This window comes from Clostridium sp. (assembly GCF_051278035.1).
In the GTDB taxonomy this organism is placed as follows: domain Bacteria; phylum Bacillota; class Clostridia; order Clostridiales; family Clostridiaceae; genus Clostridium_AD.
This window is the reverse complement of sequence record NZ_JBNMNU010000002.1, coordinates 1-57,671: the sequence shown is the minus strand read 5'-3', so window position 1 is coordinate 57,671 and position 57,671 is coordinate 1. Positions and strand designations below refer to the sequence as shown.

At 32.3% G+C, this 57,671-nt stretch carries 63 protein-coding genes and 2 riboswitches; of the genes, 6 read left to right on the top strand and 57 right to left on the bottom strand.

What is annotated here, in order from left to right:
• Positions 1-24: 24 nt before the first annotated feature.
• From pstA to ACJAX4_RS00835, 4 genes are all read right to left on the bottom strand, one after another.
• Positions 25-867: a phosphate ABC transporter permease PstA gene (gene pstA, locus ACJAX4_RS00850; protein WP_435787555.1), complete on the bottom strand. Its 843-nt coding sequence runs from the start codon at positions 865-867 to the stop codon at positions 25-27.
• A gap of 14 nt (positions 868-881) precedes the next feature.
• Positions 882-1,835, bottom strand: a complete 954-nt coding sequence (gene pstC, locus ACJAX4_RS00845; RefSeq protein WP_435787554.1) for a phosphate ABC transporter permease subunit PstC — start codon at positions 1,833-1,835, stop codon at positions 882-884.
• A 105-nt stretch (positions 1,836-1,940) separates the two neighbouring features.
• Positions 1,941-3,035 (bottom strand): phosphate ABC transporter substrate-binding protein PstS, encoded by a 1,095-nt coding sequence (pstS, locus tag ACJAX4_RS00840; protein WP_435787553.1) that lies wholly within the window; start codon positions 3,033-3,035, stop codon positions 1,941-1,943.
• Between the two features lie 341 nt (positions 3,036-3,376).
• A complete protein-coding gene (locus ACJAX4_RS00835) occupies positions 3,377-3,619 on the bottom strand; it encodes a hypothetical protein (RefSeq protein ID WP_435787552.1) in 243 nt (80 codons plus the stop codon).
• A 287-nt stretch (positions 3,620-3,906) separates the two neighbouring features.
• On the opposite strand from ACJAX4_RS00835, the gene ACJAX4_RS00830 reads away from it, so the two are divergent.
• The gene (locus tag ACJAX4_RS00830) at positions 3,907-4,527 is read left to right on the top strand and encodes a class I SAM-dependent methyltransferase (protein ID WP_435787551.1); all 621 of its coding nucleotides are present in this window, start codon (positions 3,907-3,909) and stop codon (positions 4,525-4,527) included.
• Positions 4,528-4,538: 11 nt separating this feature from the next.
• Here the strand turns inward: ACJAX4_RS00830 and ACJAX4_RS00825 are convergent, their stop codons facing one another.
• The 19 genes from ACJAX4_RS00825 to ACJAX4_RS00735 form a co-directional block, all read right to left on the bottom strand.
• Positions 4,539-4,871 carry a DUF190 domain-containing protein gene (locus ACJAX4_RS00825; RefSeq protein ID WP_435787550.1) on the bottom strand — a complete coding sequence of 111 codons (333 nt, stop codon included), beginning with the start codon at positions 4,869-4,871 and terminating at the stop codon, positions 4,539-4,541.
• Between the two features lie 15 nt (positions 4,872-4,886).
• Positions 4,887-5,240, bottom strand: a complete 354-nt coding sequence (gene crcB, locus ACJAX4_RS00820) for a fluoride efflux transporter CrcB (protein ID WP_435787549.1) — start codon at positions 5,238-5,240, stop codon at positions 4,887-4,889.
• Positions 5,241-5,684: a fluoride efflux transporter CrcB gene (gene crcB / locus ACJAX4_RS00815; RefSeq protein ID WP_435787548.1), complete on the bottom strand. Its 444-nt coding sequence runs from the start codon at positions 5,682-5,684 to the stop codon at positions 5,241-5,243.
• A gap of 124 nt (positions 5,685-5,808) precedes the next feature.
• Positions 5,809-7,089 (bottom strand): MFS transporter, encoded by a 1,281-nt coding sequence (locus ACJAX4_RS00810; RefSeq protein ID WP_435787547.1) that lies wholly within the window; start codon positions 7,087-7,089, stop codon positions 5,809-5,811.
• 120 nt (positions 7,090-7,209) lie between these two features.
• On the bottom strand, positions 7,210-8,619 hold the full coding sequence (locus ACJAX4_RS00805) for a SulP family inorganic anion transporter (protein WP_435787546.1): 1,410 nt from the start codon (positions 8,617-8,619) through the stop codon (positions 7,210-7,212).
• Positions 8,620-8,921: 302 nt separating this feature from the next.
• A complete protein-coding gene (gene arsA, locus ACJAX4_RS00800; RefSeq protein ID WP_435787545.1) occupies positions 8,922-10,664 on the bottom strand; it encodes an arsenical pump-driving ATPase in 1,743 nt (580 codons plus the stop codon).
• 23 nt (positions 10,665-10,687) lie between these two features.
• Entirely contained in the window at positions 10,688-11,041 is a 354-nt protein-coding gene (arsD, locus tag ACJAX4_RS00795) for an arsenite efflux transporter metallochaperone ArsD (protein WP_435787544.1), read from the bottom strand.
• Positions 11,042-11,068: 27 nt separating this feature from the next.
• Entirely contained in the window at positions 11,069-12,133 is a 1,065-nt protein-coding gene (gene arsB, locus ACJAX4_RS00790) for an ACR3 family arsenite efflux transporter (RefSeq protein WP_435787543.1), read from the bottom strand.
• A 58-nt stretch (positions 12,134-12,191) separates the two neighbouring features.
• Positions 12,192-12,527: an ArsR/SmtB family transcription factor gene (locus ACJAX4_RS00785; RefSeq protein WP_435787542.1), complete on the bottom strand. Its 336-nt coding sequence runs from the start codon at positions 12,525-12,527 to the stop codon at positions 12,192-12,194.
• Positions 12,527-12,949, bottom strand: coding sequence for an arsenate reductase ArsC (locus ACJAX4_RS00780; RefSeq protein WP_435787541.1), 423 nt, complete (start codon positions 12,947-12,949; stop codon positions 12,527-12,529). Before ACJAX4_RS00780 ends, ACJAX4_RS00785 begins: the two co-directional genes overlap by 1 nt.
• Before the next feature lie 229 nt (positions 12,950-13,178).
• Positions 13,179-13,385 (bottom strand): DUF4177 domain-containing protein, encoded by a 207-nt coding sequence (locus ACJAX4_RS00775; RefSeq protein ID WP_435787540.1) that lies wholly within the window; start codon positions 13,383-13,385, stop codon positions 13,179-13,181.
• A gap of 97 nt (positions 13,386-13,482) precedes the next feature.
• Entirely contained in the window at positions 13,483-15,129 is a 1,647-nt protein-coding gene (locus ACJAX4_RS00770; RefSeq protein WP_435787539.1) for an FAD-dependent oxidoreductase, read from the bottom strand.
• Between the two features lie 36 nt (positions 15,130-15,165).
• Entirely contained in the window at positions 15,166-15,858 is a 693-nt protein-coding gene (locus ACJAX4_RS00765) for a cytochrome c biogenesis CcdA family protein (protein WP_435787538.1), read from the bottom strand.
• Positions 15,855-16,391, bottom strand: coding sequence for a thioredoxin family protein (locus ACJAX4_RS00760; RefSeq protein WP_435787537.1), 537 nt, complete (start codon positions 16,389-16,391; stop codon positions 15,855-15,857). The genes ACJAX4_RS00765 and ACJAX4_RS00760 overlap by 4 nt, the downstream gene beginning before the upstream one ends.
• A 184-nt stretch (positions 16,392-16,575) precedes the next feature.
• Entirely contained in the window at positions 16,576-17,211 is a 636-nt protein-coding gene (locus ACJAX4_RS00755) for a hypothetical protein (protein ID WP_435787536.1), read from the bottom strand.
• Between the two features lie 21 nt (positions 17,212-17,232).
• Positions 17,233-18,411: an MFS transporter gene (locus ACJAX4_RS00750; protein WP_435787535.1), complete on the bottom strand. Its 1,179-nt coding sequence runs from the start codon at positions 18,409-18,411 to the stop codon at positions 17,233-17,235.
• Positions 18,412-18,574: 163 nt separating this feature from the next.
• Complete coding sequence (locus ACJAX4_RS00745) at positions 18,575-18,802, bottom strand: thioredoxin family protein (RefSeq protein WP_435787534.1); 228 nt, start codon at positions 18,800-18,802, stop codon at positions 18,575-18,577.
• A 26-nt stretch (positions 18,803-18,828) separates the two neighbouring features.
• Positions 18,829-19,794 (bottom strand): permease, encoded by a 966-nt coding sequence (locus tag ACJAX4_RS00740; protein ID WP_435787588.1) that lies wholly within the window; start codon positions 19,792-19,794, stop codon positions 18,829-18,831.
• 96 nt (positions 19,795-19,890) lie between these two features.
• Positions 19,891-20,250 (bottom strand): ArsR/SmtB family transcription factor, encoded by a 360-nt coding sequence (locus tag ACJAX4_RS00735; RefSeq protein WP_435787533.1) that lies wholly within the window; start codon positions 20,248-20,250, stop codon positions 19,891-19,893.
• Positions 20,251-20,587: 337 nt separating this feature from the next.
• Between ACJAX4_RS00735 and ACJAX4_RS00730 the strand changes: the two genes are divergently transcribed.
• Positions 20,588-21,304 carry an EcsC family protein gene (locus ACJAX4_RS00730; protein ID WP_435787532.1) on the top strand — a complete coding sequence of 239 codons (717 nt, stop codon included), beginning with the start codon at positions 20,588-20,590 and terminating at the stop codon, positions 21,302-21,304.
• A 62-nt stretch (positions 21,305-21,366) separates the two neighbouring features.
• On the opposite strand, the gene rbr is transcribed toward ACJAX4_RS00730, so the two are convergent.
• From rbr to ACJAX4_RS00710, 4 genes are all read right to left on the bottom strand, one after another.
• Positions 21,367-21,951 carry a rubrerythrin gene (gene rbr / locus ACJAX4_RS00725; RefSeq protein WP_435787531.1) on the bottom strand — a complete coding sequence of 195 codons (585 nt, stop codon included), beginning with the start codon at positions 21,949-21,951 and terminating at the stop codon, positions 21,367-21,369.
• Between the two features lie 174 nt (positions 21,952-22,125).
• Entirely contained in the window at positions 22,126-22,929 is an 804-nt protein-coding gene (locus ACJAX4_RS00720; protein WP_435787530.1) for a MetQ/NlpA family ABC transporter substrate-binding protein, read from the bottom strand.
• Positions 22,930-23,038: 109 nt separating this feature from the next.
• Positions 23,039-23,683: a methionine ABC transporter permease gene (locus ACJAX4_RS00715; protein ID WP_435787529.1), complete on the bottom strand. Its 645-nt coding sequence runs from the start codon at positions 23,681-23,683 to the stop codon at positions 23,039-23,041.
• Positions 23,684-24,640, bottom strand: coding sequence for a methionine ABC transporter ATP-binding protein (locus ACJAX4_RS00710; protein ID WP_435787528.1), 957 nt, complete (start codon positions 24,638-24,640; stop codon positions 23,684-23,686).
• 99 nt (positions 24,641-24,739) lie between these two features.
• Positions 24,740-24,844, bottom strand: a riboswitch (SAM riboswitch).
• Between the two features lie 82 nt (positions 24,845-24,926).
• Positions 24,927-25,046: riboswitch (SAM riboswitch) on the bottom strand.
• Positions 25,047-25,196: 150 nt separating this feature from the next.
• Between ACJAX4_RS00710 and ACJAX4_RS00705 the strand changes: the two genes are divergently transcribed.
• Positions 25,197-26,195: a D-cysteine desulfhydrase family protein gene (locus ACJAX4_RS00705; protein WP_435787527.1), complete on the top strand. Its 999-nt coding sequence runs from the start codon at positions 25,197-25,199 to the stop codon at positions 26,193-26,195.
• Positions 26,196-26,364: 169 nt separating this feature from the next.
• On the opposite strand, the gene rd is transcribed toward ACJAX4_RS00705, so the two are convergent.
• Both rd and ACJAX4_RS00695 read right to left on the bottom strand, forming a co-directional pair.
• Positions 26,365-26,526, bottom strand: a complete 162-nt coding sequence (rd, locus tag ACJAX4_RS00700; RefSeq protein ID WP_435787526.1) for a rubredoxin — start codon at positions 26,524-26,526, stop codon at positions 26,365-26,367.
• 77 nt (positions 26,527-26,603) lie between these two features.
• Positions 26,604-26,918, bottom strand: coding sequence for a hypothetical protein (locus tag ACJAX4_RS00695; RefSeq protein ID WP_435787525.1), 315 nt, complete (start codon positions 26,916-26,918; stop codon positions 26,604-26,606).
• 154 nt (positions 26,919-27,072) lie between these two features.
• On the opposite strand from ACJAX4_RS00695, the gene ACJAX4_RS00690 reads away from it, so the two are divergent.
• The gene (locus ACJAX4_RS00690) at positions 27,073-28,446 is read left to right on the top strand and encodes a Na+/H+ antiporter NhaC family protein (protein WP_435787524.1); all 1,374 of its coding nucleotides are present in this window, start codon (positions 27,073-27,075) and stop codon (positions 28,444-28,446) included.
• A gap of 37 nt (positions 28,447-28,483) precedes the next feature.
• Here ACJAX4_RS00690 and ACJAX4_RS00685 read toward each other — a convergent pair whose 3' ends face one another.
• From ACJAX4_RS00685 to ACJAX4_RS00615, 15 genes are all read right to left on the bottom strand, one after another.
• Positions 28,484-29,092 (bottom strand): sugar O-acetyltransferase, encoded by a 609-nt coding sequence (locus ACJAX4_RS00685; protein WP_435787523.1) that lies wholly within the window; start codon positions 29,090-29,092, stop codon positions 28,484-28,486.
• Positions 29,093-29,351: 259 nt separating this feature from the next.
• A complete protein-coding gene (locus ACJAX4_RS00680; RefSeq protein WP_435787522.1) occupies positions 29,352-31,346 on the bottom strand; it encodes a methyl-accepting chemotaxis protein in 1,995 nt (664 codons plus the stop codon).
• A gap of 212 nt (positions 31,347-31,558) precedes the next feature.
• A complete protein-coding gene (locus ACJAX4_RS00675) occupies positions 31,559-33,553 on the bottom strand; it encodes a methyl-accepting chemotaxis protein (protein ID WP_435787521.1) in 1,995 nt (664 codons plus the stop codon).
• A 595-nt stretch (positions 33,554-34,148) separates the two neighbouring features.
• A complete protein-coding gene (locus tag ACJAX4_RS00670) occupies positions 34,149-34,418 on the bottom strand; it encodes a hypothetical protein (RefSeq protein ID WP_435787520.1) in 270 nt (89 codons plus the stop codon).
• 34 nt (positions 34,419-34,452) lie between these two features.
• Positions 34,453-34,587: a hypothetical protein gene (locus ACJAX4_RS00665; RefSeq protein WP_435787519.1), complete on the bottom strand. Its 135-nt coding sequence runs from the start codon at positions 34,585-34,587 to the stop codon at positions 34,453-34,455.
• Between the two features lie 16 nt (positions 34,588-34,603).
• Positions 34,604-35,092, bottom strand: coding sequence for an NUDIX hydrolase (locus tag ACJAX4_RS00660; RefSeq protein WP_435787518.1), 489 nt, complete (start codon positions 35,090-35,092; stop codon positions 34,604-34,606).
• A 55-nt stretch (positions 35,093-35,147) separates the two neighbouring features.
• Positions 35,148-35,585: an N-acetyltransferase family protein gene (locus ACJAX4_RS00655; RefSeq protein WP_435787517.1), complete on the bottom strand. Its 438-nt coding sequence runs from the start codon at positions 35,583-35,585 to the stop codon at positions 35,148-35,150.
• A 146-nt stretch (positions 35,586-35,731) separates the two neighbouring features.
• Positions 35,732-36,169, bottom strand: a complete 438-nt coding sequence (locus ACJAX4_RS00650) for a hypothetical protein (protein ID WP_435787516.1) — start codon at positions 36,167-36,169, stop codon at positions 35,732-35,734.
• Position 36,170: 1 nt separating this feature from the next.
• A complete protein-coding gene (locus ACJAX4_RS00645; protein WP_435787515.1) occupies positions 36,171-36,368 on the bottom strand; it encodes a helix-turn-helix transcriptional regulator in 198 nt (65 codons plus the stop codon).
• Positions 36,369-36,558: 190 nt separating this feature from the next.
• Positions 36,559-37,059, bottom strand: coding sequence for a dihydrofolate reductase (locus ACJAX4_RS00640; protein ID WP_435787514.1), 501 nt, complete (start codon positions 37,057-37,059; stop codon positions 36,559-36,561).
• Complete coding sequence (locus tag ACJAX4_RS00635) at positions 37,059-37,856, bottom strand: thymidylate synthase (RefSeq protein WP_435787513.1); 798 nt, start codon at positions 37,854-37,856, stop codon at positions 37,059-37,061. Before ACJAX4_RS00635 ends, ACJAX4_RS00640 begins: the two co-directional genes overlap by 1 nt.
• A gap of 158 nt (positions 37,857-38,014) precedes the next feature.
• On the bottom strand, positions 38,015-38,218 hold the full coding sequence (locus tag ACJAX4_RS00630; protein ID WP_435787512.1) for a hypothetical protein: 204 nt from the start codon (positions 38,216-38,218) through the stop codon (positions 38,015-38,017).
• Between the two features lie 406 nt (positions 38,219-38,624).
• A complete protein-coding gene (locus ACJAX4_RS00625; protein ID WP_435787587.1) occupies positions 38,625-39,233 on the bottom strand; it encodes a cupin domain-containing protein in 609 nt (202 codons plus the stop codon).
• A gap of 128 nt (positions 39,234-39,361) precedes the next feature.
• The gene (gene ric / locus ACJAX4_RS00620) at positions 39,362-40,069 is read right to left on the bottom strand and encodes an iron-sulfur cluster repair di-iron protein (protein ID WP_435787511.1); all 708 of its coding nucleotides are present in this window, start codon (positions 40,067-40,069) and stop codon (positions 39,362-39,364) included.
• Positions 40,070-40,090: 21 nt separating this feature from the next.
• On the bottom strand, positions 40,091-41,323 hold the full coding sequence (locus ACJAX4_RS00615) for an FprA family A-type flavoprotein (RefSeq protein ID WP_435787510.1): 1,233 nt from the start codon (positions 41,321-41,323) through the stop codon (positions 40,091-40,093).
• A gap of 186 nt (positions 41,324-41,509) precedes the next feature.
• Between ACJAX4_RS00615 and ACJAX4_RS00610 the strand changes: the two genes are divergently transcribed.
• Together ACJAX4_RS00610 and hcp are read left to right on the top strand one after the other, a co-directional pair.
• Complete coding sequence (locus ACJAX4_RS00610) at positions 41,510-42,220, top strand: Crp/Fnr family transcriptional regulator (protein ID WP_435787509.1); 711 nt, start codon at positions 41,510-41,512, stop codon at positions 42,218-42,220.
• A gap of 136 nt (positions 42,221-42,356) precedes the next feature.
• Positions 42,357-44,075 carry a hydroxylamine reductase gene (hcp, locus tag ACJAX4_RS00605; protein WP_435787508.1) on the top strand — a complete coding sequence of 573 codons (1,719 nt, stop codon included), beginning with the start codon at positions 42,357-42,359 and terminating at the stop codon, positions 44,073-44,075.
• A gap of 76 nt (positions 44,076-44,151) precedes the next feature.
• Here hcp and ACJAX4_RS00600 read toward each other — a convergent pair whose 3' ends face one another.
• The 13 genes from ACJAX4_RS00600 to ACJAX4_RS00540 all read right to left on the bottom strand — a co-directional run bounded on the left by ACJAX4_RS00600 (position 44,152) and on the right by ACJAX4_RS00540 (position 57,607).
• Positions 44,152-45,357: an MFS transporter gene (locus ACJAX4_RS00600; protein WP_435787507.1), complete on the bottom strand. Its 1,206-nt coding sequence runs from the start codon at positions 45,355-45,357 to the stop codon at positions 44,152-44,154.
• A gap of 123 nt (positions 45,358-45,480) precedes the next feature.
• Entirely contained in the window at positions 45,481-45,720 is a 240-nt protein-coding gene (locus ACJAX4_RS00595) for a hypothetical protein (protein WP_435787506.1), read from the bottom strand.
• A gap of 39 nt (positions 45,721-45,759) precedes the next feature.
• On the bottom strand, positions 45,760-46,626 hold the full coding sequence (locus ACJAX4_RS00590) for an MBL fold metallo-hydrolase (RefSeq protein ID WP_435787505.1): 867 nt from the start codon (positions 46,624-46,626) through the stop codon (positions 45,760-45,762).
• A gap of 167 nt (positions 46,627-46,793) precedes the next feature.
• Positions 46,794-47,321 (bottom strand): hypothetical protein, encoded by a 528-nt coding sequence (locus tag ACJAX4_RS00585; protein ID WP_435787504.1) that lies wholly within the window; start codon positions 47,319-47,321, stop codon positions 46,794-46,796.
• Positions 47,322-47,455: 134 nt separating this feature from the next.
• On the bottom strand, positions 47,456-48,028 hold the full coding sequence (locus ACJAX4_RS00580; protein ID WP_435787503.1) for a hypothetical protein: 573 nt from the start codon (positions 48,026-48,028) through the stop codon (positions 47,456-47,458).
• A 376-nt stretch (positions 48,029-48,404) separates the two neighbouring features.
• A complete protein-coding gene (locus ACJAX4_RS00575; protein WP_435787502.1) occupies positions 48,405-48,791 on the bottom strand; it encodes a hypothetical protein in 387 nt (128 codons plus the stop codon).
• A 263-nt stretch (positions 48,792-49,054) separates the two neighbouring features.
• Positions 49,055-49,168: a GNAT family N-acetyltransferase gene (locus ACJAX4_RS00570; RefSeq protein WP_435787501.1), complete on the bottom strand. Its 114-nt coding sequence runs from the start codon at positions 49,166-49,168 to the stop codon at positions 49,055-49,057.
• A gap of 172 nt (positions 49,169-49,340) precedes the next feature.
• Positions 49,341-49,919, bottom strand: a complete 579-nt coding sequence (locus tag ACJAX4_RS00565; RefSeq protein WP_435787500.1) for a hypothetical protein — start codon at positions 49,917-49,919, stop codon at positions 49,341-49,343.
• 850 nt (positions 49,920-50,769) lie between these two features.
• On the bottom strand, positions 50,770-52,596 hold the full coding sequence (glmS, locus tag ACJAX4_RS00560) for a glutamine--fructose-6-phosphate transaminase (isomerizing) (RefSeq protein WP_435787499.1): 1,827 nt from the start codon (positions 52,594-52,596) through the stop codon (positions 50,770-50,772).
• Positions 52,597-53,194: 598 nt separating this feature from the next.
• Positions 53,195-53,455, bottom strand: coding sequence for an HPr family phosphocarrier protein (locus ACJAX4_RS00555; RefSeq protein ID WP_435787498.1), 261 nt, complete (start codon positions 53,453-53,455; stop codon positions 53,195-53,197).
• Between the two features lie 19 nt (positions 53,456-53,474).
• Complete coding sequence (locus tag ACJAX4_RS00550; protein ID WP_435787497.1) at positions 53,475-54,731, bottom strand: zinc-binding dehydrogenase; 1,257 nt, start codon at positions 54,729-54,731, stop codon at positions 53,475-53,477.
• A gap of 38 nt (positions 54,732-54,769) precedes the next feature.
• Positions 54,770-55,699, bottom strand: coding sequence for a 1-phosphofructokinase (pfkB, locus tag ACJAX4_RS00545; protein ID WP_435787496.1), 930 nt, complete (start codon positions 55,697-55,699; stop codon positions 54,770-54,772).
• A 15-nt stretch (positions 55,700-55,714) separates the two neighbouring features.
• A complete protein-coding gene (locus ACJAX4_RS00540) occupies positions 55,715-57,607 on the bottom strand; it encodes a PTS mannitol transporter subunit IICBA (protein WP_435787495.1) in 1,893 nt (630 codons plus the stop codon).
• Between the last annotated feature and the right edge of the window lie 64 nt (positions 57,608-57,671).

The following is a 57,671-nucleotide window of genomic DNA, read 5'->3' as shown; positions in this document are numbered from 1 at the left end:
AAAATATAATTTTTTATAATCATATTAATATTTCTTTCTAGTTAAAATCCTTGCGGAAATATTCAAAAATAATACCATTATTATTAAAACTAATGCAGCACCCCAAGCTTTCTCTATCCAGTCAGCATAAGGAGATTTAGCATACTCGAAAATCTGTGCTGGCAGTGATGCTATCGGCTCACCTAAGCTACTTGACCAATAAATATTTCCGAAAGCTGTTAAAAGAAGCGGTGCTGTTTCCCCTGCTGCTCTTGCAACAGCTAGCATTATACCTGTTACTATTCCTTTCATAGCTGTTGGGATAACTATTTTAATAATAGTTTGCCACTGGCTAACACCAAGTGCATAAGACCCTTCTCTATATTCATTTGGAACCAGTTTTAGTACACCCTCCGTAGACCTCGTAACTATTGGAATTAATATAATTGCGAGTGCTAAACCACCTGACATAGCTGAGAATCCACCAAAAGGCTTAACAAAAGCTATATACGCAAAAATACCTACAACTACGGATGGTATTCCGAGTAGTATATCAACTACAAATCTAACAAACTCCGCAAACATTCCTTTACGAGCATATTCATTTAAGTATATAGCAGACATAACTCCTATTGGTATTCCAACTATTGAAGCAACTCCTACTAAGATTAGAGTTCCAAGAATACCATTCCCTATTCCGCCCCCTATATCACCTGCTGGAGTAGGTAATGATGTTAAAAACCCAAAGTCTATAACTCTATATCCTTTATAAATTATATAACTAAGTATACTTACCAAAGGGATTAATGCTATTATGGTCAATAAAACAATTACAATATGCATAAAATCATTAAATATTTTTCTTGTTCTTATGTTTGAAGCTGGCATAATATCACTCCCTATTAAACTTTAGATATTTTACGAATATAGATTCTTGCTAATGCATTAAGAATAAATGTTACTAAGAAAAGGAGCAATCCTATTTCTATTAATGATGAATAATAAACTGCACCAGTGGCTTCATTAAATTCATTAGCAATAACTGCTGCCATTGAATGTCCAGGTGCAAATAGTGAAGCCTTAATTTCTGCTCTGTTACCTATAACCATAGTAACTGCCATGGTTTCTCCAAGTGCTCTGCCAAGACCCATTATTACTGCTCCAAGTATTCCCTGCCTAGCATAAGGAATCACAACATTCCATATCATTTCCCACTTAGTAGAACCAAGAGCAAGGGACCCGGCTTTTAAGTCATCCGGAACCGTTTCAATAATATCAACAACTAGTGCTGAAATTATTGGAATAATCATAATGGCTAAAATGATCCCAGCTGTTAGCATTCCAAGACCAATTGGCGCTCCTGAAAAAAGAGGGAACCATCCAAGCACACTGCTTACAGGTTTTTGAAAATAATCTCTGATAAAAGGTACAAAAATGAATAAGCCCCATAATCCATATAAAATACTTGGAATACTTGCCAAAATTTGAACCATGAAACCTATGATCGTTTGCATCCACTTATTTGACATTTGTGTTAAAAATAGACCTATACCAATACTTATTGGCGTCGCTATTAAAACCGCAATAATCGAAGACACGATAGTACCATATATAAAAGGTAATGCTCCAAATTGTTTATTTACTGGATCCCAATTAGTACTTGTGATGAAAGAGAATCCGAACTTTTCAATAGATAATTTAGACTGGATTATTAGTGCTATTACCATCCACACCATTAAAGCTACAATAACTACTGCGAAAAATGCAGTTACATTTTTAAAAAGTTTATCTAAAAAGTTTTGACTGAGTTTAGTGGGTTTTTTCTCATTTTTCTTTACAATTTTACTTTCTCCCATGGTATATTCTCCTTTACATGATTAAATAAACTACACAAACCCAAAGTGTAAAAACCTTTTTTAATTAGTTTTTAACCACTTCGGGTTTATGTTCATATTTAATTATTACTTAATGGTAGCTATATTTTCTTCATTAAGTTTAATGATAGACTCTGGTAATTCCCCATAGTATAAATCATTCGAGTATTTTTGTCCATCTGTATTTGCCCACTTAATTAAATCTACTATTACCTTTTTCTTATCTGCATCAGCATATGTTGTATTAGCAAGTATCCAACAAAATCCTACTATACCATATGAGTTATCTCCTGATTTTTCAACTAATGATACCTTAGTATCTTTTGGCATATCTACTGATGCGGCCTCCGCTGCAAGAGTAGCTGCTTCTAGTGACGGTGCAACAAATTTCCCATCTTTGTTTCTTAACTCTGCAAAAGATATTTTATTTACAGTAGCATATGCAAGCTCAGTATATCCTATTGATCCAGGTATTTGTTTAACTTGACCTGATACACCTTCATTTCCTTTAGCTCCTATTCCTGCTGGGAATTTAACAGCTTTTCCTTGCCCAACTTTTTCTTTCCACTCTGGTGACACTGTAGCTAAATAATCTGTAAAAATTGATGTTGTTCCACTTGAATCAGAACGATATACAGGTGTTATAGCTAAATCCGGAAGTTTAACATCTGCATTGTCAGCTTTTATTTTTGCATCATTCCAATTCTCTATGTTTCCAAGATAAATACCTGTTAATGTATCTTGAGTAAGTTTTAATCCCTTATCCACACCTTCAACATTATATACTACAGCTACTGCTCCCACAGTTATAGGTATATGAATAACACCATTTTTTACTGCGCTTTCATCTTCTGCTTTCATATATGCATCTGAAGCTGCAAAATCTATTGTTTCTGCTGTAAGCTGCTTAATACCAGCCCCTGATCCTATAGATTGATAGTTAACTTTTATTTCAGGATTGAGTTTATTATATTCAGAAAACATTTTTGAAAATAGAGGATTAACAAATGAAGAACCACCTGCATTAATCATATACTCTTTTGCTGGAGTAGAATCAGAAGTTGGTTCATCTTTAGCTTTTTCCGCTGTATTGTCTTTGCTAGCTCCGCAACCTGCTAAAGCCCCTGTCATAACTGTAAGAATTGTTGCTGTTGCAATGAATTTCCTCATATTTTTTATCATTATTATTCCTCCCCAAATTTATATTCGTTTTTAAATTTCTTAACTACTTTACAACCTAAGTATACCTCGGATATGTTTAGTACATGTTATCGCATTGTTAAGTGTATGTTAAGTATCACCTCCAACATTATTAATATAGTTTTTAACAATGTTAGGTTTTTTATCCTAAATATTTTTAATAATCATCAACAAAAAAAATAACAAAGATGACTACTAAAATTCATAGTCATCTTTGTTATGATTTACTGCTTTATGATAAAAAAATACAACTCAATGTTAAATGACTCCAACTGTTAATAGAGTTCATTTTCCCATACAAGCTGCATTTACACTATATTTAATTAACTTAAAATAATTCTCTTTTCAAATATACCACCTTGTTTAGTATAGCGCAAAACAAATTCTTTCTCAAAAACATTATGTATTTCTAAATGCATAATTCCTTTTGTTTTTAGAGTTAATTTGATTTTATTAAATTCCTCTAGTTCTGCTTTGGAAGTTATCATACTACTTATAAGTCTTTGTGAATACGCGGTCCAAGACTCTAAAAGTTCGTCTGTTGGAGTGTTTATATCTATGTTCATTTATGTGCCTCCTTGTATAATACGAATAATAATATTACGATATGAATTATATATTATTTCCTTATATACATCTATTATATATTTAATTTGCCTACATTACAATTAAAATTGATATATTGTGCCCACTTTGCTATAATACACTTGTATTATATGGCTATTTAATTGATTTAGTCATTTATAATTATCAATTGGCTCTCAAAATAAAAAGCTAATCATTACATATTCTTGTCTATTTTAACTGAAAATATACCCTATATATTAATTTCAACTAAAGAAAGGAAGAAAATATGAAGTATACCGGTGAAAGAATTGTTCCAAAGCTTATGAAACCACATAACGGATTGTTATTAGAACACCTAAACAGATATGAATTTGCCAAAGAATTCACAGGAGAAAGAGTACTTGATATCGCCTGCGGAAGTGGATACGGAAGTGAAGTTCTTCTAAAAGACAATAACCGCATAAAAGAGATAGTTGGTATAGATATTTCTAATGAGTCCATAGAATATGCCCGCTCAAATTATAATTTACCTGGTACCTCTTATCATGTAGATGATTGTCTTAACCCTAACCTTGCTAATATCTATGGTACTTTTGATACTATAATAAGCTTTGAGACCATCGAACATTTTGAAGGGGATGAACCTTTTGTAAAAAACTTATTTAATTTATTAAAACCTGATGGCACTCTAATAATTTCGACTCCCTTTGGCATAGGTAAATTTAAGCCTTGTTCTTGTCCTTTTCATGTTTACCAATATAAAGAAGAAGAATTTATTAATGTTTTATCCCCTTTTAAAAATATAATAATGTATCATCAAACATCTGGCGCTATCGAGATTCCAAAGCCTTATAAAAAATATTACCTTATGGTAGCTGTATGCAAGAAAATCATTGAAACAGCATAAAAATAATATTTTTATTCATTACCATATTTTAAGACTTCAATATCTGTAGCTATAATCAAACCTTCGTTTACCATTTCTTTTACTACGGGAATTGCTTTTTCAATCTTTTCAGCTTCATCAATCACCTCAATAATAATAGGAAGGCTTGAGCTTAAATCAAGAACTTTCATAGCATGGATTGCTTTAGATTTGCCATAACTCTCTAGACCTCTTGTAACTGTTACTCCAGCCATGCCAATCTCTCTTAGCTTTATAACTAATGCATGGTATAAGTTGTGCCCCTTATATTTGGAATCTTCACTAACATAAATTTTTAAAATTTTACATTTCCCACTTAGTGTCATTTTCATCCTCCTCTTTTAAATACTACCCGCTAGGGTTCCCAGTGCATATCCTAATACACCTAATATTAATGAACATAAAATATATATAAAAGCATTTAGTTTTTCTCTTTCTTGAAATAGATTAAATCCCTCATACATAAAGGTTGAGAACGTTGTGTATGCACCCAAAAATCCCTCCCCGAGTAGCAACATCATATCATTGGTTACTCCAATTGTGCTTACAACACCAAGCAGAGCTGCACCTGTAATGTTTATTATAAAAGTTCCTATTGGAAAATCAGATTTGGACCTTTCATTTATATATTTACCAAGGCTATACCTCACCAGACTTCCGGCTGCTCCCCCAACTGCAACTAATACATAGGTCATCTAATCATCCCCCTTCGCCTCTTCCATTTGCACATCATCAGCGTTATTATGATGATGTGTAAGCTTTAAAACTATTTTTCTTGCTAATGCCACGCCGAGGTAAGCAGATGCAAACCCGAAAATCGCTGAAAATCCTATATAAGATATAGAAGAGTAATAATACCCCTCATTCATAAGATTTACAGTTTGCTTGCATAAGGTGGAAAAAGTTGTGTATGCTCCCAAAAATCCAGTGGCTAAACCTAGTTTTAGGTCAGCATCAAATTCATAAATTTCAAAGGCAACGGTTAGTGTTAGTGCTAAGACAAAACTACCTGAAATATTAATAAACAAGGTATTTATTGGTATAAATTCTTTGTAAGGATAAATATGTATATTTTTTATAAAATATCTTAACATAGCCCCTAGCATACCACCCATGGCTATAAGTGCGTACTTTCTCATATATTCTATCTCTCCTTTTTCCAAGGCATATTGTTATATTATACCACAAGACTCAATAATTGTTTTATTGTATAATAAAAGACTCCCACTTAAAGTATTAGTTCATATAAATATTCTTATACCATTATGTTCCACTAGGATTTCCCGGTGGTGGAGATATAATTGAAGCAAAGCTGGCTATAACTGGAAATATCATCATAATAATTAATATTTCCTTGTATCCATTAAACATATCAAAAGCAATTCCGAAAGGTAGAGGACCTAAGGCTGAACCAATAACCATTGCGGTAGTTGCCGTACTCCTTATACTTCCAAGATGCTTTCTTCCATAATAAGCAGGCCATAGCGCCTCTGTTGTAACTGAGTTAAAGGCATTAAATACAGCACTTAGTATTGCATATAAAATAACAACTTTACTCGTGGTTGCTGTTGAAATAGCAACCAATGCCAGCACCATAATCCAATAATTTACGGCTCTTATGTAATGGACCTTTATTCTATCTACCATATGCCCTGCTAGAAAATTTAAAGGTAATTGAATTACAGCAGTTAGACCAAGTACCGATGCAGCAAAAGCTATTGATAGACCTTTTTCTTCAATAATAGATAACATATGAAAAGTTAAACCTGTGTTAACCATAGATGGAACCACCATGCAGAACATCATTAACCAAAAAGTCCTTGTCTTCATTGCAGCTTTTAAAGTCCAATCAATTTTTCCTTCTATTATATTGTTTTCATTTTCAGCTGTTTCTTTTCCACTCTTTTTAATGCTTTCTCCATCCGGTAAAAGCTTCATTTCTTCCGGATTATTTCGAACTAACATCCAGCCTAGTGGTGCCATTATACCCATTAGACAGACAGCCCATATTATCCAAGTGAATTTCATACCTACTGTGTTTAAAAGCCAGTTATTAATCACAGGCACTGCTCCCGCACTAATTACCCCACCTATTCTCATGAAACTTATAGCCCTACCCCGCTTTTTAACGAACCATTGACTAACTAGTGTAGACGGAATAAGAGTCATTGAACCTTGACCTAGTAATCTTAAAAATACAAATCCAATAAATAACATAATAGGATTAAAAACAAAACTCATCCACAAACATGTGATTCCGAGTAGAAAAGATATTATGGTAAGCATCTTTCTGTGTCCTGCTGAATCAATTTTCCTTCCAATAAAGGGAAGCATAAGCCCAGCACATAGCGATGCAGAAGAATAAATACTAGAAACTAAAGACCTACTCCATCCGAACTCTTTAATATATGCGTTTATGAATATAGAAATTGAATATGTTTGTCCAGGTCCCGCAAAAAAAAATGACATTGCTGAAATAATTATAATTACATAACCATAAAAAAATGAAATCTTTCGGGGCTTAATTTTACCTTTAATTCTCAAAAAAACACCTCCTTAGGCAAATTTATTATAACAATACATTCGTATAAAATAGAAAACTCCTATTTAGCCTAAACCACTAAATAAGAGTCTATAATTACGATGTTTTTAGTGTCCGCTTTATCAGTCTAATCCACCAGGTTTATTAAACATTGCAACCTGGTCTAAAATACTCATACTATCAGTATTTGCCCCTACTATATGAACTTTAATTCCCATTTTATGATACTTTAAAACCACTTTTTCTATAGCATTAACCGCTGAATGATCCCAAATATGAGAATTTGAAAAATCAATGTGAACAGTTTTTTTGTTTTTATCGTATCTAAAATCATCAACAAAATGTTTTGCTGAGGCAAAGAATAATTGCCCATGAACCTTGTATACAGCTTCGCCATTTTCTCTGTCTATTGTATATTCTATATTGATTTTGGCAACCTTTGATACAAAGAACATGCAACTTAAAACCACACCAACAAAAACTCCAATAGCAAGATTATGAGTAAATATAACTGTTACAACTGTAACTAGCATTACTACAGTATCTTGTGTAGGAACTTTATTCATAGTTTTTAATGAGTTCCAGTCAAATGTGCTTACTGAAACCATAATCATAACAGCTACTAATGCCGCCAGTGGAATTTGAACCACAAGGCTATTTAAAACAATTATTAGAAACATTAAAACTACTCCTGCTGTTAACGATGATAGCCTAGTTCTTCCACCAGATTTAACATTAATAACTGATTGTCCAATCATTGCACAAGCGGCCATTCCGCCAAATAAACCGACCACTATATTTCCTATACCTTGCGATATACATTCCCTGGTCTTATTACTTCTTGTATCTGTCATTCCATCAACAATTTCTGCTGTTAATAATGATTCGATAAGTCCCACAAATGCTAGTGATATAGCATAAGGAAATATAATCTTTAATGTATTAAGTGATAAAACCACATTAGGGATTAATAAACTTGGCAAGCTGTTTGTTATTGTTCCCATATCACCTACAGTTCTAACACCACTACCGGAAAATATAGCTATAGCACTTACCACTATAATAGCTACTAATGGAGATGGAACAGCCTTTGTTATATATGGAAATAAATATATTATTGCAAGTCCCACTACAACCATTGCATACATCGTCCAATTTTCTCCATTAAAGGATGGCAACTGAGCCATAAATATGAGTATTCCAAGTGCATTAACAAATCCGATCATTACAGGATGAGGGATGAATTTCATTAACCTATTTACGCGAATAATTCCGAGAAAGATTTGTATTATTCCGGCGAATATTGTTGCAACTAGCATATACTCTATTCCATGCGCTTTAAATAATCCTGCCAATATAAGAGCCATTGCTCCAGTAGCTGCTGAAATCATTCCCATTCTGCCACCTAATATTGCGGTAACAATCGCCATACATACAGCTCCATATATTCCCACCATCGGGTCTACTCCAGCTACTATGGAAAATCCTATTGCCTCTGGAATAAGTGCCAATGCCACAACTATTCCTGCCATAACATCTTTATTAATATTTGATAACCATTCATTTTTTAGTGTTTTCCTAATAATTAACGCCTCGCTTTTCTATATTTTATAGTTTGAACCTATTATAAATCTCACGAAAAGCAACTAGCTACTATGCTAGTGTGTTTTGGCATTAAAAGTTCTATTGTAGTATACCTTACCTATATGTTAAGTACAACATATTTGTGTAATGATATCACATCCAATTTATTACACAGAAAATTATTCCTATACACATATAAAATGAGGACCAATTATCATGGCTACTTATATTCTCTAAAATGGACACACAACTACAATAATAACTCTTTTAACTTATCTCCTTTAATTTCATCTGCGCTCCAAGGAATTATAGCAAATTTACCATTTGCGTGTTCATAAACCTTGTTAATCCACTCAATTTCATTACTTGCCTTTGCAGACAGCAATTTATTTGTAGTTCTCGTAGCATGTAGTGATGAATTAATGACCCACCATTTTGTAGCAATTTTAGCACGTTTCAAATCTTCTTCAAGACGTGTTGCTTCATATACAGGCGTAGCTTCAGCCAGAGTTACAATTATTACCTCAGTTTCATTTTCATTTTTAAGACGAGGTAATAGTTTCCTAACAGCTTTTGGAACATCTCCTTGTGAACGTTTGATTTCCTTATTATAGCTTTGAGTAGAATCGAGTAAAAGCAGCGTGTGTCCTGTTGGAGCAGTATCCACTACAACAATTTCATCTTCGGCCTTATCAATTATTTCCGCAAAAGCTCTAAACACCGCAATCTCCTGTGTGCATGGAGACCGCAAATCCTCCTCTACGTATGCTATATCATCATCAGCCATTGTTTCTCTTGCTTTTGAAAGTACTTCACTTTTATATTTTTCTAGTTCAGAATTTTCATCAATATGGCTCATAGTTATATTACTACTCTCATTAATGATATATTTAAGGTGAGCTGCAGGATCAGTTGTAGTAAGGTGTACCTTTTTTCCCTTTGCCGATAATCCCAGTGCAATAGCAGCTGCAATTGTAGTTTTGCCTACCCCGCCCTTACCCATGGTGAATATCACCTTTTTATTGCTTTTGTATAGGTCTTCAATGACGTCTTTAAGTCCCGGAATGGCTTCTGCATTTATCTTTTCACTGCGTGCATTATAACTATCTTTAGTAAGAAGTGCCCTTACATTTTCCATGCCTGTTATACTGTAGGCTCTAAGAGGCACCATATAAGTGCTAATTCCTTCTAATCCTTGTGGTATTTCCCTTAGTGATTTTTGTTGTTTCTTATACAGACTTTCGGATATGCTATCATCATAAGAACTCATTACACCATTAATTATCATCGTTTGATTGTTCACTCCGATATCTGAAAGTTCTTTTGATGCTCTTTCCGCTTCTTTTAGTGGGGTACTTTCTGGACGAGCAATGATAATTAGGGTTGTTAATACTGCATCACCTAATGTTTCTACTGCTTTTTTATATATTTCCCTTTGACTCTCTAAACCCGATAATTGACCGAGGCAAGATGCACCATGTGTGTTTTCACTAATGAAATTACTCCATGCTGCTGGTAACTGAAGCATTCTAAGTGTGTGCCCTGTTGGCGCAGTATCAAATATAATATGGTCATATTCTTCCTGAACTTTTTCATCTGTAATGAATTTTGAAAACTCATTAAAGGCTGCTATTTCAACAGTACAAGAACCAGAAAGCTGTTCTTCCATGTTATTAAGCACTGCATCAGGAAGTTTACCACGGTAAGGGGCAATAACACTCTCTCTATGTTCTGCCGCTGCCTTTATTGGGTCAAGGTTTACAACAACAAGATTCGGCACTTCTTTAATTTGGACACCCTTATTGTTAAGCTCAACATTAAAAACATCTTGCAGATTTGATGCAGGGTCGGTACTAATTAGGAGTACTTTTTTTCCTCTGTCAGCAAGATTTACTGCTGTAGCGCAAGCAGTTGAAGTTTTGCCTACGCCGCCCTTACCTGTATAAAATAGATATTTTGAAAGTTTTATATTTTGTGGATTAAAAATTTCCATGTGAGTTACCTCCTGTTTCATAATTAAGTCGATTTTATTTTAAAGCTCTTATGTTTTTCGCTTAAAAAGTTCATTTCTACATCTAAAAATTTCGCTAATTCTTCATTTGTTGGATACTTGCCCACTAGAACTATTTCACCATCTAGGACAGTAATCGGGAACTCATCGACACCCTTTTCCATAATAAACATGTTAACTACTTTATTATCTACAAACTCCTGCGGTGAGCCTGAGAGGTTAAATCTCTCGACCTCAACTCCTCTCTTTTTAAGTGAACTAAGAACAGTTGAAATCCTTAAAAGCTCAGGGTCAACGCCTACTCCACAAAGACCTGTGGAGCAACACATAGCAGCTTCAAATATTTGCATTTTTTTCATTTATAATCTCTCCAATCATATTTATTATTACTTGTTTTGAACTACAGGTTCTGGAAACCAATGGCTGGTTTTGTTTGCTATTCTTACAAGAATCAGCATTACTGGAACTTCAACTAATACTCCTACCACTGTAGCAAGTGCTGCTGGGGAGTCTATCCCGAACAGTGCAATGGCAACTGCAACTGCAAGTTCAAAAAAGTTAGACGCTCCAATCATTCCAGCTGGTGCTGCAATATCATGTGTTAGTCTTAGCTTTTTACTTGTTAAATAAGAAATAAAGAATATAAAAAATGTTTGTATAGTTAGAGGAACTGCTATTAGTAAAATATGCAATGGATTATTTAATATGGTTTCACCTTGAAATGAGAATAGCAATATAAGCATAAGTAGTAATCCAATAGTAGTTGCATTATCAAACTTATGCAAGAAGTCATTTTCAAAATATTCTAGGCCTTTTTTCTTTGTTACCATAATTCTAGTCAAAATTCCAAAAGCTAGAGGAATAACAACAAATAAAACCACTGATAAAATCAGTGTGTTCCAAGGAACAGTAATATTACTAACACCTAAAAGAAATTTAACGATAGGAATGAACGCGACCAATATAATCAAATCATTTGTTGCTACTTGCACAACGGTATAAGCCGGATTACCTTTTGTAAGATGACTCCATACAAATACCATGGCAGTACAGGGAGCAGCTCCTAGTAAGATTGTTCCTGCAAGATATTTCGTTGCTAGTTCTGGCGTTATAAATGCTTTGAATACTACAAAAAAGAAAAACGAAGCTATTCCATACATTGTAAATGGTTTTATAAGCCAATTTGTTATCCATGTTACATATAAACCTTTGGGGTTCTTGCCAACATCTTTAACGCTTTGAAAGTCTACCTTCATCATCATTGGATAAATCATTATCCAAATAAGTATAGCTGTAGGTATTGAAACTTTCGCATACTCAAACTTATTTAAAAATCCGGGAATTACTGGAATAAACTTTCCAATAAGAACACCAACTACCATACAAATAGCTACCCAAACTGTTAAATATTTTTGAAAAAATCCAATTCTAGGTTCTTTTACTTCTTCCATATTAATCACTCCTTAATTCACAATAATTATATTTATAATTTGGAATATATAATATCTCCTATTTGTCACCACATAAGTCCTGAAGTTTACATTTACCCAATCTTTCGCAATCACTACTATAAGAGTTTAATTTTCTAAGTTCTTTTGTTAAATAAGCAAATAGATCCGGTTTTTTTTCTATAAAGTTATTATCTATTTTGTAATATACCCACTGTGCTTTTTTATAGCCCTCAAGAATTCCAGATCTTTTAAGCGCCGTTAGATGCCTGGAAACATTTGATTGATTCATATTTAGACACTGTTCAATTTCACATACGCACATTTCACCGTCCATAAGCAATGATAATATTCGAAGTCTATTTTCTTCTGCTAATGCTTTAAATATATCTACCATTACATTTTTCCACTTAAATTAATTTCATCGTTTTCAATTCTTTTCTTTAAATCTTTTACCTTCTCTTCGATTATTTTTGCAGTCTTTATAAATTCTGCGTCAGATTTCCCAGTAGGGTCATCTAGTCCCCAATCTTCTTCATGTTTGTGGACCATTAGCGGGCAAACTACATTACATCCCATTTTTATAACAACATCCGCTTCTGGTATATCATCTATTAATTTGGATGTGTGAGTTTCATTCATGTCTAACTTATATAAATCCTTTATTATTCTCACCGCGTCTTGGTTAATTTGTGGCTTAGTTTCAGTACCTGCTGAATATGATTCAAACACCTGTGACGCAAATTGTTTTCCCAGTGCCTCTGCCATTTGTGATCTGCACGAATTGTGTACACATATAAATGCTACTTTTGGTTTCATATAATGATTCTCCTTTTTTATGTTAGATTCTAACCATAATTTGTATATTTTTATATTTGTCTATACTCATATACTAATATTAACTACCTATTTTGTCAACACTTTATCATTATATTATAAGCATCATTTATTGGTCGTCACCTGGAGTCACGAAGTGGTTTTTTGAGCTTAAATGAGAATGGCAACATCTACAAAGATGTTGCCATTCTTAAAAGGCTTAGCTTTTAACTTAATTAGATAGTTGCCTTTTAAATATAGCTGAATCTGAATCTGTATCTGATTTGGCCATCCAACCCTCTCCTACTTGAGGTGGAAAGGCAAAACCTACAAGTTCCCAACCCTGCTTGCCATAATCATTTAGCTGCTGTTGCAACTTTATTGGCTCCCTTAAATCCAAAACTTCTTCTGTTTTTATAACTTTATATTCCCATTCCATAAAGATCTCTCCTTTAGTTAATTTGTATAAAATTCGCTGTCATACCGAAATGTTTTGTTATAGTGTTAACTTCTCATTTATAAAATATTCAATTTGTTTATTTTTGCGAACTATAATTTTTATATCCACCAGATATATTATATACTTTTTTAAATCCCCTATTAATTAATATATTCTGAACTGCATTTCCAGTTATACCTTTATTACAGTAAGTTATAATAATTTTTTCACTATCTAGTTCATTACACTTTTCTCTAATTTCTGCATGAGGAATATTAATTGCAACTTCCATATGAGCATCGCAGTACTGCTTTTCTATTCTTGTATCTATTACAATAACATTTTTATCATCTTTAATAAGTGTATCAAGTTTCTCTGGTGTTATAAGTTTTCTACCTTTATTTATTGCATTGTCTAGAATCATTCCCGTATACATAACAGGGTCCTTAGCTATTGAGAATGGTGGTGCATAAGCTAAATCAAGATGGAATAAATCCGAAGCGCAAGCCCCAAAGGTTATTGCCGTTACAAACACATCAATTCTTTTATCAACACCATTTGTACCAACAATCTGAACTCCAAGCAGCTTGCCTGTATTTTTATCTGCAACTGCCTTAATTGTCATATCTTCACCACCATAATAAGTTGCCTTATCAGGCTTTGTATTATGACAAACAGCTACTTCATAACCTTCCTTTATTGCTTCTTTTTCACTTAACCCAGTGCTTGCAATAGCCATGTCAAAAACCCTGAAAATTCCAGTTCCAAGGATTCCTCTGAATTCAAGTTTTCCACCATTCAATGCTTCTCCTACTATTCTTCCTGTTTTATTTGCAGTAGAACCTAGTGGTCTATAAATACTTTTTCCTGTTACACATGAATAACTTTCTGCGCAATCTCCACATGCATATATATAATTAAAGTTAGTCTTCATTTTCTTATTTACTTTAATTGCTCCAGTTTCACCAATTTCTATTCCAGCATCCTTAGCAAGCTGAATATTAGGCTTAATTCCTACGGCCATAATGACAAAATCTGTTTCTACTTCTCTTCCACTACTTAATATTACTTTCGTGCTTGGGAATTCCCTTTCAATAGAAACTACACTGTCTCCTAAAACAATTTTAACATCTTTTTCTTTTAAATAATTTTCAATATATATTGACATATCTTTGTCCATAGCAGGCATAACTTGAGGAGCAAGTTCAACTACAGTAACCTCAATACCTAATTCCTTCAGGTTTTCAGTCATTTCAAGACCTATAAATCCTGACCCCACAATCACTACCTTTTTAGGACTGTTTTTATTTATAAATGCTTTAATTCTATCAGCACTCTGAACGTTTCTTAAATAAAATACATTCGCCTTATGAACACCAAAAATATTAGGTATAAATGCACTAGCTCCTGTAGCTATAACAAGTTTATCAAAATTTTCAATAAAAACCTCATCAGTCTTTAAATTTCTCACAGTTAATTTCTTTTCTGTAGCATCTAAGTTTAAAACTTCATGTCCCGTGAACACGTCTACATTATATTTTTTCTTAAAGTAATCAGAATCCCTTGGAACTATCTCAGCTCTGTTTTTTACTTTATTTCCAATGTAATATGGAAGCCCACACCCTGAGTAAGATATATCCGTATCTTTATCAAATATAATTATTTCTGCATCTTCATCGTTTCTTCTTGCCTTTGCAGCCGCCGAAGTTCCAGCTGCTACTGCACCTATAATTACTATTTTCATTGTTTTTGCCTCCTTAGTTTATAAAAAATTATATATCTAAAGTCCTAGATAAAACATATAAAAAGCAATAAGCAAAATAACTGTGCCCATAATATATTTTAACGCTTTACTAAATGTATTGTATTTATTACTTGAAGTAAGTTTTGTTACAAAACCAACTGATGTTCCTGCTAATATAACTAGGAAACTATGTCCTATTGAATATAATAGTAAAAGTAGTAATCCCCCTGCAATATTGCCTTCCTTTGCTACTATAGAAAGTAATACTATAAGTACTGGAGTTGAACATGGCGATGAAAATATACCTCCTAGTACTCCTGCTACAAAAGCGCCTATATAACCTCGTTTTGGTTTTTTGCTTGTTAAAGTAGCTGATGGTATAAAATTATATATCTCCCACACTTGAAGTGCCATAAGTACCATAAGAATACCTAGTGCAATATACCAAAGGGAACTTGATGTTCCCATAAGCTTTCCTAAAATAGACGCCATGGCGCCTAGAATTGTGAAAGTAACTGCCATCCCAGAAGCAAAAACTAGTGATAGCTTAAATGCTTTTTTTGTATCATTGTTCCCAGTTCCACCTACGTAGCCAATAACAAGGGGAACACTAGTAAGTGCACAGGGTGTAAATGAGGTTAATAAACCTGCAAAAAGTGCAATTAAAGGTGCAAGCCAAAAACTTTCAGAAATGAGCTTTGATAATATATCTAACCACTGCGTAATCATTCTACACCCATCTCCCTTAACACATTAATGAATTGATCCTTAGTAAGTCCACCCTCATGAGCAGTAATTAGATGTTCATCTGTTTTTTTAGAAGAATACATTTTCATTTGCAATTTATCTGGATCTTTTGGCTTAAAAGGTTTACCATCTTTGTCGAAGAAAACTTGTGTTGGAATTACGCTAATTGGATACCCATCTGCTAAACTTTTATACTTCCATACGTCAACGAACTTTATTATTACTTTCCCACGAAGCTCTTTATTAAGCTCCACTAGAGTAGGCGCCATTTCCTTACAAGGAACACAAGAATCCGCACCAAAATCGATCATAATTGGTAGTCCATAGGATTTAAGCTTTTCTATATCCAGACTATCCGTTACGTTTAGAGCGAACGATGTATTATCCTCTTCCACAATTTGAGTTTTATTAGAGTTTTTAAAATACCATATTGCTCCTATTAACGCAACTATAAGTATAGGTACAATTATTTTACCCATATTTTTAGAAGACTTTACATTCTTTTTTTCGTCCATCAAAAGCACTCTCCTATTATAATTTTGATTTCACATTTATATAAATTTATGAATTGTATTATATTTTTATACATAGATAATTTCAAAGTTCTGTATCAAAACAAATGAAAGCTATGAAATTCAGGTGTTAACCCTAAAATTCATAGCTTTTAAATCTAAACTAACAATAGTTTTATAAAAGTACTTACCACGTAAAATATACAAATCCCCCGCCCAGCGTTGTTGTATTGTACCATAATTTAAGATCTATTCTTTTAATCTGACCTTCATCCAAAATGTTTACAAACACACTTGTTCCATCATCTTCATACTCAAGAGAAATTATTGTTACCCAATGCCAAGGCGCAAAGTTTTTCACCTGACCATTACATAAATTCAAAAAGGCTATAGGCGCATTTTTTAATAAGGAACCATTTATGAATTTTATTATTTTATCTAATTCAGGCCGGTTAGCCTTATCTTCAGGTATATCACAATAATCATATTCAACATTCAGACCTTTTGCTAGTGTATAAGAAATTACAGCCTCATAAAACATTTTAGTTGTTGGTATCCCTTTTGTTGTAGGGGTAACATACTCCCAAATTTCTTCCATTGCTGGCAAACAGTTTTCTTTGTTACCAAAGCTATGTTCGAGTATCAAAGTGGTCCTTGTTTGAATTAAATAAGCAATAATATTTGTGGCTGCAGACGGTCCGCATCCCGATAGACGTTGCCACTCTGTAGCATAACATTCTTGGTGGTAACCATAACATGGTTTATGTGTATATCTATCTACTACCCTAAATAAATCTAGATTAGACAAAGACACTATATTCATAAACCCATCTCCTCTCTACTATTATAGTGTAATTCTAGTTTTACTATTACTAATTCTTTTTACTACTATTGCTCCTATAGTTCCTGCTAAAAGCATTGTCACTGCAGCAATTATAAATACTGTTCCAATACTCCCTACACTTATTACCTTGCCATTTATGATTGTTCCTATCGCTCCACCTACAAACATATTAAAGGAAGCAAGCGACATAGCTGTTCCTCTTAATTTCGGCATAGTTTCTTGAGCTGTCATTACTAGTGTAGATTGCATAGATATAAATGCTATTCCGAATCCGAAAAGTGCTACTCCGATAATAATTGGATTACTTGCAAAGGCTATCGTTAATAGTGAAGCGCCTCCTAATATTCCAGCAAACAGTAAAAAGTTATCTTTTAATTTTGCTCTTAATGCTGGCGCTTTTCTACCACCAATTACAGTAGCTATACCGAATAAAGTTAATATAAGTCCTACATAAAACACATTATAACCCGTTCTCAATTGTACTAGTTTTCCTGAAAAAGTAAAGCTTCCAAACACACTGAATCCGACCAGCATTATGGTAGATACAACTCTTACAAACTTTTTATTAGAAAGAGCTATTTTGTAAACACTTATAAATTCAAGCTTATCAATTACTCCACTGCTCTTTGGTAAGATCTTAAGCATTGCAACTGCCATTATAAGTTCCGCTACTCCATATATAAAGTATACGACGCGCCAAGATCCAAAGTATGCTAGGGCTCCACCAATTGCTGTAGCAGATGCTCCACCTAGAAACATAAGTCCCATAACCTTTCCTATGGATTTTTGCCTATTAGCATTATCATAACTTTCACCTACAAGTGCCATGGTTACAGGAAATATACCTGCAGCAAAGGCACCATTCATAGCTCTAAATAAAATTAGTGAAGGTAAGTTAAATGCAAATGCTCCTAGCATACTGAATATAGCAGTACCAAAGGCTGCAATATTAATTATTTTAGTTTTTCCATACCTATCTCCTAGTGGTCCAAATAAAATTGTGAAAATCCCAAAGGTAAGCATATAAGCCGTTACTGACAATGCAGCTGTGCTTATTGTTAGATTTAAATCCTTGGAGATATTAATTAGTAATGGTGCAACAGCATAATTATCACCATTGGCAAAGAATGACATTATTGCCAAGGTCATGAGCATAGTATTTTTACGTTTATTTTCCATTATAGTCTCCTTATTTATTGTTATTGTAAATTACAGGTTCAACTGTCTTGTATCGTTATATCTTAATAATATAATATGTAATACATGTATTAAGGGCCTAAGAATCAGACCCTTGTTAAAATTATCCAACTAATAAAGTAGTTTTATCTTCCAGAGAAGCCTATTATAAATATTTTTTAATTTCCTCAGATGATGGTACTCTACCCATAATTTTTACTTTTTCATCTACTACTAGAGCAGGCGTTTTCATAACTCCATAAGCCATGATTTTTTTAAAGTCTTCAACCTTTTCTATAGTTGCCTCAATACCTAACTCCTCTACTGCCTGTTTTGTGTTTGCCTCTAATTTTTTACAATTAGCACATCCTGAACCTAAAACTTTAATTATCATAATATTTCTCCTTTTAAATTTATTTTTTAAACGAGTAAGAATGAAAATGCATTAAATAGATATCCTATTATAATTATACCTGTTGCAACTATAGCAACAAATATAGCTAATAATTTAGGTTTAACAACTTTACTAAGCATAATTAATGATGGAAGTGAAAGAGCAGTTACAGCCATCATAAATGATAATACTGTACCAATACCTACACCTTTTCCAAACAATGCTTCTGCTATTGGGAGTGTTCCGAATATATCCGCATACATTGGTATGCCCACTGCTGTTGCCAGTAGTACTGCAAATGGATTATTATTTCCAACTACATTCTCTATTATTGACTGAGGTATCCAGTTATGAATTGCAGCGCCAATGCCTACGCCGATTATAACATATATCCAAACCTTGTGAAAAACATCTTTAACCTGCTGTTTCGAATAATATATTCTCTCATTTCTTGTAAGCTCAATTACTTCTGCATCCACATTTTCTATTTCTTTCACATAACCTTCTACATACTTTTCAAGCCCTAATTTATCTATAATAGTTCCACCAATAACTGCTAAAATTAATCCTACAACTACATATGCTATAGCGATTTTCGGACCAAAGAAAGACATTAAAATTAATAGTGATGCTAAGTCTACCAGTGGTGAAGATATAAGAAAGGAAAAAGTTATTCCAAGAGGTAATCCTGCTGAGGTAAAACCTATAAATATTGGAATACTAGAACAACTACAAAATGGTGTAATGGTTCCTAGTAATGCTCCTAGTATATTTCCCTTTACTCCTTTGATATTTCCAAGAAGTTTCTTTGTTCTTTCTGGTGGAAAATAACTTTGAACATAAGATATAGCAAAAATCAATACTGATAATAGTATAAATATCTTTATAATATCATATATGAAAAAGTGTACGCTACCACCTAATCTTTCTTGCATTGACAGTCCAAATACATTTTCTACAAGACTCTTAATAATATCAGAAAGCCAAGTCATTTTTAAAAGCGCATCATTTAAAAAGGAAAATATTTGTGTTATTACATTCACTATTATCACCTGCCTGTTTAATATTTTACAAATTATTTCGTTAAATTAATTATTGCAATCACATTTAGTCTTAAACATTTCCAAGTATTCATCACCCTTTTGAAGATTCTCTATATCCTTTTGCACCCTAATATAATCCGCTGAATTTGAGATTATTTTCGTAAGTATCTCTCTAAGAAGTTCATTATCCATATCTAAGTAGTAATATACAAATTTCTCCTGCCTTTCATCTTTTACAAAGCCCATGTCTCTAAGTTTGCCTAGGTGCTTTGAAATTTTAGGTTGGGGTTCTTGTAAAATTCCTTGAATTTGGCATACGCAGAGCTTCTTATGATATATCAAGACTAATATTCTAAGCCTTGTTTCATCAGACATCACTTTGAATAAATTCATTAGTTTTTCCATAAGTTTCACATCCTTATATATTAATTGAATAACTGTATTCTCATATACCCATGTGAGTATATGTATATATTATGCTTAAATCCACTGTTTGTCAACCAATTTCCGTTACTTATAAAAATAAATATTATTAATCATAATGGAAAGAGGATACATTTTTATTAATATCAATAAGCATTAATCGAATATATCACTACTTATTTTTTTACTTGAAATTTATGTTATAATTAACATAAAAATCTAAAGTTTAGTGCACACTATAGCATCGGTTAATTTTGTTGTGTACGCCATAAATAAATACAAAATAGTTAATTAGTAATTTTTATAAAGGAGTTAATTTATGAACGATTATGAAGATAATGCACTAAGAGAATTATTACTATGGAAAGAAAAAACGAAAAAAAAACCATCATTTACAAGTGAAATAACTAAAGGCATACAAAGCAAGATGAATAACATGTATCCTGATAAGATTCAAACTTTTATCACTGATTCAATTAAAAATATGGTAAAACCTGTACTATCCGGTTCTGAGTATATTTCAAAAAAACCGGTAACTAATGCGACTCTAGAGGAGCGAGAAAAATTAGCGAAGAATAGCATTGATTTTTATAGAACCCTTGCCACTGCCAGTGGAGCTGGCACTGGAGCTTCTGGCCTTCTAGTTGGTCTTACAGACTTCCCTATTCTTTTAAGTTTAAAAATAAAGTTTTTATTTGAAATAGCTAGTATTTATGGTTTCGATGTCAGCAATTATAAAGAAAGATTATACATTTTGAACATTTTTCAGTTAGCATTTTCTAGTGACAAAAGAAGATTAGAAATTTATGATCAAATTTCTAATTGGGATAGTTATGCAAAAGATTTGCCCACAGATGTAAACTCGTTTGATTGGAAAACTTTTCAGCAAGAATATAGGGATTATATAGATTTGGCAAAAATGTTACAGCTTGTACCAGGTATTGGACTAGTGGTTGGTGCATTTGCTAATTATAAATTAATGAATCAGCTTTACGATACAGCACTTAATGCATATAGATTACGAGTATTCAAATAAAAGAGAAATGGATTACTACAATATTGTAATAATCCATTTCTCTTTTACATATTCACTTTGTATTAATAATTTTCAGCTAATACCTCAAAATATGCTTTGGGATGCGCACAAGCTGGGCAAACTTCCGGAGCTTTTGTTCCCTCATATATATACCCACAGTTGTCACATTTCCACATAACTGCTGTCTCTCTTTCGAATACTGTATTGTTTTCTACTCTGCTTAAAAGTTGTCTATACCTTTCGTCATGATGCTTTTCAACCTCAACAATTTTTCTATAAACAAAAGCGACATCTGGAAAACCTTCCTCTTCCGCAACTTTTGCAAATGCTGGGTAAAGTTCTGACCATTCTTCTTTTTCTCCATTTGCTGCCCATAACAAATTCGATTTGGTATCAGATAAGCCTACAGGGTATGTAGCGTTAATTTCTACCACTTCTCCATTTAAACTTGAACTTAAGAATTTAAAGAATCTTTCAGCATGTTCTTTTTCATTAGCTGCTGTTTCTGTAAATACATTAGATATCTGAATATATCCCTCTTTTTTTGCTACTGAGGAATAATAGGTGTACCTATTTCTAGCTTGAGATTCACCTGCGAATGATTTCATAAGATTTTCAGCTGTTTTTGTACCTTTTAATGTTTTCATAAAATACCTCCTTGTTTTCTCAATGAGAAAAATCTATATATGGTATTTATTCTATAAATAGAATTATTTACCTCTTTAATAAAATAGTATTAACACTTTGTTAATGTTATTTCCCATCTATCTCAGTATATATATTTTCAACTTATATTATACATAGAATGAATTATGTATATATTAAAATGCAGGAATTATATTTCCTTTATATTTATCTTCAATAAATTTCTTAACTTCTGGAGAAGTTAATGCCTTTGAAAGTGCCTCAATATAAGGTTTAGTTTTATCTTCACTTTTAACTGCAAGTACATTTGCATATGGCGAATCTGCTGCTTCAATAGCTAGTGAATCCTCATTTGGATTTAAGTCTGCTTCTATTGCATAATTAGAATTTATAACTGCTGCATCCACATCGTTTAAAACCCTTGGAAGTTGAGGAGCATCGAGTTCTGTTATTTTTAGATTCTTTAGATTTTCTGTAATATCAAGTTTAGAAATAAGATCTCCATCTTTTAATTTTATAAGTCCGGCTGTTTCAAGTACTCTAAGTGCTCTTGCTCCATTTGTAGCATCACTTGGAATAGCTATCTCATCTCCATCTTTTAATTCACTAAGCTCTTTGTATTTACTAGAGTATAGGCCCATAGGTTCAATATGAACCTTTACAGTATAGTCAAGGTCAAGACCTCTTTCTTCACTAAAAGACTCTAAGTAAGGTACATGTTGAAAGAAATTAGCATCTATTTGTCCTTCAGCTAGTGCGGTATTCGGTGTTACATAATCAGTAAATTCTTTTATTTCAAGAGTATATCCTTCTTTTTCAAGTAGAGGCTTTACAACCTCTAATATTTCTTTATGAGGTACTGGTGATGCACCTACTTTGATAACTTTTTTATCAGATATAACCGCTTCCTTTTTTGCTGCACAACCACTTACCGATAGGATTACAACTATTGTTAATAATACGCTTAATATTTTTTTCATTTTAATTTCCCCCTCTTATTTAATTTGGTAGAGAACAATTATCATTGTTCTCCCCTTTTATATTTCACTTAATAGTTATAAGCCATTAAGATACTCTCATTCTAAAATATTATTTAATCATTCTTCTGTATATTAAGTTTCCTAAGGCTTGAATTATTTGAACAACTGCAATTAATATAATAACAGTGTAAATCATGATATCAGTCTTAAATCTATAGTATCCATACTTTATAGCCACATCACCAAGGCCACCTCCACCTATTGTCCCAGCCATAGCTGAGTACCCTATAATGTTTATTATTGTCAATGTAACTCCAAGCACTATAGAAGGCATTGCCTCCTTTACCATAACTGTAAATATAATTTGGTGTGTTTTTGCACCAAAAGATTTAGCAGCTTCAATGATGCCTAGGTCTACCTCTAAAAGTGCAGTTTCGATTATTCTTGCAGCAAAAGGTGCTGCTCCAAGGGTTAGTGGCACTATAGCTGCATTCGTACCTATGGTTGTTCCGGCAATAATCTTAGTTAAGGGGAATATAGATATCATTAGTATAATAAATGGAAATGACCTAAGTACATTTATTACTAAATTTAAACTTTTATAAATAAATGCATTTGGTTTTAGACCTTTAGGACCCGTTATAATAAGCTCTACCGCTGCAATAAATCCTAAAATTATTGCAAATATTGTGGATAATGTCACCATATACATAGTATCTATAAGTGCAGGCAATAATACATCTTTAAATAGCATTTATATCACCTCCCAATCTATACTCTTCTGATCCAAATAGTTTAATATCCTATCCTTATTTTCCGCACCTGCATTTATTATGAGACTTCCCATTACATTATCTCTAAATCTTTCAAGCCTTCCCCATACTATTGAAAAGTCTATGTCAAGCTCTCTGGCTATGGATGTGATTAAACAATTTTGGCTAATTTCCTTCGGGAAAAATATTTTAATGTTATAACGCGTGATAGGTAACACTTCTTCATCACCCATAAGTGTTTTCATTTCGCTTGTTGGCTTCACGAATAATTCATCGGTAATTCCACTACTTTTAATTTCCCCACCTTCGAGCAAAATGAATTTATTGCAAATCTCTTTAACAACCTCCATTTGATGAGTTACCACAATAATTGTTATATTTAATTTGTTATTGATATCTCTTAAAAGCTGCAATATAGATTTTGTGGTTTTTGGATCCAGTGCAGAAGTGGCTTCATCGCAAAGTAGTATTTTCGGATTAAGTGAAAGCGCTCTTGCAATTCCAACTCTCTGTTTCTGGCCTCCACTAAGTTCACGTATATTACTATTTACCTTCTCACTTAGCCCTACTAAATTTATTAAGCTATCTACTCTTTTTTTAATAGAAATTTTATCCATTCCCCATACCTCTAGTGGGAATGATATGTTTTCATAAACATTTTTTCTACTTATAAGATTAAAACTCTGAAAAATAATTCCTACATTTTTTCTGAACTCTCGAAGTTCTTTTGAACTTAGCTCCTTTACCTCTTTTCCCATTATATTAATGGTACCTTCGTCATAGGTTTCAAGGCCATTAAAGCATCTAAGGAGTGTGGACTTTCCTGCTCCACTTTGACCAATTACACCATATATGTCACCTTTATCTACTGTAAAAGAAACATTATTTAGTACTTTTTCTGTCGAAAAACTTTTACATGCATTGCAAACTTTAATCATAATATCTCTTCTCCTTTATCCTTAATATTGACAACCTTAATTTTTTACACGAAAAAATAGAGCCCAAAGAATAAACTTGGGCTCTATTTGCCAAACTTATTCTTATCTCGCAGCAATGCTGCAGGATTTAACACCATGTATCATGTAAATGATACTGGTTGTCGGGTTTCATAGGGCCAGTCCCTCCACCTCTCTCGATAAGATACTATTAAATTTTACTATAAAAACAAAAAACCTCTTTCATCAAAATAAAATGATGAAAGAGGTATAAATTACAAGGACACCTCTCTCATCTTTCACTAAGCTAAATAAACTTAGTGCAGGAGTTAGCACCATTTCAGATAAATAATATCTGGTGGTTGCTGAGGTGTCATCGGGCCATTCCCTCTACCTCTCTTGATGAGAATTGATTGATTTATTAAATTAGACCTATAATATCATTATTTAAATATAATGTAAAGTGTTTTTTTGTTTAAAATAGAAACTTACTACTTGCAACGCGGGTGACAACTGGTATATTATAGAGATAAATATAGTGAAAGCGGGGAGTAAAATTATGATGAAAATACCAGAAAGAATTAAATTAGCAAATCTTCCAACTAAAATCGAGAAACTTGATAGATTTTCAAAACTCATGGGCGGCCCTAATATTTATATAAAAAGAGATGATTATACAGGAACTGAGATGTCAGGGAATAAAATAAGAAAGCTTGAATTTGCAATTAAGGAAGCTCTTGATATGGGATGTGACTATTTAATAACTTGCGGAGGTATTCAGTCTAATCATGCAAGATCCACAGTAGCCGCAGCTGTTAAACTAGGAATGAAAGCCGGCCTTGTTTTAAGAGGTACTGAAGATACCGAGGTAGATGGTAATTTGTTTATAAACAAACTTTTAGGTGCTGATATAAGATTTGTTACACCACTTGATTATAAGAATAGACGAGTTGAAATAATGGAGGATTTAAAAAGTGAAATGGAGCTCAAGGGGTTTAAACCATACATTATACCAGAGGGAGCCTCTAATGGAATTGGTAGCTTTGGATATTATAATGCTATGGAGGAGATACTTGCCCAGGAAAAAGAGATGGGTATTCATTTTGATGGAATATTTATAGCAGTAGGATCAGGTGGAACCTATGCGGGACTCCTACTTGGGAGTAAAATATTCAAAAGTGATTCACAAATCTTTGGAGTTAATGTATGTGATAATGAGGAACATTTTAAAAACCAAATTCATGAAATACTTATGGAAAGTAGCAGTTATTTGGATATCGATGTTCCATTTGAAACGTCTGAAATTAATATAATAGATGGATATGTAGGACGAGGCTATGCTCTAAGTACCCTTGTGGAACTTACTTTTATAAGTGAATTTGCAAAACTTGAGGGGATTATACTTGACCCTGTTTATACAGGTAAAGGAATGTATGGACTTTCGCAGGAACTGGAGAAAGGTAAATTCAAGGACTTTAAAAATATATTATTTATTCATACAGGTGGACTATTCGGACTTTTTCCTCAAAAGTATTTATTTGATTTTAGTAACAACTAAACATGATAGCTCCCACCAAGCTTCATATCGTTCTAAATATATGAGAAGGTAATTTTATTATTAGTAAAATACTGTAAAATATAATACGCTTTTTTATTAAAATTTATTTTTAGGAGAGATGAAAATGAAGATAAAAAAGAATCCGAGGCTACCCTCGGATTCTTTTATTTTATTCAACTATTTCAAATTCTGTTTTAGGAACTCCACACAATGGACAAACCCAATCTGCAGGAATATCTTGAAACTTAGTACCTGGTGCTACTCCTCCATCTGAATCTCCTTCTGCTGGATCATAAATGTATCCGCATACTATACAAACATACTTATCCATATAAAACATCTCCTTTTAATTTGCATAACTTTATTATTCTCTTAATATTTTCTGATATGCTATTTTAGCATAAATTATTAGTTTTTCAACTTGTCACTTGCCACGTGGGTGTCATCATTTTTAGTAAAGATAACTTCAACTATGGCACTAAAAAAACCTACCAATATTCCAAATACAATATAATTCAAAGTAAAAAAATCCTTAATTATAACGCTTAGGAAAATAACAGTTATAAATATAGCAATTTTAAAGATTTTTTTATGTTTTGATTTTCCCACTAACCTTTGTAACGGAACAAATAATTTCAAACGACTTTTATTTAATGCATCTAATATTATGCCAAATATAATAGCCGATAAAATAACACTTATAAATGCATATACATTATTCATATTATATCGTCCTCCTTGTAAATTTCTTGTTTTAATAATTAAATAAAAGTTACATATATTGTATCATAGTAACTATAATAATAATAATATATTTTTATATTGTATTTTTAAGTGTATAATTATGGTTATCTTAAATAGTTTATCGAGGTGACCTATGATTAAAAAAAATATATCACGAACACATTCATTTATTATTATTTCAGTAAGTATTCTCCTAATTTCTATTTGTATTTTAACCAACACATCCCTTGCATATGGATTTTTAGGTGGTATTGTTTTCACTTCCCTTATACTCATGAAATATAAATATACCATGAAAGACATACTAATACTAATTCTTTCTGGTCTAAAAGAAGCCTGGACACTTTATGTTCTAATTCTACTTGTTGGCGCAGCAGCTTCAGTATGGTTAGCTTCTGGCGTGGTACCCTCTCTAATGTATTATGGGTTTGAATATATGAAGGGAATGAATTTTCTATTGGCTGCTTTTTTAATAGTTTCATTAGTATCCATATTCATGGGCACAGCAATTGGAACGGTTAGTACAATAGGCGTTGCATTACTTGGCGTAGGCAAAGGCTTTGGAGTTCCGGCTCCACTACTTCTTGGAGTAATAGTATCTGGTGCTTTTATTGCGGACAAGATGTCTCCACTCTCCGGTCTATTAAATCTCACCCTTACCGCAACAAAAAGAAGCTATAAGGAAGTGCTTACCGCAATGCTTCCAACCTTCATACCACTATTTTTAATTACCGCTGTAGTATATTATTTAATGGGTATGCATTTTACCATAAGCCCCGACTCTGAAAGTCTTCTACAATATCAAAATGCTCTATTAGAAGGCTTTAAAATTTCTCCATACATTGCACTTCTTCCTGCTATAGTCCTTATACTGCCCCTTTTGGGTTTTAAAACAATCCCTACAATATTAATAGGTGTTTTTGCAGGTTGCCTAGTTAGTGTTTTCTTTCAGCATATGTCGTGCGCTAGACTTATAAGTTCACTTTTCTTTGGCTACAGTGGTTCTACTGCCTCTGCTGAACTTAATAAAATACTAATTAATGGTGGTATTAGATCAATGATAGAGGTCGTTCTTATAGTTATGGGAGCGGTTAGTTTAACAGGTCTTTTCGAAAAAACTGGAATGATAGTACCTTTAATTAAAAAGGTAACTAATGGTGCGAAGACTAAAGGACAACTTATTATTAAAACATCCCTAATTAGTAGTTTTTTAACGATAATTACCTGTGACCAGACAGTTGGAATTTTACTTCCCGGTAAACTTCTGCAATATAAATATGTGGAACTTGGTATTGATACAAGTATACTTGCAAGGACTATTTCCGATACTGGAACCATAATTGCTCCTTTAATGGCTTGGAATATTAATGCACTTATACTTAAATCTCTAACGGGGATCTCTGCAACATCCTACGCTCCCTACGCAGTTTTATGTTACTTATCACCCATCATTACAATAATTATTTCTTATAATTTTAAGAAAAAGAATAAATCTGTTGCTGCATAAAAAAACAGGGCTTACATTAATTAATGTAAGCCCTGTTTCATTGTATAGTATTGTCGAATTTAAAATTTTTAAAATAATATTGCTTGTCATCATCAGTAATCTGTTTTATTACTTTACAAGGATTACCTACAGCTATGCAATTCGATGGAATATCTTTTGTTACAACGCTTCCAGAACCAATTACTACATTATTGCCTATAGTAATTCCGGGATTAACTATAACACCTCCTCCTACCCAAACATTGTTCCCAATACTAATTGGGAACGCATACTCAAGTGCTTCATTTCGCGGTTCAAAATGAATGGGGTGCCCGGCTGTAAAAAGGCTTACATTTGGTGCAAACATAACATTATCACCAATTGTAACCGCTGCACAATCTAAAATAATGCAATTGTAATTTACATAGAATTTTTTTCCTACAGAAATATTATACCCATAGTCACAGTGGAATGGCGGTTCTAAATAGAAATCCTTACCCACCCTACCGAAGATTTTTTTTATAATTTCATTATGTTTATTAATTTCCTTTGGGCTTAAATTATTATAATCAAATATCATTTCTTTTGCATATTGACGCTCAGATGATAATTCTTCTCCAAATGCCTTATAAGGTTTTCCATTTAACATCTTTTCCTTTTCTGTCATAGATCAATACCTTCCTCTCTTATTTTACTGTTTTTTAAATAGGTCCCCAGTGTTTCCACGATAAAAATTATATATTATATATATCCTAATTATAACATTATACCCAATAAATTATGAGAAATATAATAACTGATCTAGTGGCCCAATCTCAAACTGGAAATAAACTTTTCATAACAACAAAACTGAAGGAGTGTAGGCCATTACTCCTACACTCCTTCAGTTTCCAAACAAAGTTTATTGTTTTAAAGCATATCCATACTTATATTTTAAACTTGTTTACTTGCTCGAGCATTTCACTAGTCATATTGCTAAGTATTTGAGTTGCTGACACAACCTCTTCTGTTGATGCGTTCATTTCTTCAGATGATGCTGCTATTTCCTCTGCTGATGCTGAAACTTCAAGTGCAACGGAGGATACCCCGTCTACTCTATCCATAATAGCATTTTTTTCTTTATCTATATCTTCAGCCGAATTTTTAACAGTTTCTATTTTAGGAATTACTTCATTAACTGATTCTATTATTTTTGTAAAAGATGTTATTGAACTATTTATAATACTGACCTGGTTTATAAGTTCATTATCCATTTCAACAGAATCCTGAACTATAACCTCAGTATTTTTAGATATCTCATTAATTAATTCAGTGATACTACCAGATGATAGCTTTGATTGTTCCGCCAGTTTTCTTATTTCATCTGCTACCACAGAAAATCCCTTTCCTGCTTCCCCAGCTCTTGCTGCTTCAATTGCAGCATTCAGTGCTAATAAATTTGTTTGTCCCGCAATACTATTTATTATATTAGTAATTTCATTTATTTTACTTATACCTTCTCCAAGACCAACAATTTTTCCGTTAAATGACTTGAATGAGTCACTAACCTTTGTTACCGACTGATTTAATTTATTCATATCACTACTACTCTCGCTTGCCATTGAACTAATTTCTCTGGAATTTGAATCTACAACTTGTATCTCACTAACCATTCCAGATAACTTATTACTAAATCTATCAAGAATTTCTGTTACGTTTATCAAATCCTCAGACTGCGAACCCGTCCCCTCCGCAACTTGATTTATTGCCTCAGCAACATTAAGTGATGCACTAGATATCTCTTCTGCAACTGAAGATAGATTCTCTGATTGCATGTTAATACTTCCTGAATTCTCTTTTATTTTAACAATCATGCTTCTTATTGAATCTTGCATTAATTTCATTGAAGTAGTCATAACTCCAACTTCATCCTTAGATTTCATATATTTGTTAGAAACTTCTTCACTTAAATCACCTTTTGCTAATAAATCCAAGTGTTTAGAAGTTGTTTTTATTCCTTTAGATAGACTGCTAGAAATTATATAAACAATTGCAAATCCTATTAATAAAAATAATATGGATGATACCAGAACAGAAATCTTTAGGCTGTCTAGTTCAGATAATACCTCTGTGGTTGATATTACAACCGCAAGTGACCAATCAGTTCCCTTAACTGGAGCATAGCCTACAAATTTTTCTATTCCATCAAATTCATACTCATCTATGCCTGTCTCTCCTTTACCCATCTTACCTTCAATATTTGCTAATGACTGCAACTTCTCATCCTGTTTTGACTCTTCAATAGCATTATACATTTTTACTACTAAATCTTTGTTGCTATGAGCTATGGTTACCCCATCCTTATTTATCAAAAATGCATTTCCCGTTTCTCCGAATTTAACTTGATTAGTTAGTTCGCTTAACCCATTACCATCTCTGGTTGAAACTAATACTCCAACAATTTCATTGTTATTTTTTATTGGTATTGAATACACTATTACCATGGCTCCGTCTACTTTACTTATTAGCGGATCTGATATGTCATTCTTTCCGGACAACGCTGTTTTAAAATATGGTCTTTCCTTAATATTATCACTTTTTCCATCTGTGTATTTTACATCACCATTTTTATCTGCAATACCCATCTTTAAATTTCCATTTTTTTTAACTTCTTCTAAAAGAATCACCTTTTTATTTTCCCATGAAATTTTAACATCCTGTATTTCATGATTTGTTGCCACTACCTCGAGTGTACTCAACTGACCCTCTATTCTTCCTTGAATATTACTTGCAGATTGTTCTGCAATTTTAGGTAGCGTCTTACTTAAATTTGAATTTAGTGCCTTTGACGAATTTACGAAAGAAGTTGTCCCAAGACCTATACATATAACCAATATCAGTAACCCTAAAAATACTACTAGTTTTGCTTTTATACTTTTCATACTTGCCCCCCGATTTTGTATTTTAAATTAAATTTGATTCACACTATAATATATCGAATGATTGTTTTAATACTTTATCATAATATGTATATTTAGCATACAATTAATTGTATTTTGTTGAATATTAATGAAAAAATTGTTATAATTAAATTAACAACCCTACACTCCTTCAATTTCCAAACAAAGTTTATTGTTTTAAAGAATGTCTATACTTATATTTTAAACTTGTTTACTTGCTCCAGCATTTCACCCGTCATATTGCTAAGTATTTGAGCTGCTGACACAACCTCTTCTGTTGATGCGTTCATTTCTTCTGATGATGCTGCTATTTCCTCTGCTGATGCTGAAACTTCAAGTGCAACGGATGATACTCCATCTACTCTACCCATAATAGCATTTTTTTCTTTATCTATATCTTCAGCAGAATTTTTAACAGTTTCTATTTTAGGAATTACTTCATTAACTGATTCTATTATTTTTGTAAAAGATGTTATTGAACTATTTATAATACTGACTTGGTTTATAAGTTCATTATCCATTTCAACAGAATCCTGAACTATAATCTCAGTATTCTTAGATATCTCACTAATTAATTCAGTGATACTACCAGATGATAGCTTTGATTGTTCCGCAAGTTTTCTTATTTCATCTGCAACCACAGAAAATCCCTTTCCTGCTTCCCCAGCTCTTGCTGCTTCTATTGCAGCATTCAGTGCTAATAAATTTGTTTGTCCCGCAATACTATTTATTATATTAGTAATCTCATTTATTTTACTTATACCTTCTCCAAGACCAATAATTTTTCCGTTAAATGACTTAAATGAGTCACTAACCTTTGTTACCGACTGATTTAATTTATTCATATCACTACTACTCTCGCTTGCCATTGAACTAATTTCTCTGGAGTTCGAATCTACGACTTGTATCTCACTAACCATCCCAGATAACTTATTACTAAATCTATCAAGAATTTCTGTTACGTTTATCAAATCCTCAGACTGCGAACCCGTCCCCTGCGCAACTTGATTTATTGCCTCAGCAACATTAAGTGATGCACTAGATATCTCTTCTGCAACTGAAGATAGATTCTCTGATTGCATGTTAATGCTTCCTGAATTCTCTTTTATTTTAACAATCATGCTTCTTATCGAATCTTGCATTAATTTCATTGAAGTAGTCATCACTCCAACTTCATCCTTTGATTTCATATATTTGTTAGAGACTTCTTCACTTAAATCACCCTTTGCTAATAAATCCAAGTGTTTAGAATTTGTTTTTATTCCTTTAGATATATTGTTCGAAATTAAATAAACAATTGCAAATCCCATTAATAAAAATAATATAGATGATACCAGAACAGAAATCTTTAGACTGTCAAGCTCTGATAATACCTCTGTGGTTGATATTACAACTGCAAATGACCAATCAGTTCCTTTAACTGGTGCAAATCCTACAAATTTTTCTATTCCATCAAATTCATACTCATCTATGCCTGTCTCTCCTTTGCCCATCTTGATTTCAATATTTGCTAAGTCCTGCAACTTCTCATCCTCTTTTGACTCTTCAATAGCATTATACATACTCGCTACTAAATCTTTGTTGCTATGAGCTATGGTTATCCCATCCTTATTTATCATAAATGCATTTCCCGTTTGTCCGAATTTAACTTGATTAGTTAGTTCGCTTAATTTATTACCATCTCTTGTTGAAACTAGTACTCCAACAATTTGATTATTATTTTTTATTGGTACTGCATATACCACTATCATGGACCCGTCTGTCTTACTTAATAATGGATCAGATACATTTTTTTCTCCTGATAATGCTTTCTTAAAGTAGTCGCGTTCACTAATATTGGTATCCATTCCATCTGTGAATCTTGCGTCACCATTTTTATCTGCAATACCCATCTTTAAATTTCCATTTCTTTTAGCTTCTTCTAAAAGAATCACCTTTTTATTTTCCCATGGAATTTTAAGATCATGTATTTCATGATTTACTGCCACAACCTCGAGTGAACCCAACTGACCTTCAATTCTTCCTTGAATATTACTTGCAGATTGTTCTGCAATTTTAGGTAGCGTCTTACTTAAATTTGAAGTTAGTGCCTTCGATGAATTTATGAATGAAGTTGTACCAAGACCTATACATATAACCACTATCAATAACCCTAAAAATACAACTAATTTTGCTTTTATACTTTTCATACTTGCCCACCTTTTTTTGTATTTTTAATTAAATTTGATTCATATTTAATATTTTATCATGATATGTATAATGCGTAAACAATTAATTGTATTTTGTTATATATTAATGAAAAAAATGTTATATATTGATGCAAAAACTGTTATTTCTTAATTCACCCATGTTTTCCGTGTAGGAAATTACGACGTAAATGCATGTTCTACTTGCATTTGTTTATAAGATTCCATAAAAATAAAGTCAGTATTATACTGACTTTATTCTTTGCCTTATTCTGTTAAAGATAGACTTTATTACTTCATTTCTTCTGAATAACTAGCATTAATCATTGGAATATTACTTAAGAGGTGATTAAAATCCCTCTTGACACTTCTGTTAAGGCAAATTGTAAATGGTTAAACACAATCGTAGAAGAAGTTTACATAATTATCCCTAAAAAAGATCCACCTTTTTTTATGATTTTTGAAAATGCGGATAAACTATCTTGTTTCCCATTTAATGGCGACGTAGATGCCTTGTCGAAAGCCTTAAACTTCGACTTAAAAGTCGAGTAATAAATATTATATATTTAAACTTGCCACTTGTCATATACCATATCTTCTATATTCCTGAGTATATTTTAGAGATCGTCACAAATAGTGAGAATGCAGAAACAAGCCAAAGAAAGATACCCATTAGCTTTTGTTTTTGATAAACAAAAAAAAGTATCCCCATTAACAGCATTGTCACGGATCCACTCCCTTGCGTTAAAATACTATATAATAAATTATTCTTATGGAAAATAGATAACGCTGCAAATATGATAGTGGAACTAGAAAATACTAAAATTGCAATTAATATTAGTATTTTATTTCTTAATTCTATTTTCATAATTCTTAACCCCCTTTTTTATATTTAATTAATGTTAATTTTCGTTCCAAAACTCTTTATCAAGATGAATAAGTGGGCGAGCTGTTATCTGTGAAAGTTTTCTTGAAAATGTACTCTTCCTACTCCCTGGCGACCCTATAATCATAATTCTTTTTCCTATTTCTTTCATTAATATCACCTTTAATTTATATTTTTAAGTATTTTTTTAATGTTGTTATATGCATTGGATAAAATTCATTTTCATTATTATATACCATTTCTTTTAATTCACTTATTGAAACCCACCTAATATTTTTAGTTTCATTTGTTTTGTATAATAAATGTCCTTCAACTTTACATATAAATGTTTGAACCATAATGGGATAATCACCCTCAATATTTTGAGAGCAAGCAAAAGGCATATAATTTATAACCTTGTATCCATTTGATCTAATAGTTACTGTTTCAGCTTCTCCTATAATTTCAATAACTTTAAGCCCGGTTTCTTCCCAGATTTCCCTTCGTAAACAATTAAATATATTTTCAAATTCTCTAATCTTACCTGCAGGGATTTCTATCAATCCATTTTCTGCCCCACCAGTATCCTTGCATCTCTCTTGAATTAATATATAGTCGATTCCTTTTTCACTTTTAATTATAATTCCACCAACACCTGGTTTTGAAAACACTTCCATATTCAAATCTCCTCTATGATCGATCTCCTATAACCATCCCACTCCATATTTTAAATTAATCTAGAACCTTAATAAAGTTTTTCTGGTTTTTTCTATTAACGTAACCATGCTTTTCATAGAACTTATGGGCAATTATTCTATCAGCTCCTGATACAAGTCTTATTCCATAAAATCCATTCTCTTTAGACCAGCATTCAAGTCTCTCTATTAATATGCTTCCTACGCCTAAAGATCTATATTGATTTTGTACTACGAATCCTAAAATATTAACTAATGAATCACCATATAAAAGTTCATATGGGCTTCCATGAATATATCCAATAACTTCATTGTTTTGTTGCGCCACAAAAATTACATCTTTTGTATTTTTCATTATGTGTTCAATTCTCTTTTTCACCTTTTGCTCGTCATATTCATAGCCTAAATCTTGATTTAGTATATAAATGTCCTTAAAATCATTATCTATAATTTTTCTAATAAATATAGATTTCAAATTACCCACGCCCTTCTTAAATTAACATATAATATTTATTGCAATTATACCATTTTATACTAATTGATACTATATGTATGCTGGTGGACCAGAGCTTGAAGTTAAAAGAAGAGCCCTCCTAAAAAATAGAACGGAGGGCTGTTTTCTTACATTTTAGTACTATAATACTTATATGATATAAAATATACTAACACTTGAACATATAACGCCCCAAGACAAATAAATGCAGGTATTCTATAATCAAGTGCAACAAATACAAAAGCCATTAATGCGAAAAGAACATACCCTGCAGCATTCGAAACAGAACAAGCAATTCTTAAAATTTGAACGTTTCTTTCATCCTTTAATTCATTTTCTTCTTGCTTTAATTTTACAGCAGAAGTTCTTTTGTAATGAATTAACTTAAATAATGCAATTGCTACAAATGCACTTCCTACCCCAGTAAACATGCCCATAAGCATACTAATATTATCCGCCTCATCAGGAACTCCTATATTACCCACTATCCCAAATATAAAACTTACAATACCAACCACAACCAAAGTTGTCCAAATTCTATTCCTTTTCACTAATTTACAAAACATATTATTCCTCCTCATATATAAAAATTTTTTCAATTGACATATTAAAGTATTTAGCAATTTTAAAAGCTAGTATAATAGACGGGTTATATCGCCCATTTTCTAGGGAACCAATGGTCTGCCTTGAAACCTCCAAGGCTGTTGCTAGTTCTTCCTGCTTAATACCCCTTTGCTTTCGAATTTCTTCTAATCTATTTTTCACAAGTAGATTCACTCCTTTATATCATAATTTTACGGAAAGCTAACTTTACATTAATAATACTACTTTTAGTTTTGTATGTCAAGCATGCTTTCCATAATACTTTCAGACCTATACAAGTCATGTTTTAGAAAAGAACAGCTAAACTAAAAGGACCTAGATTTCTCTAAGTCCTTTTATATCTTATATATTATTATTTTGTCACACTAATCCGTTCCAAAGTTAAAAAACTAAATGCTGTTGTTTTATCATCATTAATGTATCCAGTTTCTTCTTCTTTAATATTCCAATCAGAATAATTTACTTTTGGGAAGAACACATCAGCATCATATTCCTTATGTACCTCCGTTAAGTGAATTTTATTGCAATAAGGAAGCAATAACTTATAAATTTCTCCTCCGCCTATAACAAAATATTCTTTGTTATCATCTAAAGAATCAAATAATTCTTCCTTAGAATGTAGAACCGTTACCCTTTCATCCTTTACTACAAAATCTTTATTTTGAGTAATAACAATATGGTGTCTATTAGGTAGAATACCAGGAAGTGACTCAAATGTCTTTCTTCCCATTATTATAGTACTTCCGCTTGTAATTTGCTTAAACCTTTTTAGATCTTTTGAAAAATGCCAAAGTAAATCGTTTTTCTTTCCTATGGCGAAATTATCTCCAATTGCAACAATACATGTAAGCATTATATAGCCACACTCCCCATATTTATTTTTCCAAGGTGCTTATAATCAATGAGTTTAATATCTTCAGGTGTAAAGTCATAGAAGTTTTTAATCTCTGGATTAATCCAAATCCTCGGAGCATCTAAAGCTTCCGATTTTCTTGAAATCTGTAGCTTTAAACCTTCAATATGATTTTCATATATATGGGTATTATTTATGATATGCGTAAATAATCCTGGTTTAAGTCCAGAAACTTGTGCTAACATATGAACTAATACAGCATACTGACTTGTATTAAACGGAACTCCAAGTGCTGTGTCACCAGACCTTTGTACTAACATACAGTTAAGTCTTCCATCAGTTACGTCCCAAAGTGTTAAAAAGCAACAAGGCTGAAGCGCCATCTGGGGAAGGTCTTCTATATTCCACAAATTCATCATCATTCTTCGGTCTTGTGGATTATTTTTTAAAGCTTCAATAAGTTTATCAATCTGATGATACTTGGCTATTTGATAACCATAGGCCTTTCCAATTGTTCCATCTTCTAAAGCCCACTCATCCCATATATGCACATTTTGCTCTTGAAGTTTCTTAACGTCATTACTTTGATCTTTAAAAATCCAAAGCAATTCTTTTACCGCTGTTTTAAAAGCAACAAATTTAGTTGTTAATATTGGAAATTCTTCTTCTAAATCAAATTGCATAATTTGATGAGGGAGTTTGTATGTCGCAACTCCAGTACGGTTTTGGGCATAATATCCTCTTTTCAAAATATTCTCAGCTATTTTTAAATATTGTCTATCCATTTCATTTAGCATAATTTTCATCACTTCCGTTTCACTATTCTTTTATGTATACTCTATCTATATCTTTCCCGATAATTCATCTTTTAATATAACATAATTCGCACTAGGTATGTATTTATATTCTTATTTCTTATTTCTTATTTCTTATTTCTTATCACAATTGTATTTGACTACTTTGCAAAGTCCTTGTATTCTTCAATATAGAAAATCACATTCCCGCAATTAGGGCAAACTCTTGCTTTGGGTTTGGCAGACACACTTTTAAAAAGCCCTTTACCTTTCTGCTTAATTATAAATCCATAAAGACTGCGTTCAACTTTAACACTACAATCATCTATCATTTCCGCCTGGCATTGATTACATATACTTTTCATTTTTTAACCTCCATATAATATATATTATAATTTAGTACTATAGTATTATAATTATGATTCAAACTTTACTAGACTTTATCAATCTAGTAAAGTTTTATATTTATCTACATCATCAAATTTTAACCAACTACTCAATTCCTTCTATTTCTAATCTTAATCTACTGAAATATTCTTCCATAAATTCAAGCCTTTCTACCCCCATTTCTTTACCCCCCTATTTATTAAAATAATTATTTATTCACATTGAATCTTTCCATAATTATATCATTATCCTTCTATTTTATACATGGTGAAAGGCGAAAATAAAAGCCCCGCATTTAGCCAATTATGGCTGAATGCAAGGCTGTCCAACAAGGTTAACTAAAGTTACACTTTTTTATACTCTCTTTTGCTATTACTGACTCTACTACTCTTCAGCAGCTTCTGCAATTTCTTTTGTTTCATGAACCGTACCGTATGGATGCTCAGGCGGTGCATAGATAGCGTACAATTTAAGTGGTTTATCACCGGTATTTATTATATTGTGCCATTTACCAGCAGGTATCATGATTGCATAGTCATCATAGACTTTTTTTTGGAAATCCAAGTTATCTTTTGTATCCCCCATTTGAACAAGTCCTCGACCTTCCTCAATACGTATGAATTGATCACCCATGGGATGAACTTCTAAACCTATATCGTCCCCAACCCTGATACTCATCAATGTAACTTGTAAATTGCCTCCAGTCCATAAAGCGGTACGATAAGTATTGTTTTGATTAGTAGCCTCTTCAATATTAATCACAAATGGTTCTGGTCCATAATCTTTTAATTCCATTAGAGCATTATCCTTTATTGCTCGTGGTAAATCTAATCTTGAATCATACTCAATTTCATCAGTCGGGGTATTCATTGGTGCGTTAACGTAGCAAGGACAACGGTACGTTTTATATACATTATACATGTTATATGGGCTATATACTGGTGTGTTAGCGTAATAAGGATATGGGTTATAATCGTTATTTATATTGCTCATTCCTTTCATAGTCTTATAAATTATCATATGGCTTATGTTTAGTAAATGTGATTCTATTCACAGGAATGCTATGTATGTGCTAATTCAATAAGAATAAAACTCCAAGGCCTGCCTCGGAGCTCCATTTACTATTTTATTTGAAACATATTAAACAAAACACTATTTTCTAGATAAATATGAATAAATAAATCTTTTTCTAAGTCATGGATTTTTGTATATGCTAGTTTGAAAGAAGTACACGCTCCCTCTGGAGCATTAAAATCTCTAGTTATATTCTCTAATTCTTTAATTATATTCCCAGCTGCATCATGCTCACTCTCTGTATCCTTTATAACCTGATGTATTTCTGATAAGACACTATCATCCTTCGTTATTTCAAATTTTTCAATAAGTGGAAACAGGTGCTCTTCCTCTTTAATAAGATGCTCCTCAAGTTCTGTTTTAAGGGATCCGAAAAGTTTGTGCACCTTTAACAGTTCTTCACTATGATGTTGAAAATGTACCTTCAGTACTTTAAACAATAATGTATCTATTTCTCTGAGTTGTTTTTTTGTAAATTCATGATGGGTTTGTAATAAGTGTTTTATTATTACTGACGGTTTTTCCTTTCTCCAGTCTTTATATTCTGAATTTGATTTTATAAACTTCTCGTACTCACTATTAAGTTCTTCAATAATTTTATCATGATTTATTTTCATCTCGTCCAAGGCTCCTGCTAAAGTATCATGTCCACCGCAGCAATAATCTATTTTATATCTGTTAAATATCTCTGCAGCACCTGGGAAAATTGAAACTATTTCTCCGAGGCTTTGGTTTTTATTTATGATTTTTTCCATAATTAATTCCTCCTCTTATTTTTAAATCGTGGCAAGTAGTAAATCAGCAGTATAATTAACTGCTCTTTCAATGCTCTTTAAGTTGTCCTCGTTTGGTGAGAATCTAATTCTTAATGGAAATTCTACATTAATCATACCTGTGGACTTAATTACATCAGAAGTACTCAAGACTTTAATATTACTTTGTTTTAAATAATCTTGAACCACCTCTATAGCTTCTCCACTCCAACCATAAGAACCAAAAGCCGCACCTACTTTGTTTTCTAGGTTTAGAGCATGTATTTCTTTTAATATATCTTCCATGTTCCCAATCATATCAGCATACTTTGTGGAGCTACCAAAGAAAATAGCATCAGCCTCATTAATAGCCTTCATAACTTCTTCTTTTGCTACTTTATTTACATCTATGGTATCTGAAACTATATTTAGCTCTTCAAATTTTTCTTTAATAAATGTAGCAATTTTTTTTGTTCTACCCGTCATAGTGGAGTATAGAATCAATGTTTTTTTATTTGTCTCTGTGTTTTTGCTCATATTATCATAAATATCTATAAAACTTTGAACATTGTCCCTAAGTATATATCCATGCGATGGTGCTATCATCTTTATATCTAAATTCCTAGTTTTTTCGATCATAATTTGAACATATCTTCTATGAGGATGCATTATCAATTTATAATACCCAATATAATCATCATTTATATTCTCTTTTGCCATATCATTAAAATACTCGTAGTTGGCTACGTGAGTACTAAATATGTCACAAGGGAATAAAATTTTATCCTCTAAGCAATAAGTTATCATGGTCTCTGCTGTATGAAGATAAGGTGTTTCTATGAATTTGAGGGTTTTGCCTCCTATATCTAGCGTATCCCCATCACCTACTACTAGAAATTCTCTATTATGAAGTTTGTACATTTCCTTAAGCTGACCTACAGCCAAATTTGTGCACACGATTACGGCATTTTTAGCATACGCTGCCAAACTTCCAAGCGACCCAGAATGATCAGGCTCAGTATGGTTAATTATAATGTATCTAATTTTTTCAAGATCTATTATCTTTTTTAAATTTTCTACATACTCTCGTCCAAAACTCATATCAACAGTATCTATAACTGTTGGTTTTTCAGTCATTAATAAATAACTATTATAAGTTGTCCCTTTAGTTAATGTTAATCTATGAAAAGGAACCTCTCTATTATCAACCTTACCAACCCAATATATATTCTCACTTAGCATAATGTTTTTATTCATAATGTATTCCTCCTATATTTTACTTTGCTCTAACTGGTTCTTGCTTTCCTATGACCCTATTCTATAATAATTTTGATTTTAAAAATATGATTCAAATCACAAATCAAAAATATTTAAAATTAATGTTTATTATTATTTGACCACAATAAATTAAAAATGTATTATATTAGATGGTAGGTGATATATATGGAAAAGTGTAATTGTGAAAAGTGTAATCATAGTTTATGCGCCAAGAAAGTACCGATATTCTCATTTCTATCTGATGATGAGCTTATAAAAATTATTGATATGACAGGACATAAGGTCTATAACAAAGGCGAAATGTTATGTAGTCAAGGTGAAAAATCAGACACTCTATTCATTATTAATGAAGGTCAAGTTAAAATATCTAAATTAACAAAAGAAGGTAAGGAGCAAATAGTTCATATCTTCACTGGTGGTGATTTCTTTGGAGAATTAAGCTTGTTTAGTAGTGATGAACTATTTAATTTTGATGCTTATGCTATCTCAAACGTTAAGATATGTACATTAACTAAGCAAAATATGGATAAAATTATCATGAGTAATCCAGAAATATCATTAAACCTATTACAAGTTATTTCAAAACGTCTATCTCAGACTGAAAATCTTGCCCAAAATCTCGCTACTAATGATGCAGAAATAAGAATTGCCTTTATGCTTTTAGAGTTTGGGGAAAAGTATGGTGTCTCTACAGATGAAGGATTGCAAATCAAATTACCTATTAATAGAGAAGAGATGGCGAATTATGTTGGAGTCACACGAGAAACCATAAGCAGGAAGTTAAGTATATTTGAAGATTTGGATATCATCAGTCTTAAGGGAAACAAAGTACTTCTTATAAAACAATTAGCTAAGTTAAAGGCATATGTAGAATAATAATTTTCTATTATTTTTAGATAACAAACATATTAGTAACATACGTTACCGACAACCTCACTATAAACTAGTATACTTGCATCATAAACGAGGCACATATGGTGCTTACAAAAGAAAAAGATGGAGGGCGATTCGTATGTCTATGTTTTGTTATCAATGTCAAGAAGCAGCCAATTGTACAGGTTGTACTGTAAAGGGAGTATGTGGTAAGACTGAAGACCTTGCAAAGGCTCAGGACTTATTAATTTATATAACTAAAGGAATATCTATATATAGTGTACGTGCTAGAGAGAACGATATAATTAATAAGGAAGTAGATACATTTATAATGGACAGTTTATTTGCAACTATAACAAATGCAAATTTCGATAAAAATACATTTATTACTAGAATAAGAAAAGGCTTAAGCTTAAGAGAAGAGGTAAAGCAACAACTTCTTAAAGCTGGTATTAGATTAAGTGATAAAGGTGAAAATGCAACTTGGCTTAAGAAAATATTTAATATATTTGGATTTGGTAAAGAAGAAGAATTAAACTTACCTGATGCAGCAGTTTGGTTTTCTAATGATTTGAAAGAATTTAATGAAAAAGCAGGCAAGGTCGGCGTACTTTCAACTGAAAATGAAGATGTAAGGTCTTTAAGAGAACTTCTAATTTACGGCCTCAAAGGTATAGCTGCATATGCTAAACATGCGAATAACCTTGGATACGATGATGAAGGACTTCATGCCTTCGCTCAAAAGGGACTGGCTTCTACTTTAGACGATTCTCTTAGCGTTGATGAACTTGTGGCTTTAGTTCTTGAGTGTGGTAAATTCGGCGTTGATGCAATGGCACTACTTGATAAGGCCAACACTACTAGCTACGGAAATCCTGAAATAACAAAAGTTAATATAGGAGTTAAAAATAACCCTGGTATATTAATTAGTGGCCATGACTTAAAAGATATGGAAGAATTATTAAAACAAACTGAGGGAACGGGAATAGATATTTATACTCATAGCGAAATGCTTCCAGGTAATTATTATCCTGAATTTAAAAAATATAAGCACTTAGTAGGTAATTACGGAAATGCTTGGTGGAAACAAAACCAAGAATTCGAAAGCTTCAATGGACCAATACTTATGACTACAAACTGTATTGTAGCTCCAAAGGCTTCTTATAAAGATAGAATATACACTACTGGAGTAACAGGTTTTGAAGGTGTTAAGCATATTGCTGACGGAGCATCCGGAAAAGCAAAAGATTTTTCTGCAATAATTAAACAGGCTAAAAAATGCTCTTCACCTAAAGAAATTGAAAAAGGTGAAATAGTCGGAGGTTTTGCTCATAATCAACTAATAGCTCTTGCAGACAAGATTGTAGATGCTGTTAAATCTGGAGCAATAAAAAGATTCTTTGTAATGGCAGGGTGTGATGGTAGAATGAAGAGCCGTGATTACTACACTGAATTTGCGAAGAAATTACCAAAAGATGCAGTTATACTTACAGCTGGTTGCGCAAAATACAAATATAACAAATTAGATTTAGGTGATATTGGTGGAATTCCAAGAGTACTAGATGCTGGTCAATGTAATGATTCATACTCATTAGTAGTAATAGCACTTAAACTAAAAGAAGTATTTGGATTAGAAGATATAAATGAACTACCTATTTGTTATAATATTGCATGGTATGAGCAAAAAGCTGTTATAGTACTACTTGCATTATTACATTTAGGAGTCAAAAACATTCATTTGGGACCAACTCTTCCAGCATTTTTATCCCCTACCGTAGTAAAAGTATTAGTTGATAACTTTGGAATTGCTGGAATAACTAATGTAGATGATGATATAGATATGTTCATGGGTGCATAACACTTAGAATCTTATTCTTAATACTCAGTAGTTTAAAAATGTTAAAGCTTAAAAGCTTTAACATTTTTTATTCTACTTATATTTTTTCTGTCTTAATCTTAAGAAGATACATTCCTGCTGATCCAAATAGGGCTAAAAAGAAAGCCAATGGCCACACAGCTTTAACTCCGAAAATGTCCATATATTTACCCATAAGTGACGTGCCAAGCGCCCCACCTATTGCGAAGCTTAATCCTGTAACTGCATTAAATCTCGCTCTAAAATTTTGCGGTGCATTATTTGCTATGTATACTCCAAAATTCGTCACGATCATAATTTCGCCTATTGTCCATATAAGCGTTGATATTATGTATAATGGCATGGAATGTATAAATGTAATCATTCCAAAACCAATAGCACTCATGACTCCTGACATTGCTATTGCACTCAATGGATTCCATTTCCTTATTTTATTAGTTATAAACATAGTTAAGACAAGAACTGTTATTGCATTAAAACTTATAAGAATGCCATAATTTCTTGCGCCACTACTTCCAAAAATATGGTCTAACATTATGGGTAGTGAAAATACATTTTGCGTATATACAAAGCTTAAAAATATATTAATAATAAGAAAAACTAGAATTTTAGGACGTTTTAGCAAGACTGTAAAAACGGTACCTTCTTCACTTTTTTCTTCATTTGTAATAAATTTTGTATTGTTATAATCTGGTAATGTCTCCGGTATATTTAGTGCTACTAGAATTACAGCTATAAGTGAAGTAATTGCATCGCCTATAAATATAAGCGGTATATAATGGTTAAATAAAAATCCAGCTGCAAGTGGTCCAGCTGCTGCTCCTAAGTTTATTCCCAAATATGATACTGAAAATCCAATTTGTCTTTTTTCAGCTGGTAATACGTCTGTTATAATTGCTGACATAATTGGGCGCACCCCTCCGTTAAAAAATGAGGATATACAAACAAGTGCAATTATAATTTGAGGGTTACTAACAAAAGCGCAGAAAAATAGAAAAAATCCTGCGGTAAATTGAAAGCAAATATAAGATTTTTTCCGTCCAATATGATCTGCAATAAACCCTCCAGCAAAAGAGCCTGGAATTGATGATAATGCAGTAAGCATTACTGCAAATCCAGCACTCTCATAGTTAAGTCCCATTTTCTTAACTAAAAATAAAGTTAGAAACGGTATTACAAAACCACCAAACCGATTTGTAACTTGCGCCAAAAATATAATATATATACTCTTAGGTAATCCTTTATAGGTATCAAAAAACTTCAACTTTATCAGCCCCTTCATTTGTAAAACCCTATTAACATTCTGAGAATATGTAATTTCATTTCCTATAATACCATTATTCTACAAATATATTCAATATCCTTCAAAACATAACGAAATCGGATTTTATCCGGAATTATCTTTAAAATAAAAATTGTCCACAGTAAGACCAAAATTAATAGATCTAATGTGGACATTAAATGCAGTTGCATTAGTACCAGAAAGCAGTGCATAATTTCTCTCGCATTGTGGCCACTGATCAAGATTGCTCCATGATCTATCTGAATACACATTAAGCATGGGTACTGGATAGATATCATCTTTGAAGACAAACTCGTCGTCCTTAACATCATCAATATCGTTCATGAATGGAGATATACCTCTCTTACATTATTGCTCATAATATTATAGTTCAACTATGGTGCCCGTACTAAAATATTGCAACCGTTCTCCCAGGCTCTCTTTCAATATCTTATAAGCCGGATTACCAGTACAATGACCAGTATATATATGATTTACATTCAAATCATATAGTCGTTTCCCTAATTCTGTAACATCTTCTGGTTTTCCACGCATAGATTTTGTGCCTGTATTCCCCATTAAATGAAAACCACCGATTATAGCCAAAACTTCTTTTCCATGGAACGTTTCCATCACCTCTTCAATAATGTTATCAACACCACCGTGACAGCAACTATTTAGAATAACTATACCGTTCTCTAAATGAAACACCAAACTTTGTTCATGCTGAAAATCATCTGGAGCAAATCCTTTTTCTGTTTTTCGATACATATGTGCTTTCTTTCCCCGCGCTGCTAGCCCAATCGTTTTATGAGAAATTAACCATACACCTTCATCAATTTCATAATCCCCATCTACAAAAACAAATCGATCACTATATGTATCTAAGATACCTCGTGGAATACCAATATATTTTTTAATCAATCCTAGTTTGGCATAATACAGTTCCCTTGCTGCACTTTGGAGATATACTTTTGCTTTTATGTTTTTAGAAAAAAATTCACCATATCCACCAGAATGGTCATAATGACAATGTGATAAAACAGCAGTGTCAATATTTTTCAAATTTATGCCTAACTTGTTCGCATTATTCTGGAACTGGTTTGATGCACCAGTATCTAAAAGATACTGGTTACCTTTGTATTCGATATGGACAGAAAGTCCATGTTCCCCGCTCAAATTACCAGTAGCTTTATTTTCAATAAGTGCCGTCAGTTTCATTACATACCTCCATATGTGCAACTTGAACAATTTGTTTTTCACCATTCTTTTCAAAATATTTATAAACCTGTAATTTCCTCAATTACAAGCTATTCTGATAAATTCAATTTAAATATTCAGTACAAAAATATATTGTTAGGATTTTGTAAATTATAATATTTACCATTCTCTAACCCTTGTTACAAAAGATAAGAATATTAATTATTAAATAATATTTTGAATGTTTCTTTATTACCATTGTTAATTAATTCTACATCATTAAAAACCCCTGCATTTTTAGGTGCTATCAGAAAAAGATGCTTAATTCTTAAGCCTCTTTCATACTTTGTATCATACTTAATAGTCAATATTTTATCCTTTACATTAAATGTAATATTTGAATACCAGTAGTCTACCCCATTAATAAATACATAGTAACTACCTTCAGCCTTACTAATACAACCATACACTCCATTTTTTAGCTTTTCCTCTTTATCATCTATTACTTCTTTTAAATGTACATTTTCCAACTGTACATTATTCATTACATCAATTTGCACTGGCTTAGCAATACTCAGGTCTTTGTCATTACCCTCCGATATAGATTCATTTTTGACTTCTTCTATTTGTTGTTGTTTATTGTTATTTATGTCTAAATTAATATCTTTTTTAGAACATGCTTCTATAAATACAAGAGAAATTGCTAAAAAAGCACATGATAAATTCCTAATAATTTTTTTCTTCATTATTTCCCTCCTAACATAATTATATAAGTCACCTTAGATTAAGAATGCGTACTATATTATTGGGATGTAATGTCTATAGTCTTATTATCAATTTTAATATGATTACTGTCTATCCACTTAACAATATCATTACCTTATCCATAATAACCAGTGTAAATAAACCTATTTTTTTTAAATAAGTAATAATGTTTTTGTGCTAAATATACACGAGTATATCCCCCTACAGCACCATTGTTTATTGAATAAACTTCAATTATCTGTTTGTTATTTGGTGAATCTACTGTCTTTTCTAATGTTACAGATGTAAAAATCACTCTCATAAATAGGAGAAGAACCATTGCAATTAAAAGTAGAATATACGAGATAGTAGAAAAAACTTTAAATATCCCATGTGATTTTTTAGAGCAAAATAACGGAAATATTAAGAGTGATGGGAATACCATGAATAATGGTACATCAGTAAAAGTTATATATGCTATGTATATAACTAATAAATTGAAAAGTATAAAGAAGCCATTGTGAATTTCTAAAGAATATTGCTTACGAATAATTAGAATAGTTATAACTGATAAAACAACATATATACCATAATAAATATTTTGTACAACATTAGATATAAAATAAAAACTATTTAAAGTCAATACACTACAAATCAATAGCACTATTCCCAAAATCCAGATTTTTTCGTAAATTAGTTTTTTGAGCACATTTAGCCCTCCTTTTTACGATCTTCTAATCTTTTTAAAATAAACAACAAAACATAATATCACTAATATCGTCGAGGCAGTCGATGCAATGCCTGCCTTAACAAATCGATTTACATTGCTTTGAGAATGAAGGATATAAATCCAAGAATGCAAAACACAATAGAATATTATTAATATCGATATTTTTATTTTTTTCAAAGTAATCACGCCCTAACCATAATAATGCTAATTCATATATTGAATTAATGCATTTAAGTACTCTATCTACATCAAGTTAAAAAGTCTCTTTACTATTAAAATCTCAATAACAAATATGTTTTTTGACTTTATTTAATACTAGCCACTCTATTTATGTTAATTCTTGAAAATACCATTATCAATTTTCTCTGTCAAAAACGCTAAGATGAAATCCATTAAACAAGAATATACTAATAAAAATCAATGCCCCTAAAATGAAAAATATAGTTAGTCTATATGTTAAATTAGGAAGGAAAATTGTTAAAAAGGATATAATCAATATTAAAGGAGAACTCATTCGAACCCATTTTGTTGATGTTATTCGTATTATATCTCCTTCTTTAACTGCTATTTCATTGCTCTTCATTCCAAATTGCGTGACCTTTATGTGAGCTTTACCATCAGGAAGTTCAACATCTACACTATTATTTTCCATGATACCGTATGCCTTTTCTCCGTTTACTTCTATTTGGATTTTTGAGCTCATGCCCTGCCATCCAGTATTTCGTTTAATAGTAATTGACATATTATTATCTCCTTTGTTAGATCCATTCTGCTTCATAATTGAAATTGATTACTTGTCGGGTAGGTAGGGCGCCTTACGGCTCTTTTGGGCTTTGTTCGTCATATAAGGGATTGAGAATTAACTTAACGATAAATTGGAATTTTTGAATTTCTCATTATACTCATATCAATCAATTACTTCATTCACTATATTCATTGACTAATGAATATAATTCCATATCAAGAACAGCTCCATTTTTCACTGCATTTTTCCTCAAAGTACCTTCATACAAAAATTCTGATAATATCTGTATTTTCAAAAATATGCTTACATATTTGTTTAACGGCACTTGTCCCGATGCCTTGCCCCCAATATGACTCTTCAATATAGTAACCCATTTCAGCTGTTTTGGAATGAATATTATCTTTGCGTAAGCTACCCAGTTTATCTGAATAATTCTTACAGTACTTTATGACGGACTTAAAGAATAGGCTATGTTTGAGAAAGCTGTTGATATTATGCCAATCTTTAAATGAATCTAATAGATGTTTATTGTTTATTGTTTATTCACTATTTGTATAGTTTTGGAAATTTAGTTACACCAAACAAGCAAACTTTCCACTTACCATCTTCTTTTACTAAGTCTACAGCTCCTTTAACTATGTCTGATTGATTTATTTTACCATCTGAAGATATAAAATCAAATTTAACTTCGTAAGGATACCTTACTTTATCGTTATCTTTGTAGTCTTTGTATAAGTTTTCACCTAAAGTAATGTCAGTAACTTGTGATGTGTAGTTGTTCCTTGCACATATTTTTGTACTTATGCTTTTAAACTGATTTGCTAATACTCCCATGTAACCTTTCTCTGTCATCAAAGCTACTATTTCTTTATCAATAGACTTTATCTTTTCTAGGGATGCTTTGCTTTTTTTATCATACTCTTCTTGGGTCATTGGTTTTTCCGTGTCTATAACTACACCTACAGGCTTTTTGAAATCAATTATCTCTTGGACATCTACTGTGTAAATACTATTGATTAACTTTTTTGCTACTTTTTTATCATCGCCTTCATCAGAACTACTACACCCTACTAATGCTAATGTTACTAAAGACAAAACACAAAATATTCTTATTATTTTTTTCAAGATTATTCCCCCACCTTTTCTTTATATAATTTTAGTCAATTAGACCTCTATACTCTTTCGTATATTCCTATTATACTAAATATGCATAAGATTTCAGTTATCAACATTTATCTTAAACATAGTCAAATAATATTGCAAATCAAATGTTGTTACTTTTTCTTGAGTTATATTGATTCTGACCAGTTGCTCTTGGGTATTTTTCAAATTGACACCTTAATTTATCATCCTCATAGAAAATCAACCCTTCATCAGCGAATATCTCACCTGTTTTAAAGTTGTATTACCCAAAGCATTTACCTTATGCTGCAATTCTTTCTTCTAACGGATTCGAAGACGAGACGCTCTTCGGCCTAATATAGCTTCTATCTTATGCAGAAGGGATGTGGGTATGGGCTTCCAAAAACACTGAGTCTAAGCAGAACACGAAAAGCCCAGAACCCTTGCGCGGGTTCATTGTTATACGCCGTTCAGCGGCCCTAACTTCAGAGCTTGGCAATTAATATGCCTTAACTCTATTAAGTTCTTCATACCCTTTCAACTTCCCATTGTAGACATACTGAAAATATGCAATTTTGCTTCCTATAATACCATTATTCTACAAATATGTTTAATATCCTTCAAAACATAAGAGTTTCAATCTTTTAAATTTAATTTACTATAAGCTAAATGACCTAAACATAATTAGGGAATTCAAATGTATACACTGTGAGTTATAACAATAGTTATAACTCACACTTGTTTTAAAATATAAAAAAGCAGGAACTTCTAATCATTATCTGATTAAAGGCTCCTGCTTTTTGATTGGTTCTTTTATTTATAAATACAATACCCCTCGCCACATGGTCATCAACTATTCTACGGTTACAGATTTTGCCAAATTTCTTGGCTTATCAACGTCGCAACCTTTTTGAATTGCCATGTAATAAGACAATAATTGTAGTGGAATTACTGAAATTACTGGCACTAATATATCCATTACTTTTGGTATATAAGTTACAGAATGAACAGCTTCTTCAATTTCAGTATGACCTTCTAGTGCGAAAGCAAATACTTTTGCTCCTCTAGTAGTTATTTCTTTTATATTGCTTACCATCTTATCAAATAATGCTTCTTGAGTTGCAAGTGCTACAACTACAGTTCCTTCTTCCATAAGGGCTATAGGACCATGTTTTAGCTCTCCTGCTGCATAAGCATCTGAATGAATATATGATATTTCTTTAAGCTTTAATGATCCTTCCATTGCAACTGCATAGTCAAGTCCTCGTCCTATGAAGAACATATCCTTTTGCATATAAGTTTTTGCTGTGAATTTTTGCACAGTTTCTTTATTTGCAATTACCGCTTCTGCTTTTTCTGGAAGTTCCATCATGGCTATTTTAATTTCTTCTATTTCGTCATTACTCAATGTTTCTTTATTTTGTGCAAAGAACAATGCTATTATATACATTGCTATAAGCTGAGTTACATAAGCTTTAGTCGATGCAACTGCAATTTCTGGTCCTGCCCAAGTATATAATACGTCATCTGCTTCTCTTGAAGCTGCGCTACCTACAACATTTGTTACTGCTATAACTCTTGCGCCTTTTGACTTTGCAAGTCTTAACGCTGACATAGTATCTGCAGTTTCTCCAGATTGGCTGATAACTATCATAAGTGTGTTCTCATCCATTATCGGATCTCTATATTTAAACTCAGAAGCTATATCTAGTTCTACTGGTATTCTTGCAAGCTTTTCTATTACGTATTTACCTACAGCCCCTGCATGGTATGCAGTTCCGCAAGCTACTATATATATTTTATTTAATTTTTTAATTTGCTCTTTAGTTATATTTATGTCATCTAATGTAATAGGCTCTCCAAGAACTATTCTTGAAGTCATTGTATCTCTTATTGCCTTTGGCTGTTCATGGATTTCCTTAAGCATAAAGTGCTCATATCCACCCTTTTCAGCTGACTCTGCATCCCAAGTAACATGGAAAATTTCTTTACTTATAGCTTCGCCTTCAGCATTAATAAGCTTTATTCCCTCACTTGAAATTATAACAAATTCTTTATCTTCTAATAAATATACTTCTCTTGTATGATTTAATACTGCTGGTATATCTGAAGCTACAAAAAATTCATCTTTGCCAAGTCCTACTATTAATGGACTATCTTTTCTTACAGCAACTAATTTATCTGGTTCATGGCTTGATATTACTGCTATGGCATAACTACCTTCCATTTTAGTAACAGCCTTCCTTACTGCTTCAACTATACTTCCCTCATAGTAGTAATCTACTAAGTGTGGAATTACTTCTGTATCAGTTTCAGATGTAAATTTATATCCCTTTGACATTAACCATTCTCTTAAACGAATATAATTCTCTATAATTCCATTATGAACGACACTAATAGTTTCTTTCTCATTAGTGTGTGGATGAGAATTTTCATCTGATGGTTTACCATGAGTAGCCCATCTAGTATGTCCTATACCTATTTTACCACTAAGTGGGTTTTCTAATAATTGAGCTTCTAAATTTGCAAGTCTTCCCTTACATTTAGTTACACTTAATGTCCCGTCATCTATAACCGCGATTCCTGCTGAATCATAACCTCTATATTCTAATTTACTAAGCCCCTCTACCATAATTGGCGAAGCCTCTCTACTTCCATAATATCCTACTATTCCGCACATATTCATCTTCCTCTCAATTTAAAAATTTTGATCAATGCATCATCTTTAAATGATGCCCAGCACATAAAGGCGCTCTTTAACTAAGCATATTTGAAGTCAATGTTTTTAATAATCCATTGAAATATACTAATTAATTCAACACTTAATGGTGCTGTGACTATTTATTAAGGTTTTAACACCAGATTGATATTGTTACAAAAATCACTTTTTGCTTTTATCAACCGTTAACGGTAGTGCGCTACCGTGGGGCATCCGCCGAAGATTCGATACTCCCCATCCTCGTCAACTCAGGTTAACTAAACTTAAGTTCTGGCGCTTTTGATTTTTCTTCTTCTCTCAATTTATCATCTACAATTTTCCTATTTATTATCACCTCTTCCATATTACATACATTCGTTTGTCCAACCCATTATATTTTTATATGAGCGTAATGTCAATGGCTTTATCGATTCTTAACAAATCGTATTTATTTAATCACTATATTATATGCATTGATTAAATAAAAAGTTAATGGAAATTATTTATTAAAAATCCGAAAAATACATAAACTTATATTATATTTATTTACGTATTTTGCGGATATTTTTTTACTTATATTTTAATCTTTTAAGTTCGCTATAAAATTTGAAAGAGCATCCATAGCTGACTTTTCATCTTCTCCATCGATTCTAATGGTTAATACACTACCCTGTATTAATCCTAGTGACATAATATTTATTATACTTTTAGCATTGGCTGTTTTAGTTTCACTCACGATTTTTACATCACTTTTGAAAGTACCTATTAATTTAACAAGTTGCGATGCTGGTCTTGCATGTATTCCTGTATTATTTACTATTGTTATATTTTTTTCTATCATAATCAATACTCCTCTATTATTATTTGAAATTAGCTAATAAAAATCTTTCAGCTTCCAGACACCATAGTCCATTATTGCTGTCCACTATTTTAGCAAGTCCAGCAAATAGTGGACTTGTTTTTCCTTTTTCTTCAAAATCTTCAATTTCAGTTAATTCCATTTCAATATTTGTATAAATTAACTTTTTACCTCCAGGTATTTTAGGTAGATCTAAAGTTGCTTTTGCAACGCTGTCAAGACCTCCTATATGAGTAATCATAACAGCCGGGTTTATTATTTTTGCAGCTGACATCTGTAATGATTCAATCATATCATTAGTATTTCCTCCACTTGTTCCAACTATATGTGCAGAAGCATAGTGTACGTTGTAAAAGTTGAATTTTGCTGAGAATTTATTATCTGTAGGCCCTGCAAAGAAGTTAAGGCAACCATCCCCTCCAAGTATACTATCTCCAAGTTCAACTACTGAACTTATTGGTGTATAAACAAAAACATCATCAAACCCAGTATCTCCAGTTAAGGCTCTCAAATATTCAGTTGGATTCTCTAAATTTTTTGTATTAACAAAAATAAGTTTAACTCCGCATTTTTCCGCTTCTTCTTTTGTAAATATTGATTCAGCACGTTCCAATTTTTTATCATCAATATCAGTTATAACAAGCGTACCTGGCCTTCTGTCACAGTGAAGTGCATAATCTATTGCTCCAAATCCCATAGGGCCTGCTGCTGCAAGAATAGCCATTTTACCGCCTTCAACTATCCCCATATTATGCTCATATTTACCTACTATAGTGTGATATGAAGCGTGGTATGCTCCAATAATACATGACATCGGTTCAGATAGAGAAGCTTCATAGAATGATTCTCCCTCATAATTTAAAAGACATCCGAGCTCCATTACCTCTTGAGGTATTATAGTATAGGTTGCTGCCCCTCCAAAGTATTTGTAAGAATATCCTGGCGATGCCATACTTCCTTTATAATTTAGTGCAGGTTGTATTGCAAATTTTTTACCTACTTCAAACTTACTACTCCACTTAGATCCTACTTGCACTATTTCACCTGAAAATTCATGCCCAACAATAACTGGATTAACATCAATATCATTTGGTACTCTCTTATGTTCTTTACCTAAAATCGCTGCTTTGTATGTTGACATACAAATACTATCCGTTATATTCTTAACAAGTATTTCGTCATCGTTAATTTCTGGAAGTTCAAATTCCTCCATTTTCAATAAACTTTTATCATATAATCTTACTGCTTTAGTTTTCATAATAATTCCACCTTTCTATAATATTTAATATGCAAGTTCTATAAATTTTCACACACTACTTGTTTTTCGATATTTAATATATCGTTAAGACTTCCTGCAGCGGTACCATCTGTCATAACTCCGGCTGTTGCCGACGCAACTGACAGCGTAACTGCTCTTTCAAAGGAATAACCTTTGTCTAGAGCATATGCTAGAGCTGCAACCATTGAATCTCCTGCTCCTACTGTGCTCTTTACTTTAACCTTTATGCCGCGTGCATGTATTGTTTTTTCTCTAGTCATAAATAATGCCCCATCGGATCCTAGTGACACAGCTATCATCTTAACACCATAATCGAATATACCGGTGCAAAGCTTTATAGTTTGATCAATACCCTCAACTTTTATATCAAATAATTGTTCTAATTCATGTATATTGGGTTTGATTAAATATGGCGCTGATTTAATTCCATTTTCTAATAGTTCTCCATCTGCATCTAAAATGGTCTTAACTCCTAGCTCATTTGCCTCTTTTATCCATAGTTCGTAAATGTTTTTTTCTATTCCTTGTGGTACGCTTCCTGACAATACCAATATGTCATCTTTTTTAGCAAGATTAAATATCTTTTCTTTAATTTTTTTAATGTCATCCTCAGAAATATTATTACCAGACTCATTTATATCAGTATTTGTATTTTTAACTTTATCAACAATTTTTATATTTGTACGCGTTTCGCCAGGAACAAAAAGGAAATCATTTTCAATTTTCTCAGTAACTAAATAGTTTTTAATAAACTCTCCAGTTTTACCAGCAAGAGCGCCAAGTGCTATGCTTTCCCCATTTAGACTCTTTACCACTTTTGAAACATTAATACCTTTTCCACCAGCATCTAATTTTATAGAAGATACTCTGTTAACAGTGTTTATTGTACAATTATCTACTTCCATTGTTTTGTCCACAGCTGGATTTAACGTAACGGTTATAATCATATTACACCTCTTCTTTTATTGTTTTGTAAATGTTTTATATAAATATTCTATTTCATCAGTATTTCTTATCTTATTTAGTGTATCTTCATCTGAATCTTCAATAACATTTGCTAAATTAGACAAAATACTTAAGTGTTCATTTCCTACTCCAGCAATCCCTACTACAATATACGCTAAATCTCCGTCAAAGTATATTCCCTGAGGGTATTGGAGCACAACTATTCCAGATTTAATTATATCCTTCTTTGCAGCGCCAACTCCATGAGGAATTGCAACACCTTGCCCGATATAGGTTGTAAGATCATTTTCTCTTTCAACCATAGCTTCGATATATTCTTCGTTAACATACCCTCCATCTACCAAAAGACGTCCTGCTAATCTTATAGCTTCATATTTTTCTGTAGATTTCAAATGAACTTTAATGCATTCTCTTTTTAATACATTACTTTCTTGTGGAAAATCATTTTTATCATTAACAGATTCTACTTTTGAAGAGTCTAATAATACAAGGATCTGTTCAAATGCATTATTTTTAAGAAAATCTTTTACTTCTATATATTCAGCCACTGGTCCTGATGCTTTAGCTCTGGCAGCTAAACTCTCATGCGTAACAATAACCTGTGCATCGCTTGGTATATCATTTACGGCACAATTTATTACTTTTATGTTTATGCCTGCTTTTTTTAGTTTGTTTCTTAAAGTAGATGCTCCCATAGCACTTGATCCCATTCCAGCATCACATGCAAATACGATTTTCTTTATTTCTGTATTGCTATATGTCTTCACTTCTAGTTCAGCTTTCTTAGTTCCTTTTAATTCCTTTACTGATGTCTTCGCTTTTTCTAATTCGTCGCCTTCTGAATCCTTAGACCTTTTAATAAAGAATCCTGCTATTAAGAAGGATACTACTGCTGATACAGCTACTCCTGCAAAAATACCTAAAAGTCCACCTTTAGGTGTCATAGCCATTAAAGCAAATATACTTCCTGGTGATGCTATTGCTACAAGTCCTGAATTAAATAGTCCAAATGTGAATATTCCACTTGCTCCACCACCAATTACTGCTAGTATAAGTATTGGCTTCATTAAAACATAAGGGAAGTATATTTCATGTATTCCACCTAAAAAGTGTATAATTACTGCTGATGGAGCAGATTCTTTTGCTATTCCCTTTGCAAACGTCCAGTAGGCCAAAAGTATTCCGAGGCCCGGGCCTGGATTTGTTTCTAGAAGGAAGATTACTGATTTTCCTACTTCCTTTGCTTCTTGTATTCCTATAGGTGAGAGTATTCCATGATTTATAGCATTATTTAAAAATAATATTTTAGCTGGCTCAATGAATATAGATGTTAATGGTAATAAGCCTGCATCCACTATTGCTCCCAGTCCTGCTTTTAGTATATTTGTTAGACCAAGTACCAAAGGTCCAATTCCAAGGAATGCAAGGAGTGCCAGTAGCATACCAATTATTCCGGCTGAAAAATTGTTTATTAACATTTCAAAACCGGCTGGAATTTTCCCTTCGATGGATTTATCAAATTTCTTAATAACAAATCCACCCATGGGACCCATTATCATGGCGCCGATAAACATAGGTATGTCTGATCCTACAATTACACCCATAGCAGCTATTGCTCCTATTACTCCACCTCTACTACCACCTATAATTTTTCCTCCAGTATATGCTATTAATAGTGGTAATAGATAGGTAATCATTGGCCCTACTAATGCAGCAAGTTTTTCATTTGGTATCCATCCTGTTGGAATGAATAGCGCCGTAATTAACCCCCATGCAATAAATGCTCCAATATTAGGCATTACCATACCGCTTAGAAAACGTCCAAAGCGCTGTACTTTTTCCTTGAATTCCGTTTTCGGTTTAAGTTCTGTTGTAGTTTTAACCTCCATTATTTTTCCCCCTCCTGAAATAGTTTACTCATTTTATAATAAAATTCTCCAAATATTCTACTTA

What these genes read in the sequence shown, in the direction of transcription:
- ACJAX4_RS00550 (WP_435787497.1), bottom strand. Translation starts at nt 54,731, where the DNA reads ATGAAAACTAAAGCAGTAAGATTATATGATAAAAGTTTATTGAAAATG.
- ACJAX4_RS00730 (WP_435787532.1), top strand. Translation starts at nt 20,588, where the DNA reads ATGAACGATTATGAAGATAATGCACTAAGAGAATTATTACTATGGAAA.
- ACJAX4_RS00575 (WP_435787502.1), bottom strand. Translation starts at nt 48,791, where the DNA reads ATGTCAATTACTATTAAACGAAATACTGGATGGCAGGGCATGAGCTCA.
- ACJAX4_RS00825 (WP_435787550.1), bottom strand. Translation starts at nt 4,871, where the DNA reads ATGACACTAAGTGGGAAATGTAAAATTTTAAAAATTTATGTTAGTGAA.
- ACJAX4_RS00705 (WP_435787527.1), top strand. Translation starts at nt 25,197, where the DNA reads ATGATGAAAATACCAGAAAGAATTAAATTAGCAAATCTTCCAACTAAA.
- ACJAX4_RS00585 (WP_435787504.1), bottom strand. Translation starts at nt 47,321, where the DNA reads ATGAAGAAAAAAATTATTAGGAATTTATCATGTGCTTTTTTAGCAATT.
- ACJAX4_RS00570 (WP_435787501.1), bottom strand. Translation starts at nt 49,168, where the DNA reads ATGGGTTACTATATTGAAGAGTCATATTGGGGGCAAGGCATCGGGACA.
- ACJAX4_RS00635 (WP_435787513.1), bottom strand. Translation starts at nt 37,856, where the DNA reads ATGCTAAATGAAATGGATAGACAATATTTAAAAATAGCTGAGAATATT.
- ACJAX4_RS00770 (WP_435787539.1), bottom strand. Translation starts at nt 15,129, where the DNA reads ATGAAAATAGTAATTATAGGTGCAGTAGCAGCTGGAACTTCGGCGGCT.
- ACJAX4_RS00695 (WP_435787525.1), bottom strand. Translation starts at nt 26,918, where the DNA reads ATGAATAATGTATATGCATTTATAAGTGTTATTTTATCGGCTATTATA.
- pstA (WP_435787555.1), bottom strand. Translation starts at nt 867, where the DNA reads ATGCCAGCTTCAAACATAAGAACAAGAAAAATATTTAATGATTTTATG.
- ACJAX4_RS00640 (WP_435787514.1), bottom strand. Translation starts at nt 37,059, where the DNA reads ATGCTTACATGTATTGTTGCAATTGGAGATAATTTCGCCATAGGAAAG.
- ACJAX4_RS00625 (WP_435787587.1), bottom strand. Translation starts at nt 39,233, where the DNA reads ATGAGCAATATAAATAACGATTATAACCCATATCCTTATTACGCTAAC.
- ACJAX4_RS00650 (WP_435787516.1), bottom strand. Translation starts at nt 36,169, where the DNA reads ATGTTTTGTAAATTAGTGAAAAGGAATAGAATTTGGACAACTTTGGTT.
- ACJAX4_RS00745 (WP_435787534.1), bottom strand. Translation starts at nt 18,802, where the DNA reads ATGATAATTAAAGTTTTAGGTTCAGGATGTGCTAATTGTAAAAAATTA.
- crcB (WP_435787548.1), bottom strand. Translation starts at nt 5,684, where the DNA reads ATGAGAAAGTACGCACTTATAGCCATGGGTGGTATGCTAGGGGCTATG.
- ACJAX4_RS00710 (WP_435787528.1), bottom strand. Translation starts at nt 24,640, where the DNA reads ATGATTAAAGTTTGCAATGCATGTAAAAGTTTTTCGACAGAAAAAGTA.
- arsA (WP_435787545.1), bottom strand. Translation starts at nt 10,664, where the DNA reads ATGGAAATTTTTAATCCACAAAATATAAAACTTTCAAAATATCTATTT.
- ACJAX4_RS00720 (WP_435787530.1), bottom strand. Translation starts at nt 22,929, where the DNA reads ATGAAAAAAATATTAAGCGTATTATTAACAATAGTTGTAATCCTATCG.
- ACJAX4_RS00830 (WP_435787551.1), top strand. Translation starts at nt 3,907, where the DNA reads ATGAAGTATACCGGTGAAAGAATTGTTCCAAAGCTTATGAAACCACAT.
- arsB (WP_435787543.1), bottom strand. Translation starts at nt 12,133, where the DNA reads ATGGAAGAAGTAAAAGAACCTAGAATTGGATTTTTTCAAAAATATTTA.
- ACJAX4_RS00805 (WP_435787546.1), bottom strand. Translation starts at nt 8,619, where the DNA reads ATGGCAGGAATAGTTGTGGCATTGGCACTTATTCCAGAGGCAATAGGA.
- ACJAX4_RS00740 (WP_435787588.1), bottom strand. Translation starts at nt 19,794, where the DNA reads ATGACTTGGCTTTCTGATATTATTAAGAGTCTTGTAGAAAATGTATTT.
- ACJAX4_RS00760 (WP_435787537.1), bottom strand. Translation starts at nt 16,391, where the DNA reads ATGGACGAAAAAAAGAATGTAAAGTCTTCTAAAAATATGGGTAAAATA.
- ACJAX4_RS00595 (WP_435787506.1), bottom strand. Translation starts at nt 45,720, where the DNA reads ATGAACGATATTGATGATGTTAAGGACGACGAGTTTGTCTTCAAAGAT.
- ACJAX4_RS00660 (WP_435787518.1), bottom strand. Translation starts at nt 35,092, where the DNA reads ATGGAAGTGTTTTCAAAACCAGGTGTTGGTGGAATTATAATTAAAAGT.
- pstS (WP_435787553.1), bottom strand. Translation starts at nt 3,035, where the DNA reads ATGATAAAAAATATGAGGAAATTCATTGCAACAGCAACAATTCTTACA.
- ACJAX4_RS00835 (WP_435787552.1), bottom strand. Translation starts at nt 3,619, where the DNA reads ATGAACATAGATATAAACACTCCAACAGACGAACTTTTAGAGTCTTGG.
- ACJAX4_RS00630 (WP_435787512.1), bottom strand. Translation starts at nt 38,218, where the DNA reads ATGAAAAGTATATGTAATCAATGCCAGGCGGAAATGATAGATGATTGT.
- ACJAX4_RS00755 (WP_435787536.1), bottom strand. Translation starts at nt 17,211, where the DNA reads ATGAATATAGTGTCTTTGTCTAATCTAGATTTATTTAGGGTAGTAGAT.
- rbr (WP_435787531.1), bottom strand. Translation starts at nt 21,951, where the DNA reads ATGAAAACATTAAAAGGTACAAAAACAGCTGAAAATCTTATGAAATCA.
- ACJAX4_RS00665 (WP_435787519.1), bottom strand. Translation starts at nt 34,587, where the DNA reads ATGAAAGAAATAGGAAAAAGAATTATGATTATAGGGTCGCCAGGGAGT.
- ACJAX4_RS00765 (WP_435787538.1), bottom strand. Translation starts at nt 15,858, where the DNA reads ATGATTACGCAGTGGTTAGATATATTATCAAAGCTCATTTCTGAAAGT.
- pstC (WP_435787554.1), bottom strand. Translation starts at nt 1,835, where the DNA reads ATGGGAGAAAGTAAAATTGTAAAGAAAAATGAGAAAAAACCCACTAAA.
- ACJAX4_RS00615 (WP_435787510.1), bottom strand. Translation starts at nt 41,323, where the DNA reads ATGAATAAAAACATTATGCTAAGTGAGAATATATATTGGGTTGGTAAG.
- ACJAX4_RS00780 (WP_435787541.1), bottom strand. Translation starts at nt 12,949, where the DNA reads ATGAAACCAAAAGTAGCATTTATATGTGTACACAATTCGTGCAGATCA.
- ACJAX4_RS00735 (WP_435787533.1), bottom strand. Translation starts at nt 20,250, where the DNA reads ATGGAAAAACTAATGAATTTATTCAAAGTGATGTCTGATGAAACAAGG.
- hcp (WP_435787508.1), top strand. Translation starts at nt 42,357, where the DNA reads ATGTCTATGTTTTGTTATCAATGTCAAGAAGCAGCCAATTGTACAGGT.
- ACJAX4_RS00680 (WP_435787522.1), bottom strand. Translation starts at nt 31,346, where the DNA reads ATGAAAAGTATAAAAGCAAAACTAGTAGTATTTTTAGGGTTACTGATA.
- ACJAX4_RS00690 (WP_435787524.1), top strand. Translation starts at nt 27,073, where the DNA reads ATGATTAAAAAAAATATATCACGAACACATTCATTTATTATTATTTCA.
- ACJAX4_RS00785 (WP_435787542.1), bottom strand. Translation starts at nt 12,527, where the DNA reads ATGGTAGATATATTTAAAGCATTAGCAGAAGAAAATAGACTTCGAATA.
- ACJAX4_RS00610 (WP_435787509.1), top strand. Translation starts at nt 41,510, where the DNA reads ATGGAAAAGTGTAATTGTGAAAAGTGTAATCATAGTTTATGCGCCAAG.
- ACJAX4_RS00555 (WP_435787498.1), bottom strand. Translation starts at nt 53,455, where the DNA reads ATGATAGAAAAAAATATAACAATAGTAAATAATACAGGAATACATGCA.
- ACJAX4_RS00540 (WP_435787495.1), bottom strand. Translation starts at nt 57,607, where the DNA reads ATGGAGGTTAAAACTACAACAGAACTTAAACCGAAAACGGAATTCAAG.
- ACJAX4_RS00750 (WP_435787535.1), bottom strand. Translation starts at nt 18,411, where the DNA reads ATGGAAAATAAACGTAAAAATACTATGCTCATGACCTTGGCAATAATG.
- ACJAX4_RS00775 (WP_435787540.1), bottom strand. Translation starts at nt 13,385, where the DNA reads ATGGAATGGGAATATAAAGTTATAAAAACAGAAGAAGTTTTGGATTTA.
- ACJAX4_RS00685 (WP_435787523.1), bottom strand. Translation starts at nt 29,092, where the DNA reads ATGACAGAAAAGGAAAAGATGTTAAATGGAAAACCTTATAAGGCATTT.
- ACJAX4_RS00675 (WP_435787521.1), bottom strand. Translation starts at nt 33,553, where the DNA reads ATGAAAAGTATAAAAGCAAAATTAGTTGTATTTTTAGGGTTATTGATA.
- arsD (WP_435787544.1), bottom strand. Translation starts at nt 11,041, where the DNA reads ATGAAAAAAATGCAAATATTTGAAGCTGCTATGTGTTGCTCCACAGGT.
- crcB (WP_435787549.1), bottom strand. Translation starts at nt 5,240, where the DNA reads ATGACCTATGTATTAGTTGCAGTTGGGGGAGCAGCCGGAAGTCTGGTG.
- ACJAX4_RS00670 (WP_435787520.1), bottom strand. Translation starts at nt 34,418, where the DNA reads ATGAAAATAGAATTAAGAAATAAAATACTAATATTAATTGCAATTTTA.
- ACJAX4_RS00715 (WP_435787529.1), bottom strand. Translation starts at nt 23,683, where the DNA reads ATGCTATTTAAAGATGTATTATTGCCTGCACTTATAGATACTATGTAT.
- rd (WP_435787526.1), bottom strand. Translation starts at nt 26,526, where the DNA reads ATGGATAAGTATGTTTGTATAGTATGCGGATACATTTATGATCCAGCA.
- glmS (WP_435787499.1), bottom strand. Translation starts at nt 52,596, where the DNA reads ATGTGCGGAATAGTAGGATATTATGGAAGTAGAGAGGCTTCGCCAATT.
- pfkB (WP_435787496.1), bottom strand. Translation starts at nt 55,699, where the DNA reads ATGATTATAACCGTTACGTTAAATCCAGCTGTGGACAAAACAATGGAA.
- ric (WP_435787511.1), bottom strand. Translation starts at nt 40,069, where the DNA reads ATGGAAAAAATCATAAATAAAAACCAAAGCCTCGGAGAAATAGTTTCA.